The following is a 53,834-nucleotide window of genomic DNA, read 5'->3' as shown; positions in this document are numbered from 1 at the left end:
ACGGTCCCAAGGCGGCGAGCAACCTGACGACGGCTCCCACTCATGTGCTGCAACCGGGCCCGGCCTCGGCGGGCCGGCCCACTTCCCTCATCCGGGGCATCCGTGGCCAGGCCAGTGGTGGCAATCAGTCGGACGAGGCTCGACACGATCCCTCAAGATCGTCTCTCCCTCAGAGCCGCTTTCCTCGCCACCCACCGGACCAGCCGGGATGCTCATGCAACCCTGGAACCCCGAAGCTGATCAAGCACCGGAGCTCTTTACATGAGCCGGCGCCCCGCGGATCACCTCGCCGATGCGCCGGTGAGCTCGCGGTCGGGCGCGGCCGGCTCGGTGGGTCCCTGCGCCAGCACCCCGGGCCACCAGACCCTGTCGCCGATCAGGTGGACCGCCGACGGCACGAGCAGCGTCCGGACGACGAAGGTGTCGAGCAGGACGCCGAAGCCGACGAGGAAACCGAGCTGGACGAGGATCACCAGCGGCAGGACGGTGAGCGCGCCGAAGGTGGCCGCCAGCACGAGCCCCGCGCTGGTGATCACCCCGCCGGTGACCGCCAGCGACCGCAGCACGCCGTCCCGCGCCCCGTGCCGGACCGACTCCTCCCGGGCCCGGGTCATGAGGAAGATGTTGTAGTCGATCCCCAGCGCGACGAGGAACACGAACCCGATGAGCAGCACCTGCGGGTCGCTGCCCGGGAACCGGAACAGGTGGTCGAACACCAGGGCGCTGACGCCGACGGTCGCCGCCGTGCTCAGCGCGACCGTGACGACGAGCAGCAGCGGGGCCACGATCGCGCGCAGCAGCAGGGCCAGCACGACCGTGATCACCAGCAGCACCAGCGGCACGATCACCGCCAGGTCGCGGGCGGCGGTCTCCTGGGTGTCCAGGTCCTGGGCGGTCGAGCCGCCGACGAGGGCGTCGGGGTCGACGTCGCTCACGACCGTCCGCAGTTCGGCGACGGTGTCCTGCGCGGCCTCGCTGTCGGGGGCGTCGGCCAGCGTGGCGTCGATCCGGACCAGTCCGTCCACCTCGACCGGCTCGGCGCTCCCGGTCCCGGGCGGCCCGCCCTGCTCACCGGTGAACGGCGACACCCCGGCGACGCCGTCGACCTGCGCGGCGGCGTCGGCGACGTCCTGCCAGCCGTCGGCCGGCGTGATGATGACCGCGGGGCTGGCGGAGCCGGCCTCGTAGTGCCGGGCCAGCGCCTCCTGCCCGGCGCCGGACTCCGAGCCGCCGCGCACCGCCTCGGACAGCGGGATGCCGTCGGCGTCGAAGGTCGGGAGGAAGAGCGCCATGACGACGAGGAGGGCGCCGCTGCCGACGAGGTACCGGCCGGGACTGCGTCCGACCGAGGACGACACCCGCTCCCAGCCGCGGCCGTGGGCGTGCTCCTCGCCGTACTCGGGGCGGAAGGGCCAGAACGCCGCGCGGCCGAACAGCACCAGCACGGCCGGGAGGAAGGTGAGCGCGGCCAGCATGGCGAAGGCGATGCAGACGGCGGAGATCGGGCCGAGCGCCCGGTTGGAGCCCAGGTCGGAGAAGAGCAGGCAGAGGACGCCGAGGATGACCGTCCCGCCGGAGGCGAGGATCGGCTCCCACGACTGCCGGAGCGCCACCCGCATCGCGGCGACGGGGGACCGCTCGCGGCGCAGTTCCTCGCGGTAGCGGGCGACCAGCAGCAGGCCGTAGTCGGTGGCCGCACCCACGACCAGGATCGAGGCGATGCCCTGGCTCTGGCCGTTCACCGTGATCCAGCCCTGGTCGGCCAGGACGTAGGCCACCGCGAGCGAGACGACCAGCGCCAGGCCGGCGGTGCCGATGACCAGCAGCGGCAGCAGGGGGCTGCGGTAGACGACCAGCAGGATGAGCAGGACGACGCCGAACGCCGCGAGCAGCAGCAGCCCGTCGATGCCGGCGAAGCCCTCGGCGAAGTCGGAGAAGATCGCGCCGGGGCCGGTGACGTACGCGGTCGTGCCGTCGATGCCGGGGATGGCCCGCACCTCGCCGATGACCTCGGGCAGCGTCTCGCCGAGGTCCGGGTCGAAGGGCAGCACCGCCTGCACCGCCTCGCCGTCCTCCGAGGGGATCGGCGGTGACGGCTGCCCCGCCAGGGCGCCGGCCTCCTCGGCGACGGCGGCTGCCTGGTCGACCCGCTGCTGCGCCTCGGCCAGCGCGGCCCGGTCCAGGGCGCCGTCCTCGCTCTCCCAGAGCAGCACCACCGGCAGCGTGCGTTCGGTGCGGAACTGCTGCTGCAGCTCGGTGACCCGGGTGGATTCCGCGCTGTCGGGCAGGAAGGCGGCGGAGTCGTTCTCGGAGACCTCGGCCAGCTTGCCGCTGAACGAGCCGAGCGGGCCGGCCAGCCCCAGCCACAGCAGGGCGACGACGGCGGGGAGGATCCAGCGGAGGGCGGAGCTGCGGCGCGGCATCATGTTCCTTGACGGTCGATCATCTCGATGATCGAGAGATTAGTGCGGACGGGTGCCGCGCGCGAACGGAGGTGCGGTGGCCGAGGTCGATCCCGGGCGGCAGGAGCTGGCACTGCTCCTCCGCCGGCTGACCGTGGAGCTGGATGCGGTCGGGCAGCGGTTCGCCGGGTTGCACGGGCTGGGGCGCACCGACGTCCGGGCGCTGGTCGCGGTCATGGACGCCGCCCGCCGCGGGGAGGCGCTGACCGCCGGGCGGCTGGGCGCGGCGGTGGAGCTCAGCTCGGCCTCGGTGACCGCGCTGGTCGACCGCATGGAGCGCGCCGGGCACCTGCGCCGGGTGCGGGACAGCGAGGACCGCCGCCGGGTGACGCTGCAGATGTCCCCCGAGTCGATGGCCGCGGGGGCGGAGTTCTTCGGCGGGCTGCAGCGCGACCTGCTCGCCGCCATGGAGGGGTTCTCGGACGACGAGCTCGCCGTCGTCCGCCGGTTCCTGAGCGGGATGACCGAGGTGATCGAGACCCACGCCCGGGCGGAGGGCGGGCCCCGCTGACCGGTCCCTGAAGCGACCGACGATGGGCGCTGGTGCGCAGTTCGCCGCCCGGGAATGGCGCCTCGGCGCACACTGTCGGTGCTGCCGCCGCCGGGTCTACAGGTAGAGGCCGGTGGACTCCTCGATGCGCTCGGCGGCGACGGCGTGCACGTCCCGCTCGCGCAGGATGACCAGGTCCTCGCCGTGCACCTCGACCTCGTGCTGGTCCTCGGGGGAGAAGAGCACCTGGTCGCCGACCTTCACCTGCCGCACGCTGGGCCCGACGCCCTTGGCCTCGCCCCAGACCAGCCGCTTCGCCACCTGGGCGGTCGCGGGGATCAGGATGCCGCCGGTCGAGCGCCGTTCGCCGTCCTCCCGGCGCAGCGACACCAGGACGCGGTCGTGCAGCATCTTGATCGGCAGCCGGCCGGCGCTGTTCTCGGGCACGTCCGCCAACGCTACTTGCCCCCTGCGCAGAGGCCCGCCGCGAGCGGTGGAGGGCGCGGGGGTCTTCAGCCCCAGCCGAGCTCGTGGAGGCGGTCCTCCTCGATGCCGAAGTGGTGCGCGATCTCGTGGACGACGGTGATCGTGACCTCGTCGACCACGTCGTCCTCGGTCTCGCAGATGTCGCAGATCGCCTCGCGGTAGATCATGATGCGGTCCGGCAGCGCCCCGCCGTAGTCCCACCCGCGCTCGGTCAGCGCGTAGCCCTCGTAGAGCCCGAGCAGCTCGGGCTCGTCGGGGTTCCGGTCCTCGACCAGGACGACGACGTTGTCCAGCAGCGCCATCAGCTCGGCCGGCACCTGGTCCAGCGCGTCGGCGACCAGCTCCTCGAACTGCCGGAGCGGGAGCGCGTTCACCAGGAGGTCGGCAGCGGCCGGCCCTCCTCGTAGCCCGCCGAGCTCTGCACCCCCAGCACCGCCCGCTCGTGCAGCTCGTCGACGGTGCGTGCGCCCGCGTAGGTGCAGGACGAGCGCACGCCGGCCACGATCTGGTCGATCAGGTCCTCGACGCCGGGGCGCTGCGGGTCCAGGTACATGCGGGACGAGGAGATGCCCTCCTCGAACAGCCCGGCCCGCGCCCGCTCGAACCCGGTCTGGGTCGCCGTCCGGGCCTTGACCGCGCGGGCCGAGGCCATGCCGAAGGACTCCTTGTACAGCCGGCCGCCGTCGTCGTGGATGTCGCCGGCGCTCTCGAAGGTGCCGGCGAACCAGGAGCCGACCATCACGTTCGCCGCGCCGGCGGCCAGCGCGAGCGCGATGTCGCGGGGGTGCCGCACGCCGCCGTCGGCCCAGACGTGCTTGCCGAGCGAGCGGGCCTCGGCGGCGCACTCCTCGACGGCGGAGAACTGCGGCCGGCCGACGCCGGTCATCATGCGGGTGGTGCACATGGCGCCGGGGCCCACGCCGACCTTGACGACGTCGGCACCGGCCTCGATCAGGTCGCGGGTGCCCTGCGCCGTCACCACGTTGCCGGCCACCACCGGGGCGGCCCCGGCCACCGAGCGCACCGCGCGCAGCGCCTCGATCGCCTTCTCCTGGTGCCCGTGCGCGGTGTCGACCACGAGCACGTCCACGCCCGCGGCCAGCAGGGCGCCGGCCTTGCCCGCGACGTCGCCGTTGATGCCCACGGCAGCCGAGGTGAGCAGGTGGCCCTGGGCGTTCACCGCCGGCGTGTACAGCGAGGAGCGCAGGGCGCCCTTGCGGGTGATCACGCCGACCAGGCGGTCGCCCTCGACCACGGGTGCGGCGCTCACCCGCTCGCCGGAGAGCACGTCGAAGATCTTGGTGAGGTCGGTGCCGGCCGGGATGGTCAGCGGCTCGCAGGTCATCACCTCGGCGAGCTGGGTGAACCGGTCGACGCCCTGGCACTGCCCGTCGGTGACGACGCCGACCGGGGAGCCGTCCTCGACCACCACGACGATGCCGTGCGCGCGCTTGGTCAGCAGCGACAGCGCCTCGCCCACCGTCGAGGTGGGGGACAGGGTGATCGGGGTGTCGTAGACCGGGTGGCGGGTCTTGACCCAGGAGACGACCTCGGCGACGACGTCGACCGGGATGTCCTGCGGCAGGACGGCGAGGCCGCCGCGGCGGGCCACGGTCTCGGCCATGCGGCGACCCGAGATCGCCGTCATGTTGGCGACGACGATCGGGATGGTGGTGCCCACGCCGTCGGGCGTGCGCAGGTCGACCTCCAGCCGCGACCCGACGGTCGAGTGCGCCGGCACCATGAAGACGTCGGAGTAGGTCAGGTCGTGCGAGGGCCGCTGCAGGAAGCGCATGGCGACCATTGTCCCCGATCCGCCGGACCTCCAGAGGTGGTGCGGGGAAAGTGGCGCTCTGCCCCGCCCGGGTGGGCAGAGGCGTACTGCCCGGAGAGGGATGTCCGGGCCGGTCGGGTCACCGGAGCAGCCGGAAGGGCGCGGCCGGATCGGGCAGCACGTGTCCGGCGCGGCGCCGGCCGAGCGGGCGGAGGCGCTCGCCGCCCTGCGCGACGAGAGCCGGCTGGTGCAGGCCGCCGTCACGACCCTGCTGGACGCCCCGTGACCGCCGGCCTGCGGCGGGCTCCCCGCTGCCCGGCACGTCGTCCGGGCCCGGATGACACCATGGCGACGTGATCGACCTGCGCCTGGTGCGCGAGCACCCCGACGTCGTCCGTGCCAGCCAGCGCGCCCGCGGCGCCGACGAGTCCCTGGTCGACGCGCTGCTGGCCGCCGACGCCGCCCGCCGCGACGCGGTGAAGCGGGGCGACGACCTGCGCGCCGAGCAGAAGAGCGCCTCGCAGGCGGTGAAGAAGGCCACCCCCGAGGAGCGCCCCGCCGTCCTGGAGCGGGCCAAGGCCCTGGCCGCGGCGGTCAAGGAGGCCGAGGAGGCGCAGCGCGCCGCCGACGCCGCGCTGCGCGAGGTGCACCTGCGCATCCCGAACGTCGTCGCCGACGAGGTCCCGCCCGGCGGCGAGGACGACGCGGTCACGCTGCGCACCGTGGGCGAGGTGCCCACCTACGACTTCGAGCCGCGCGACCACATCGAGATCGGCGAGAAGCTCGGCGCGATCGACATGGAGCGCGGCGCCAAGGTCTCGGGGTCCCGCTTCTACTTCCTCACCGGCCCCGGGGCCCTGCTGGAGTTCGCGCTCGCCCAGCTGGCGATCAGCCGCGCCGTCGCCGCCGGTTTCACCCCGGTGGTCGCCCCCGCACTGGTCAAGCCCAGCGCCATGGAGGGCACCGGCTTCCTCGGCGAGCACGACGAGGAGGTGTACCGGATCGAGCGCGACGACCTGTACCTCGTCGGCACCTCCGAGGTGGCGCTGGCCGGCATGCACGCGAACGAGGTGCTCGACCTCGCGGCCGGGCCGAAGCGCTACGCCGGCTGGTCCTCCTGCTTCCGCCGCGAGGCCGGCTCCTACGGCAAGGACACCCGCGGCATCGTCCGCGTGCACTGGTTCGACAAGGTCGAGATGTTCAGCTTCTGCCGGCCCGAGGACGCCGCAGCCGAGCACCTGCGGCTGCTGGCGTGGGAGGAGGAGTTCCTCCAGGCCCTCGAGCTGCCCTACCGGGTCGTCGACATCGCCGCCGGCGACCTCGGCACCAGCGCGACGCGCAAGTACGACATCGAGGCCTGGTTCCCCACCCAGGGCACCTACCGCGAGCTGACGTCGACGTCTGACTGCACGACCTTCCAGGCCCGGCGCCTCACCATCCGGTACCGGGACGAGGACGGGAAGAACCAGACGGCGGCCACGCTGAACGGCACGCTGTGCGCCATCGCCCGCACCATCGCCTGCCTGCTCGAGGTGCACCAGCGGGCCGACGGGTCGGTGCACGTGCCGGTCGCGCTGCGTCCCTGGCTGGGCGGCGTGAAGTTGCTGACCCCGGGCATGACGCTGGTGCCCCCGGTGCCGGCCGCATGACCGCACGCACGCCGCGGGCGGTCCGCGCCCACGGCGTCCTGGAGGGGGCCGACACCGTCGTCGAGCTGGGTGACCTGGGCCCCTGGCGGCCCAAGCTGGTCGCCAGCGACCTCGACGGCACGCTGCTGGGCCCCGACGGCGAGGTGAGCCCCCGCACGCGGGCGGCGCTGGAGGCGTGCTGGGCGGCGGGCATCCCCGTCATCGGCGTCACCGGCCGCGGGCCCCGGCTGCTCGACAGCGTCCGCGCGGCCCTCGACGGGCGCGGCATCGCCGTCCTCTCGCAGGGCGGGTTCGTCGTCGACCTCGAGCGGGACGAGGTGCTGCGCACCGTCGCGCTCCCGCGCGAGCAGGCCGAGCGGGTGGTCGAGCAGATCGAGACGGTGGCCGGGGACCTGGTCCTCGCCGTCGAGGACGCCGCCGAGCAGGGCGAGGTGCACGCCCGCCTGCGCGTCCAGCACGGCTTCGACTGGCCCTACCCCGAACCGGCGCACCTGCTGCCGCGGGGGCAGGTGCTGCCCGAGGGCGCCGTCCTCAAGGTGTTCCTCCGCTCGGCCGCGCTGGGGCAGGACGAGCTCCTGGCCCGGGCCCGGTCCGTCGTCGACCCGTCCGACGCCGAGCTCACCCACGCCGGCCTGGGTTTCATCGAGGTGCTGCCCCCGGGCATCACCAAGGCCAGCGGCCTGGCGATGGCGCTGGAGCGCTACGGCGTCGGCTTCGGCGACGTGCTGGTCTTCGGCGACATGCCCAACGACCTGCCGATGCTCTCGGCGGTCAAGGACGCCGGTGGCCGGGCCGTCGCGGTGGCCAACGCCCACCCGGCGGTGAAGACGCTGGCCCCCGAGCTGACCAGCGGGCACGAGGTCGACGGGGTCGCCCGCTACCTGGAGGCGGTGCTCGCCGATGTCTGACTGGAAGCCGCGGCTGATCGCCAGCGACATGGACGGCACCCTGCTGCGCTGGGACGACACGGTGAGCGAGGCGACGGTCGCCGAGCTCGGTCGCTGGCGGGCCGACGGGGTGCCCGTCGTCCTGGCCACCGGCCGGCCGCCCCGCTGGATGGTCCGGATCCGCGAGGTCCTGGGCACCGGCACCGCGGTGTGCTGCAACGGTGCGGTGCTGCTGGACCTGGAGCGCTTCGAGATCGTGCACGAGGATCCGCTGGACCCCGAGGTCCTCGAGTCGGTCACCACCGAGCTCCGACGGCAACAGCCCGACACCTGGTTCGCGGTCGAGTACGGCCTGGAGTTCCGTCACGAGCCGATCTACGAGCCGCGGTGGGACGTCGACGCGCCCGGGGTGGCCGAGGCGACGCTCGCGGAGATGGTCGCGCAGCCGGTCGCGAAGCTGCTGGCCCGGCACGAGTCGATGACCCGGGACGCCTTCGTGGACCTGGTCGGCGACGTCGTCGGGGACCGGGCCACGGTCACCACCTCCTCGACCGATGCGCTGGCCGAGATCTCCGCGCCTGGGGTGACCAAGGCGACGGGCCTGGCGCGGGTCGCCGCCGGGCACGGGGTCGGACCGGAGGACGTCATCGTGTTCGGCGACATGCCCAACGACATCGCCGCGTTCCGGTGGGTGCGGGACGGCGGGGGGCGGGCGGTCGCGATGGCCCACGCCCACCCGGACCTGCTCGACGTCGCGACCGACGTCACCGGTACCAATGATGACGATGGAGTCTTCGCCTTCTTGCGCAGCCTTCACTAATCATCGTCTATATCTAAAGCAACACGCTCCAGAGCGCCTGAGGCTCTTTGCCGGGATTAAATTGGAACACCCTCGCACTCAACCCCTCTTCCGACGGCTGGTAGAAAGCGAACGAATTGTCACGCATCTCGTTGGGCAATCGATTTACTTTGACACTCGTCGATCCAGCGCCTAAGACGGCGATGGGCGCGCGCTTTGTTGCTGGTGACGCTACGGGGCCGCACTCTGCGACTCGACCTACGTGGCCCAGGAATGGCAGATGCTGATGGCCGTGCAGAATCGCGTCGAGCCCGTGGGCCTGAGAGAGCGATACGAGCTCCCCGGCGTCAAGCGTTAGGCTGACAGGCCGGTCCTCTTCGGGTGATTCAAATAGCGGCGCTGGAAGAACGTGGTGGTGGAGGACCAGTCCGGACCAGACCTTCGATCCCGTAGGAAGGGAGTGCATCAGTTGAGAAATTGTGCGCAGTACAGGCTCGCTGCGATCCGCACCAACATACCCATAATCCATGGTCTTTCTATTTCTGGGGCGAGAAGAGTTCACGGATCCGATCAAGTATGTGTAACCGTCCCCGCCTCTTATGTAGTGGACCCGTTCAAGGTCGGTCTGCCGGCCGTAGAATAGGTGCACGAAGTCCCGAAACGGCTGTTCGTTACTGAAGTCGCGCGTCAACTTGGGATCTTCAACCAAGATGTCGTGATTGCCCGGCGCGATCACAACCGCATCTCGTGGAACATCCAGGTCATCAGCTAGGCGTTCGAGGAACGTTCGTGCGTTCGTGAGGCCCTCTGCCTCTCCCCTTGTCGTGAGGTCTCCCGACACCACGACGGCGGCTGGCGCCTGGGGGATGGCTCCCTTGATCAGACTAGATAGGCTCTTGGTGGACCGAATGCCATGCGCGTGCGCGGAGAATCCGTGATCCGAGCCAAAATGCAAGTCCGAGATGTGCAGGATCCCTGTACCACCGGAGTGGCACGGCCGTCCAAAGACCTGAGTTGCGTTAGCCGCGTCCGTTACTGGGAATAGGGTGTCATCCCCTGTGGGGACAGGCCCGAACTGAGCGGTCCATTGGGCCTCCGACATGGAGGAGATCGCGGTGAACTTCAACCATGCTGGAAAAAGTCGGTCGTGGTAGTAGGCCGGTGTGGTGGCGACGTCCGGTGTGGCGACAGGTTCGCCTTGATGGTGAACGACCGCACTACAGTTTGCAGTGAAAAACCGATTGGTTGGCCGATCGAGCAGTCCGACTGAGGCGGCTCCAGTGCTGGATACCGCGGCTAACAAGCGACCGAGGTCAATGGCGGGCCAATCCTCATGCAACTTCTTCCACCACGCCCACCAAACTTCGCCGTGCTGAGCCAATACCTGCTCGTGCTCGGCGATCGTGTCAGCTTCGTAGTCGCTGAACCTCACGACAATCACGGCTGCAGCTCCAACTTGGTCCCGAGTTCTTGCAGGTCTTCAAGCATTGAGCCGTCTAGACTCAGAGGGTTGCCATCCGTCGCCGATAGCCGGGCAAGCAAGTCCGTCAGCCTCGGCCAGTCATCCACCGAGGCGGCTGTGCTTGCCGAAGTCCAGATGTCCGCCTTCTTCACTTGTGGATTTCGGCGACTAACGGAGTTTAGTCGGTAGTTCGCTGCCCCTGGGGTAGGCGATATCAATGATCGTGAGCGGCTATGGCGGGCGGGTTGTGACTGATTGCGAACCGATATCACATGCTCCCCGACCCTGTGATCGGTCCAAGATCCCGGGAAGGGCGCAAGGGTGTTGTCGTCAGGACGCGGCCTCTCGTTTCGCAGGCGTATCATATCTGCGACGCGCCACGGGGCGCTTATCTGTAGGCCGCCGGTAGCAAGTGCGATCTTCTCATAGCGTGGTACCTCGTAATCCAAAGCGTCCGGTACCACTTCAACCGTTCCGATGCGCTCGGCAGTCGAGAGGATCCTTATGCGATCCTCCGACGCCCCTGGGCGCGTCAGGTAGCCAGGTAGGGGGAAGCAGATGAGGCCTCCGGTTCGTACGGCCCTAGAGGCTGCCTCAAGCCACGTATCCAAGGCAGGGAAGTACCACGGAGGGTCCAAGATGGCCGAATCGAAGACTCTTGTGTACGACCAGTCCTCGACCGCTGAGTGAAAGACCTCGGCACTACTCAGGTTAAATCGGTCTGAGAGAAACCGACTATTGTCCACGACGGTCGCCATCCGCCCTGCTTCTACCAATCGCTCGGCGACGGATGGAGTGCCCAGGCACAAGACGTCATCTGCAACCATCTCGACCAGTGCGGTATTGGTGTCCCTTGTGAAGTACCACTCGCCACTGGCCGGAGATGGAAGTGGGAACCGCGCTCTGGTGGGGACCACCGGTGCGGACGCTTGTGCGGGGATTGTTGCGTCGAGTTCGTTCGCGAAGTGCCCGACGTACTGTGGGTATGCTCCGCCGCTCAAGCGCGCCAACTCGACGACGTCCGACACTGGCTTATCCCGTAGTACGCGGTGTACGCGGTGCTTGATTCTTTCTAGATAGGCCGGGTCCTCCCATGCGAGGAAGCTCGAATCAATACCCCCCGCAGCGCTCTTTCGCGCCTGCATGCGTGCCCCAGCCCGAACTTGACTCACTGAATCCCTTTCCGAGCCCACGCCCAGCAGTCAGATCCTCGCAATCTCGTCGCGACGAGGCCCTGAGCTGAAAGTCACTGCCGAGAGCATAGCGGGATGGGGTGGTCGGCATGCCAAGCCGAGCGACTGGGCATCACCCCCGAGGGGATCGTGACCGACGGCGGAGCGCACTAGCTTGGGGGACTGTTGCTCGAGCTACGCAAGTCGGTCACGGCCGAGCTCCGGCGGCGCCAGCCCGACACCTGGTTCGCGGGCGAGTACGGCCTGGAGTTCCGTCACGAGCCGATCTACGAGCCGCGGTGGGACATCAATGCGCCCGGGGTGGCTGAGGCGACGCTGGAAGAGATGGTCGCGAAGCTGCTGGCCCGGCACGAGTCGATGACCCGCGACACCTTCGTCGGCCTGGCCGGCGACGTCGTCGGGGACCGCGCCACGGTCACCACCTCCTCGACCGATGCGCTGGCCGAGATCTCCGCGCCTGGGGTGACCAAGGCAACGGGCCTGGCGCGGGTCGCCGCCGAGCACGGGGTCGGACCGGAGGACGTCGTCGTGTTCGGCGACATGCCCAACGACATCGCCGCGTTCCGGTGGGTGCGGGACGGCGGGGGGCGGGCGGTCGCGATGGCCCACGCCCACCCGGACCTGCTCGACGTCGCGACCAACGTCACCGGTACCAACGAGGAGGACGGCGTCGCCGCCTTCCTGGCCGCGCTGTAGGCCGCTGGACCGGCTCCACCCGGCCCCCGCTGTAGAGCGGCCGGGACCAGGTGACCTGATCATCGAGCGTCCTTCCGCACGGTGCGCGGTGAGGGAGGACGCTCTGCGCTGAGGGAGGGCGCGCCCCGGCTCGGCACGTCCCGGCCTCCGGCCTCCCGGCGTCCCGGCCTCCCGCGACGGTGACGTCGTCCACTGGTCCGCCCGACGGTGTAGTCGGTACACGGCTCGGCTGCATTCCGGCCGTTCGCCTACCGAAAGGAGCACGACGGTCCTCTGCCGACCGACCGACTTCACGGAAGCGAGTAGGCATGGAGCACGTGCACGACCCCGAGACCGCGACGAACGTCCACCCGGGAGACGAGGCCCGGCGAGGCCTGTCCGGCATCGGGCTGCGCACACGGCTGCTCGGCTCCATCCTCGTCGTCGCCCTGACCACCGTCGGCGTGGGCGCGTTCGGCATCCAGCGGATGTCCACCCTCAGCGACCAGGCCCAGGAGGTCTACGACCGCGGGGCCATCCCGCTCAGCGGGCTGCAGGGGCTCGAGGCCGACTGGTGGCAGCTGTCCACCAACGTGGCGCGGGCCGCCATCCCCACCCTCCCGCCGGAGACGATCGCCAAGGCGCAGCGCGGCACGGTGGAGGCCACCGAGGCCCTCGCCGCCGACACGGCCGCGGTCGCGGAGCTGCCGCTGGACGGGCCGACGCGCGCGGCGTTCGAGACCTTCGCCGGTGCGACCCAGGCGTACATGGCCGCGCTGACCGAGCTGCAGACGGTGGCCACCACCAACCCCGCCGCCATGCCGGGGATCCTCAAGACGATGAACGACAACGAGATCCTCATCGGGGAGTCGCTGGTCGAGGCCACCGACGCCGCCGCGGCGGCCGCCCGCGCGACCGCGGCCGACGCCAAGGACGCCTACGAGACCGCCCGCACCATGACGCTGCTGATCATCGGTGCGGGCCTGGCGATCTCCGTCGTCCTGGCCCTCGTGGTGGCCCGCGGCGTCACCGGACCGGTGCAGCGCATGCGCGAGGTCCTCGGCCAGGTGGCCGCCGGTGACCTCACCGTCCGTGCCGGCCGCACCGGCGCTGCCGAGCTCGGCGAGATGGCCGCGTCGCTGGACGAGACCCTCGACGCCATCGGCAACGTGCTCGTGCTGGTGAACGACTCCTCCACCCGCCTCGCGGCGGCGTCGACGCAGCTGAACGCGGCGGCCGAGGGCATGCGCGGCAACGCCGAGACCGCCGCCGGCCAGGCCGACGAGGTCGTCGCCTCCGCCGGTGCCGTGGCGTCCAGCGTGGACACGGTGGCGACCGGCTCCTCGCAGATGGAGTCGGCGATCCGGGAGATCGCGCACAACGCCACCGAGGCCGCCCGTGTCGCCGGTCAGGCGGTGTCGGTCGCCGAGAACACCACCAAGACCGTCGGCAAGCTGGGCGACTCCTCGCAGGAGATCGCCACGGTGATCAAGCTGATCAACGGGATCGCCGAGCAGACCAACCTGCTGGCCCTGAACGCCACCATCGAGGCGGCGCGGGCCGGTGAGGCGGGCAAGGGCTTCGCCGTCGTCGCGTCGGAGGTCAAGGAGCTGGCGCAGGAGACCGCGCGGGCGACCGAGGACATCTCCAAGCGGGTCGAGGCGATCCAGGCCGACACCGCCGGTGCGGTGGACGCGATCAGCCAGATCAGCTCGGTCATCGGCGAGATCAACGACTTCCAGGCGACCATCGCCGCGGCGGTCGAGGAGCAGACCGCGACCACCAACGAGATGAATCGCAACGTCGCCGAGGCGGCCAGCGGCACCCAGGGCATCGCCGCGGCGATCTCCGGGCTGGCCGCGGGCACGCAGGAGACCAACCAGCGCGTCGCCGACGCCCAGCGCGCCGCCGGTGAGCTGGCCCGGATGAGCGGCGAGCTGCAGGAGGCCGTCAGCCGCTTCACCGTCTGACCCGCCACAGCGCGACGGCGCCGCCCCCCGGCCGGGGTGCGGCGCCGTCGTGCTGTGCGGGTCAGGTCAGGACGTTGTAGGCGATCACCATGTTCACGACGGCGACGACGATCGCCACGGCGCCGGTGACGAGACCCGCGGTCGCCTGGCCGCTGCGGGTGCCGTTGCGACGCGCCACGGCACCCAGGGCGACGGCGACGACGCCCAGCGCGAGCCCGATGACCGCGAACAGCAGGGCGAAGACGATGCCCACGATGCCGGTGATCAGCGAGGCGACGGCCAGGCCGTTCTGCCCGCTCCGGGTGGCCGGTGCGCTCGACGTTCCAGAAGTCACGGTTCCTCCAGTGGTCAGCACCGGGCAGTTCCGGTGTGCACGTCCCTGATCACCGGAGTCACGGTCGGTGAACCCTCGACGGGAGACCGTTCACCGCATCGGATGATCGGCGGCTGCGTCCGGAGGCACTCCGTGGCGACAGCGGCGGCGAAGACGTGGAACCGTGGTGGTGGACGGGTCGGCACCAGCGTGCCCGCGGGACCGTCCCGCAGGCAGCGAGCCGGCCGGAAGAGGTGGTCCCGGTGACTGCTCTGCTCGCCGTCCTTGCCGTGGTGGCCGTACTGGCCGTGGTGCTCGTCGCAGCCGGTGTCCGGGCGGTGCAGCAGTACCAGCGCGGCGTCGTCCTGCGCTTCGGCCGGCTGCTCCCCGACGTCCGCGAACCGGGGTTGCGCTTCATCGTCCCGTTCATCGACCAGATGACCAAGGTGCCCGTGCAGACGCTCGTGCTCGACGTGCCGTCGCAGGGCACCATCACCCGGGACAACGTCACGATCGGCGTCGACGCGGTCGTCTACTTCCGCGTGGTCGACCCGGTCCGCGCGGTCATCAACGTCGAGAACTACATGATCGCCACGTCGCAGGTGTCGCAGACGTCGCTCCGCTCCGTCATCGGGCGCGCGGACCTCGACACCCTCCTGTCCGACCGCGAGGCGATCAACAGCGAGCTCCGGGCCGTCATCGACACCCCCACGGAGGACTGGGGCATCAAGATCGACCGGGTGGAGGTCAAGGACATCTCCCTGCCGGAGGGGATGCGGCGATCCATGTCCCGCCAGGCCGAGGCCGAGCGGGACCGCCGCGCCCGGGTGATCTCCGCCGACGGTGAGTTCCAGGCCTCGGCCAAGCTCGCGCAGGCCGCCGAGGCGATGAGCGCCACGCCCGGCGCGCTGCAGCTGCGGCTGCTCCAGACCGTGGCCGACGTGGCCTCGGAGAAGAACAGCACGCTGGTCATGCCGTTCCCGGTGGAGCTGCTGCGCTTCTTCGAGCAGGCGGCGGGCGGCCGGCCGGACACGGAGCAGGCCGCGCGGCCCGCGGTGCCCGGCGAGAACGGCGAGCGGACCTCCCCGGCCCCGGACGACGAGGTGCGTGCGCTCTCGTCGGGTGAGGGTGCCGGGAACGGTCAGGCCGTCGACGTGCCCGGCCTCACCACAGGCTCCTCGGTAGATCACGGGTGAGCTCCGCGAGGTCGCCGAGGGTGCGGGCGGCGTAGGCCGCCCGCACCCTGTCGTCGAACTCGTCGACGGTGAGCCGGCCCTGGGTCAGCCCGCGCTGGAGCTGACGCACCGTCTCCTCGCGGTCGTCGTCCGACGCCCGCACATGAGGATCGGGGGGAGCCACCGACGTCTCCTCCGGTCGTCTCAGAGGTACTGGCCCCCGCCGGGGCGGAAGTCGGGCTGCTGGGCCGGCGCCTGCCCGCCGGGTAGGGCCTTGCGGCGCATCTCCTCCAGCTGGGCGCGGGCAGCCATCTGCTGGGCGAACAGCGCCGTCTGGATGCCGTGGAAGACGCCCTCCAGCCAGCCGACCAGCTGCGCCTGGGCGATCCGCAGCTCGGCGTCCGACGGCGTCTCGCCCTCGCTGAAGGGCAGCGTGATGCGCTCCAGCTCCTCGCGCAGCTCGGGGGCCAGGCCCTGCTCCAGCTCGCGGATCGAGGAGGCGTGGATGTCGCGCAGCCGGTTGCGGCTGGCGTCGTCCAGAGGCGCGGCGCGGACCTCCTCCAGCAGCTGCTTGATCATCGTGCCGATGCGCATGACCTTCGCGGGCTGCTCGACCAGCTCACCGACACCGGGGGCGCCGTCGAGCTCCTCGTCGGTCCCCTGGGGCATCGGCACGGTGCCGACCGGGCGCCCGTCCGGCCCGACCACGACGACCTGCTGGGGGCGCTCGTTGCCGTTCTGCGGTGCAGTCATGCCCCCATCCTGCCCGGTGGTGCGGACGGTCCGCCGAGGCACCGGGACGGCGCATGAACGACCGGGCGCACGAACTAGGGTGCGGCCCATGTCATCGGGGGGCCGGCTGGACGTCGCGCGGGTCCGCGGCCTCTTCCCGGCGCTCTCCGACGGGTACGTGCACGCCGACGGCCCGGCCGGCTCGCTGGTGCCCGAGAACGTGGCGCACGCGGTGGGGTCCGCGATGCGCATGCCGGTCGCGAACCGGGGCGGGGTGTTCCCGGCGTCCGGGCGGGCCGAGGCGCTGGTCACCGGAGCCCGCGCGGCCGTGGCCGACCTCGTGGGCGGGCGGCCCGGGGGCGTGGTCCTCGGGCCGAGCACGACCGCGCTGACCTACGGCATGGCCCGCGCGCTGGTCCGCACGTGGCGCCCCGGTGACGAGATCGTGCTCAGCCGGCTGGACCACGACGCCAACGTCCGGCCGTGGCTGCAGCTGGCCGCCACCGCGGGCGTGCAGGTGCGGTGGGCGGAGGTCGACATCGAGACCGGCGAGCTGCCGGCCTGGCAGTACACCGAGCTGCTGAACCGGCGCACCCGGCTGGTGGCCGTCACCGCGGCCAGCAACGCCCTCGGCACGCGGCCCGACGTCGCCGGCATCGCCGCGCAGGCCCACGCCGTCGGCGCGCTGGTCTACGTCGACGCCGTCCACGCCGCACCGCACGTGTACCTGGACAAGGCCTCCCTGGGCGCCGACCTCCTGGCGGTGTCGGCCTACAAGTGGTGCGGCCCGCACGTCGCCGCGGTGGTCGCCGACCCCGACCTCCTGGTCCACCTGCAGCCGGAGAAGCTGCTGCCCTCGTCGGACCGGGTGCCCGACCGGTTCGAGACCGGGACGCCGCCGTTCGAGCTGTACGCCGGCGTGAGCGCCGCCGTCGACCACCTGGCGGGCCTCTGCGCGGACGCGTACGGCAGCCGTCGCGACCGGCTGCGGATCTCGATGGCTGCCGTCGCCCGGCACGAAGGCGACCTGTTCGACTGGCTGGACCAGGCGCTGCGCGCGATGCGGCACGTGCAGGTGCTCGGCGAGCCCGAGCGGTGCACCCCCACGCTGTCCTTCACCGTCGCCGGCATGCGCCCGCGCCAGGTGGCCGCGGAGCTGGCCCGCGCCGGCATCTGCGCCTGGGACGGCGACTTCTACGCCCGCGAGCTCTTCGACGCCCTCGGGGTGAACGAGGGCGGGGGAGCGGTGCGCCTGGGGCTTATGCACTACAACACCGCCGACGAGGTCGGCCGCATCATCGACGCCGTCGCCGGCCTCCGCCCCCGCTGACGGCCCTGTCCCGAGCGACGGCCCTCAGCCGCCGGCGACCAGCAGGACCTTGCCGACGTGCTCGCTGGCCTCGACGACCTGGTGCGCTTCGGCCGCCCGCGACATCGGCAGCCGGCGGTCGACGATCGGCCGGATCGTGCCGCGCTCGACGTCCGGCCACACGTCGTGCCGCACGGCCGCGACGATCCCGGCCTTGCCGCCGGGTCCCTCCACCGGCCGGGACCGCAGCGCGGTGGCGTGCACCGAGGCGCGCTTGGCCAGCAGCTTGCCGAGGTCCAGCTCCGCCTTCCGGCCGCCCTGCATGCCGATGACCACCAGCCGGCCGCCGACGGCGAGGGCCTCGACGTTGCGGGCCAGGTACGCAGCGCCCATGTTGTCCAGGACGACGTCGACCCCGCGGCCGTCGGTCGCCTCCTTCACCCGCTCGACGAAGTCCTCGTCGCGGTAGTTGATGCCCACGTCGGCGCCGAGCTCGCGGCAGACGTCGAGCTTGGCCGCCGTCCCCGCCGTGGTGAGCACCCGGGCCCCGGCGCGGGCGGCGAGCTGGATCGCCATCGTCCCGATGCCGCTGGAGCCGCCGTGCACCAGGAAGGTGTCGCCACGGCCCAGCCCGGCGAGCATGAACACGTTGGACCACACGGTGCAGGTGACCTCCGGCAGCGCCGCGGCGGTCGCCAGCTCCACGCCCGAGGGCCGGGGCAGCAGCTGGGGGGCCGGGACGGCGACCCGCTCGGCGTAGCCGCCGCCGGCCAGCAGCGCGCACACCTCGTCGCCGACGGTCCAGCCGGTGACACCCTCGCCGACCTCGCTGACGATCCCGCTGCACTCGAGGCCGGGGACCTGCGTCGCCCCGGGCGGGGGCGAGTAGTTGCCCTGCCGCTGGAGGAGGTCGGCCCGGTTCACCGCCGTGGCGACGACGTCCACGACGACCTCGCCGGGGCGGCAGACCGGGTCGGGCACCTCCGCCCAGGTCAGCACCTCGGGACCGCCGGGCTCAGTGATCGTCACCGCACGCATGCCCCGACCCTAAGAGGACCCCGTCCTCCTCACCCCTCGCAGGCTCGGGGCGAGCCTCTGGGCGGGCCCCCCGGCCGCTCGCACGCTCGGGGAGAGCTACCGGGCGGGGTCGGCTGCCCCTGCCGCTCGCAGGTCCGCGGCGGGATCCGGCCGCTGACCGCCCGAGACCGCGACGGTGGCGCCCGGGTCCGCCGATCCGGTCGCGAGCTCGGCCAGCACCGCGCCCACCGCCCGCCGGGACACCTTCATGCCCTGCACCTCGCCGGCCGTCGAGCAGGCGGCCGGCTCCTCGCCGTCGGTCAGGTAGACCGGCTGCACGACCGTCCAGTCCAGCCCGCTGCCGCGCACGACGCGTTCCTGCCGCTCGGTGTCCTGGATCTGCTGCCGGATCATCAGCGCGAAGACCACCCGGCTGGACAGCGGGAGCAGATCCCGGGTCGGTCCGACGCCGTAGGAGCTCTGCACGACCAGCCGGCGCACGCCCTGCTCGCGCATCGCGGCCACGACCAGCGCCGTCCCGCGCGACCGGACGTCCATCGGGGTGCCCGAGCTGCCGAGCAGCCGCACCTTCAGCGTGTTCTCGCTGATGCCCAGGGTCACGACGACGGCGTCCTGATCCCGCACCGCCCGCTCGACGTCGGCCGCCACCGTCGCGTCGCCGTCGACCGGCCGGAGGCCGGCCCGCCCCGCGAGCGGTGTCGACGCCCGCCCCCCGAACGCCGTCGACGCCCGCCGTGCGAACGCCGTCACCCCGTGCCCTCCGTCGACGAGGGCGTCCACCGCCGCCCGTCCCGATCCGCCCGTCGCCCCGACGACCAGTACCCGCATGACCTGCTCCCTCCGGTGGTCCGGCCCCGTCGGCCGGCGTGCACCCACCGTGGCCCGGACGGGCGGTCGCGAGGAATGGCCGGGGATCCGGGTTCCACGACCGTTCGTCCAGCGGCCCTGGACGGTCGGTCACCGGCGGGCCAGGCTGCTCGCGTGGCCGAGCCGCTCGCCGAGCCGTGGTCCCCCGTGGACCCGCTCGGTGGCGTGCTCGGGGACCTGCGCATCCGCGGCACCTTCTACTGCCGGGCCGAGGGGCGCGCCCCGTGGGGTGTGGAGATGCCGGCGTTGCCCGGCTGCATGAGCTTCCACGTCGTCGTCGACGGCGGTTGCCGGCTCGAGGTGGCCGGTGCGGTGCACGAGCTGCGGGCGGGCGACCTGGCGCTGGTGCCGCACGGGCGGGGGCACCTGCTGCGCAGCGGACCGGGGGTGCCGATCTCCGGACGGGCCGACCTGCTGCCGCAGGAGTACGTCGGCGAGCACTACTCGGTGCTGCGCGTGGGCACCGTCGGCGAGGGGCCGCCGTCCCGGCTGGTCTGCGGGGTGGTCGAGCCGGAGCGGCCCGGGGCCGCGCACCTGCTCGAGCTGCTGCCCCCGGTCCTGCTCGTGGAGGCCGGCGACACCGCGTCCGGCTGGCTGGCCGTGCTCCTCGGCATGATCGCCGACGAGCTGCGCCGTGACCTGCCCGGCGCGGAGGCGGTGGTGACCCGGCTGGCCGACGTCGTCGTCATCCAGGCGGTCCGGCGCTGGCTCGAGACCGGCGGCACCGGGCCGGGCTGGCTGCGGGCGCTGCGGGATCCGCAGGTCGGCCAGGCCGTCGCGCGGGTGCACGCCGATCCCGGCGCCGACTGGACGCTGGAGGGGTTGGCGAGGGAGGCGCGGATGTCGCGCTCGGCGTTCGCCGCCCGCTTCACCGAGCTCGCCGGGGAGCCGGCGCTGCGGTACGTGACCCGCTGGCGGATGCACCTGGCCACGGTCGGGCTGGCGCGCGGGGCACGGGTCACCGAGCTGGCCCGGCGGCTGGGCTACGACTCGGAGGCCGCCTTCTCCCGGGCCTACAAGCGGGTCACCGGGATACCGCCGGGAAGCGTCCGGGGCCGGGCGGACGAGCCGGCCGGCCCCGGGCGCGAGCCCGCGGCGGCTCCCGGGGAGGGGGCCGCCGCGAGCTCCTGAGCGGTGGGGCTACGCGCGGGCCTTGAGGTCCTTGCGCAGGATCTTGCCCGCCGCCGACTTCGGCACCTGCTCGATGAACTCGACGAAGCGGATCTTCTTGTGCGGGGCCACCTTCTCGGCCATGTAGGCCATGACGGCGTCCTCGGTGATCTCCGAGCCCGGGGCCCGCACGACGAAGGCCTTGGGCAGCTCCTCGCCGCTCTCCTTGTCCGGCACGCCGATGACGGCGGCGTCGGCGATCTCCGGGTGGTTGATCAGCACGGCCTCGAGCTCGGCCGGGGCCACCTGGTAGCCCTTGTACTTGATCAGCTCCTTGACCCGGTCGACGACCGTATAGCAGCCGTTCTCGTCGACGATCGCGACGTCGCCGGTGTGCAGCCAGCCCTCGCTGTCCAGGGTGCCGGCGGTGGCGTCGGGGTTGTTGAGGTAGCCCTTCATCACCTGCGGCCCGCGGACCCACAGCTCACCCCGCTCGCCGGGCGCGGCGTCCTGGCCGGTGCCCGGGTCGACCAGCCGGCACTCGGTGTTGGGGATGGCGAAGCCGACCGAGCCCTTGGGGACGTCGATGGAGACGCCCGGCGGCTGGGCGTCCGAGTCGGGGGTGGTGTGCGACACCGGGGAGAGCTCGGTCATGCCGTAGCCCTGGCCCACCGTGACGCCGGTGTCGGCCCCCTTGCGCAGCCGGTCCTGGGCGGCCAGCGCGAGCTGCTCGTCCAGGGGGGCGGCGCCCGACAGGATCGAGTTCAGCGAGCTGAGGTCGTACTGGTCGACCAGCGGGTGCTTGGCCAGCGCCAGCAGGATGGGCGGCGCCACGAACGCGCGGGTGATCTTGTGGTCCTGGATGGTGCGCAGGAAGTCCTCGAGGTCGAACCGGGGGAGGGTCACCACCGCACCGCCCAGCGCCAGCCCCTGGTTCATCAGCACGGTGAGGCCGTAGATGTGGAAGAACGGCAGGACGGCGATGATCCGCTCGTCCGCGCCCGTCTTGAGCAGCGGCAGGCACTGGGCCACGTTCGCGACCAGGTTGCGGTGGGTGAGCATGACGCCCTTGGGCAGCCCGGTGGTGCCGCTGGAGTAGGGGAGCGTGACCAGGTCGTCGGCCGGGTCGATATCCACCTGGACCGACGGCGCGTCGGCGCCGAGCAGGTCGAACAGGTTGGCGTGGCCCTCGGCGCCGTCCAGCACGATGATCTCGTCCAGCGGCGTCTTCTCCACGGCCGCGGTGGCGCGGTCCATGAACAGCCCGATGGTGATCAGGATCTTCGCGCCGGAGTCCTTCAGCTGGAAGGCGATCTCGTCGGGCGTGTAGAGCGAGTTGATCGGGCTCATCACGCAGCCGGCGGCCGCGATGCCGTGGAAGACGACCGGGAACCACGGGGTGTTGGGGCAGAAGACGGCGACGACGTCGCCCTTGCGCAGGCCGCGGGCGTGCAGGTTGGCCGCGACCCGGTCGACGTACTGGGCCAGCTGGCCGTGCGTGATGACGTCGCCCTTGAGGCCGTCGATCAGCGCCGGTGAATCGGGCTTCTCCCGGCCGGCCGCCAGGACGAACTCGGGGACGGAGAGGTTCGGGATCTCGACGTCGGGATACTGGCTCGGCAGCGCCACGGGTGTTCCTCCTCGCATGGTGTGTGGCGCCAGTCTCACACCTGCGGTGTCCCCGCTCACAAGGGGGTTACCGGCGGGTTCGCCCGCTCACCGGGGCCAGAGCACCGACTGGGTGCACCGGAACAGCGCGATGGTCTTCCCGGTGGCGGCGTTGCGGACGACGGCGTCCCACACCTGGGTGGTCCGCCCGGCGTGGACGTTGGTCGCCTCGCAGCTGATCCGCCCCTCCCGCGCGGTGCTCAGGTGATTGCTCTTGAGCTCGATGGTGGTGAACCCGCTGGAGCCCTCGGGCAGCAGCGCGCGCGTCGGCAGCCCGCAGCTGGTGTCGGCCAGGGTGACGACGGTGCCGGCGTGCAGGTAGCCGTTGGGTGCCAGCAGCTCCGGCCGGATGTCGAGGTGGCTGGTGAGCCGGCCGCGCTCGTGGGTGTCGATCACGATGCCGAGCAGCCCCGGCAGGGTGCCCGGCAGGAGGGCGTTGAGCTCGTCGGCGGTCAGGAACCCGGTGGCGGCCATGGGAAGGGAACTTAGCGACGGCCGGCGCCGGTCGCGCTGCGGCCCCGACGCCGTCCTGGCTCACCGCGCAGGGTCCTGGCTCACCGTCGACCGTGAGCCAGGACCCGGAACGATCAGGTCACCTGATCATCAGCGGGCTCAGGCGAGGCCGCGGACGGTCCGGACCGGCGGGCGGGTGCCCCGGATCGAGGCCACCATGTCCAGCGTCTGCCGGGTCGGGGCGACGTCGTGGGCGCGGAACACCCGGGCGCCCAGCCACGCGCTCACCGCCGTCGCCGCCAGCGTGCCGGTGAGCCGCTCGCCGAGGGGGACGTCGAGGGTCTCGCCGACGAAGTCCTTGTTCGACAGGGCCACCAGCACCGGCCAGCCGGTGCCCACCAGCTCGCCCAGCCGGCGGGTCGCCTCCAGCGAGTGCCGCGTGTTCTTGCCGAAGTCGTGCCCCGGGTCGACCAGCACCCGCTCGGGGTCCACGCCGGCCGCCACCGCGGCCTCGGCCAGCGCCGTCGTCCGGGCCACGATGTCGGCGACGACGTCGTCGTAGGCGATCCGGTGCGGGCGGGTGCGCGGCGGCAGCCCGCCGGCGTGCGTGCAGACGATCCCCGCGCCCGCGTCGGCCGCCACCGCCGCCAGCTCCGGGTCCACCCCGCCCCAGGCGTCGTTCACGACGTCGGCACCGGCCGCCAGCGCCTCGCGGGCGACCTCGGCCCGCCAGGTGTCGATGGAGATGGGCAGCGCCGGGTGCGCCGCCCGGATCGCGGCCACCAGGTCGACGGTCCGGCGCACCTCCTCCGCCGGGGAGACCTCCTCGCCGGGCGCGGCCTTGACCCCGCCGACGTCCACCATGTCCGCGCCCTCGGCGACCACCCGGTCGACCCGCTCCACCGCCGCGGCCAGCTCGTAGGTGGCGCCGCGGTCGTAGAACGAGTCAGGGGTGCGGTTGACGATCGCCATGACCACGAACGCACCGTCGGGCACGTCGAGGGCCCCCAGTCGCAGCAACCCGCTCCCCGTCCCATCGTGGTGTGTGGTGGAGTCAGCCAACCAGACCGTCCACGAGGAGGCAGACAGATGGCGCAGACGACGGCCGACGGCGTCGAGGGGGTCCAGGGCCTGGTCGGGCAGCACCTGGGCCACAGCGACTGGGTGACGATCACGCAGGAGCAGGTGAACCAGTTCGCCGAGGCGACCGGTGACCACCAGTGGATCCACGTCGACCCCGAGCGGGCGAAGAAGGAGAGCCCGTTCGGCGGGCCCATCGCGCACGGCTACCTGACGCTGTCGCTGCTGCCTGCCCTGATCCCGCAGATCGTGGACATCACCGGGTTCCGCATGGGCGTCAACTACGGCACGGAGAAGGTGCGCTTCCCCTCGCCGGTGCCCGTGGGTGCGCGGGTGCGGGCCGGGGCCACGCTCGAGGCGGCGACGCCGTTCGAGGGCGGCATCCAGATGAACCTGGCCGTGACCGTGGAGGTCGAGGGCGGCAGCAAGCCGGCGATGGTCGCCACCGTCGTCTACCGCCGCTACCTGTGACCTGTGACCTGTGACCTGTGGGCGGGCTCCTCGACGGGGCCCGCCCCTGGGGTGGGCGCGCTGCCCCCGGCCGCGGTCGGGCGTCCGCGGCGGGGCCGGTCGGACCGGACGACTCGCACCCGCCGTCCTCCCGCGCCGTGCGGCGTCCCCCCTCACCGCCCACCGTGAGGGAGGACGCTCGACGATCAGGTCACCTGATCCCGGAGCGGGCCGCCCATCTGATCCCGGAGCGGGCCGGCCAGGGGATCAGGTGACGATCGCCTGGTTGACCAGCTGGCGCAGGTAGTTGCGGATCGGCAGCGTGCTCGAGGGCAGCAGCTGCGTGTAGAAGCTGACGGTGAGGTCCTCGACCGGGTCCACGTAGAACGCCGTCGACGCCGCCCCACCCCAGCTGTAGTCGCCGACGGACGAGACGACGCCGTAGCGCACCGGGTCGATCACCATCGAGAACCCGAGCCCGAAGCCGACGCCGCGCAGCGGGGTCTCGGCGAACAGCGGCCGGCCGAAGGTCTCCAGGTCCTGGTTGCCCGGCAGGTGGTTGGTCACCATGTGCGCGAGCGTCCGCGGGCCCAGCAGCCGCCCGCCGTCGTACGAGCCGCCGCGGCGCAGCATCTCCACGAACCGCAGGTAGTCACCGGCCGTGGAGACCAGCCCGCCACCGCCGGAGAGGAACGCGGGCTTGTGGTGGGCTGCCTCCCCCATGGCGTCCAGCGGCGCGTAGCCGGTCGCCGCACCCCCCGGCTGCCCCGGTACGGCGCCGTAGAGCCGGGCGAGGGACGGCACGTCGTCGCCGTTACGCAGCCCGAAGGAGGTGTCGCGCATGCCCAGCGGCGCGAAGATGCGCTGCTCGAAGAACTCGTCGAGGGGCTGGCCGGAGACGACCTCGACCAGCCGGCCGAGCACGTCGGTGGAGACGCCGTAGTTCCACTCGCTGCCGGGCTGGAAGACCAGCGGCACCGAGGCCCACTGCCGGCAGACCTCGGCCGAGTCCGCGCCGGGCGGGGTGCCCCACTCGTGCCCCATCGCGCGGTACATCGCGTCGACCGGGTGGGCGTGGTGGAAGCCGTAGGTGAGCCCCGCCGTGTGGGTGAGCAGGTGCCGGACCCGGATGGGCTCCACCTGCGGGCTGGTCACCGGCTTCATCGCCGACCCGGCCACGTAGACCCGGGTCTCGGCGAACTCGGGCAGCCACCGGGCGATCGGGTCGGTGAGCTGGAAGGCCCCCTCCTCGTACAGCATCATCGCCGCGACGGAGGTGACCGGCTTCGTCATCGAGAAGATGCGCCAGCGGGTGCCGGTCTCGACCGGCAGACCCGCCTCGACGTCGCGGAAGCCTCCGCGGCCGACGTGCACGAGGCGCCCGTGGCGGGCCACGGTGACCAGGAACCCCGGCAGCTGGCCGTCGTCGACGTACCGGGAGAGCCGGTCGTCGACGCGGGCCAGCCGGGCGGGATCCATCCCCACCTCGGCCGGGTCGGTGCCCACCTGCAGGTCGTCGTTCACGCCCACCTCCGGTCCCTGGGATCGCCCGCCGCCGGGCGACGCCTCGACCGGCATCCTGACTCACGCCCTTGTGAGCCCGGACACACGGGGTCGCGGCGCCCGCCCGGCTGCGGGCGCGGCCGGATCAGACCGGGACGGAGCTGGCGGCCTTCTTCAGGTTCGAACCGGCGGTCACCTTGACGGTGTTGGCGGCGGGGATGTCGATCGACTCACCGGTCTGCGGGTTGCGGCCGGTGCGGGCGGAGCGCTGGGTGCGCTCGACCGTGATCAGCCCGGAGACGGCGACCTTCTCGCCACGGGTGATGGCGTCGACCAGCTCGTCCTGCAGGCCGGCGAGGACCGAGTCGACGGTCGAGGCCGGGACGTCGGCGCGCTTGGCGATGGCGGAGACCAGTTCGGCCTTGTTCATGGAGCAACCTTTCCGTAGGGGGTGGCGGTGCCGTGTCCTCGGCACGCAGCCGGCTCTTCCACCCGGACGCGCGGGGCGCCACCGGGGTTCCCGCACCCACGCCTGGCGGGGGTGCGGAACCCGGTATCGCGGGATTCCGGGCCGGGGGCACGGTGTCATGCCGCCTGCAGGTCTGGCCAGTGGGGGGTTCCGGGAAACCCGCAGCAGACCCGCTGATCACAGCAGTCACGCCCCCGGGGAACGCGCGGAGCGGGCCCGGGCGCGGGCCTCTCAGGACTCGTGGATGTGCGCGCGCACCGTCGCGGCCAGCTCCGGGGTCACCTCGTCGATGCCGTGCGCGGCGGCGCCGTGCGGCACCGCCTGCGCGAAGATGCCCTCCTCGTCGGGGGCCGTGAAGGCCGCGTCGCAGCCGGGGATGACGTCGCCCCAGGCGAAGGGCTTCATGGGGTCTCTCCTCTGGGTGGGGGTCAGCGGTCGGCACTGGCGGCGGACGCCAGGTCCTCGATCCGCACCAGCCCGAGCACGTGGCCGGTCGGGTCGGTGCAGACGGCGGGGTCGAAGCGGTGCACCGGCGGGCGGGTGAGCGCCCGGCGCAGGGCGTCCCCGATGTCGGTCGAGGGGTGCACGCGCAGCGAGACCGGCGCGGTGTGCACCTCACCGGTGCGCGGGTCGCAGAGCAGCAGGGCCGCGGGCCCGCCCTGCGGTCCCACCAGGACGGCGGGCGGCGTGGCGGGCTCCTCGCCCAGCACGCACTGGCGCACCGGGCGCACCAGGCCGGCGACGCTCTCGGTCAGCCGCGCACGGGCGGAGTGGGCGCGCACCAGCCGGACGACGTCGGGGTCCAGCGGGCGGAACTCCGGCGCCGGGCGGCCGAGCAGCCAGCCCTGGGCCAGGGGTACCCCCAGGCGGGTGAACGCGGCCAGCTCCGCGGGCGTCTCCACGCCCTCGGCCAGCAGCCAGGCGTCGATGCGGCCGGCGAACTCGCCGATCATCTCCACGAGCGCCATGCGGACCGGATCGCCGTCGACGTCGGAGACGAGGGCCCGGTCGAGCTTCACCAGCTGCGGGCGCACGGCGGCGAGCTGCTGCAGGCCGGAGTAGCCGCTGCCGGCGTCGTCGACGGCGATCAGCGCACCGCGCTGCCGCAGGGCGTCGGTCTGCCGGCGCAGCGCACCCAGGTCGTCGACCGGGGTGTGCTCGGTCAGCTCGACCACCACGCGGCGCAGGTCGGGCCGGGTGGCGAAGGCGCTCTCGATGACCTCGGCGCCCAGCAGGTGGGGGCTGACGTTCACGGTCAGATAGGTGTTGGCCGGCAGGTGGTCGACGGCGGCGAGCGCCTTGTGGATGGCCAGCGCCTCGAGCTCGGCGGCGATGCCCGCCTCCGCGGCGGCGGCGAACCAGACGTCGGGACCGGTGGAGCCGGGGAAGCGGGCCAGCGCCTCGTACCCGGCGATGCCGGCGGTGGCGAGGTCGACGATCGGCTGGAAGACCAGGGTCAGGTCGTCGGCGTCGGCGAGCAGCGGCCGGCAGTCCGGCGGAGTGCTCGTGCGCATGCCCAGCATGGTCAGGTGATCGACCGGTGCCGGCCGGACCTTGACCCGGCCCCCACCGCCTCACCCGCGAGAGGGTCCTCCCGCCGGGCGCGGCGGGATGCCGGTCCCGTGCCCCGCCGGCGAGGCGTGCCAGCATGTGCGGAGGATGCTCCCGGTCAGGGGGCGGCGATGCCGGGCGGAGGGTGCGTGGCCACGACAGGCTCCGCCGTTCACGATGAGCAGTCCGGGGGGGGCCCGCTCACCGATCCGCTGCGGATCGCCGCGGCACGTCGGCTGCTGCTGGAGGTCCCGGGGCCGGCCGCCTTCGACCGGTTGTCGGCCCTGGCCGCCCGGCTCCTGGACGTCGGCCACGCCAAGGTCACGCTCTTCACCGACCACGACGTCGTCGTCGGCGGGTACGGGCTGCCCGCCGGCGTGGTGGGCGGTCCGGCGCTGGCCACGGGCGCGCTCTCGGCCATCACGGTCCGCCAGGGCCGGCCGCTGAAGATCGCGGCGGCCGCCGAGGACGAACGGGTCGCGCAGCTGCCCGCCGTCGTCTCCGGCGCGGTCGGTGCCTACCTGGGCGCCCCTCTCCTGGCCGCCTCGGGCCAGGTGGTGGGGGCCCTGGCCGCCTACGACGCCGCGCCGCGCACCTGGTCCGAGGACGCCGCCGAGCTGCTGGAGCAGCTGGCCGCCTCCGTCGTCGCCGAGCTGGAGCTCTCCGCGGCCCAGTCGGCGGTCGGCACCTCGCGGGCCTGGCTGGACGTGGCCCTGGAGGCGAGCTCCGTCGGCATCTGGGAGCGGGACCTGCGCACCGGGACCATCCACTGGGACGACCGGTGCGCCGCGCTGTTCGGCCTGGACTCGGCGGTGGACCTCGACTCGCTGGACGACGTCCTGGTCACGCACGTGCACCCCGACGACCACGCCGCCATCGCCGAGGCCATGCGGGTCGCGATCGAGCAGCGCGGCGACTACACCGTGGAGTTCCGGGCGCTGCGCGAGGACGGCGGCACGCGCTGGGTGCTGGGCCGCGGCCGGGTGGTGGCGGACGCGACCGGCGCGCCGGCCCGGGTGCTCGGCACCGCCGTGGACATCACCGAGGCGCGCGGGCAGGCGCAGCGGCGGCTCACCGCCGTACAGCGGGCCGCCGCGATCGCCGAGGTGGCGGCCGAGCTGGCCAACGCCGCGCGGCTCGACCAGCTCGCCGACATCGCGCTGCGCGGGGCCCACGTGCTGGGCGCGGAGTCCAGCGCGCTGGCCGTCTTCGACTCCGCCGGCGGCCCGCTGCGGCTGCGCATGACCGGCAACCTGGTGGCCACCGTCCAGGAGAGTGCGCCGGACGCCGGGCCGCTCGACGCCGTCGTCCTGCCGATGGACGACGCGCTGCCGGCCCAGCACGCGGCCCGGCACGGGCGCCGCATCCTGCTGAGCGACCGCACCGACGCGGTGGCCCGGTTCCCCGCGCTGGAGCCCGTCATCGAGCTGCTCGGGCTGCGGGCGCTGGCCACCGTCCCGCTGCGGGTCGAGGGGCGGCTGCTCGGCTCCTTCCTCGTGGTCTGGACCACCGAGCACGAATTCACCGGTGACGACGTCGAGGTGCTCGAGGCGCTCGCCGCCCAGATCGCGCTGAGCGTCTCGCGCCTGCAGTCCGAGGCCGAGCGCGGTGCGGCGGTCGCGGCGATGGCGCAGGCCAACCAGCGGCTGCGGCTGCTCGCGGACGCCGGCCGGGTGCTCTCCGGCACGCTCGACATCGACCAGCAGATCGGCCGGCTGGCCTCGCTGGTCGTGCCCGAGCTGGCCGACTGGTGCTGGATCGTGGTCACCGACGAGCAGGGCCGGTTGCACGACGTGGCCAGCAGCCACCGCGACCCCACCCGCGGGGGCGAGGTCGAGGCCTACGTCAGCGCGATGGTGGCCTCGATGAGCGAGGAATCGGCTGCACGGCGGGTCATCACCACCGGTCGTCCGGTGCTCCTGCCGGTCATCGAGTGGGACCAGGTGACCCGGGCGCTGCCCGATGCCGCCGCCCGCGAGCGCTTCGCCCGGCTGGGGGCGGGAGCCGGGGTGGCGGTGCCGCTGGTGGCGCGCGGCCAGGTGCTCGGCGCCCTGGGGCTGTTCACCCGGGAGGAGCGCGGTCCGCTCGGCGAGGCCGAGGTGGACACCGCGGTGGAGATCGGCCGGCGCGCGGGGCTGGCCCTGCACCAGGCCCGGCTGTACGGCCAGCAGCGCGACCTGGCCGACGCACTGCAGCGCAGCATGCTCACCGAGCCGCCGCAGCCGGAGCACTGCGAGATCGTCGTCCGGTACGTGCCGGCCGCCGAGGGTGCCGAGATCGGGGGCGACTGGTACGACGCGTTCCTGCAGCGCGGTGGGACGACGGTGCTCGCGATCGGCGACGTCGTCGGCCACGACACCCGGGCGGCCGCGGCGATGGGCCAGGTACGGGGCCTGCTGCGGGGGATCAGCTACTCCAGCGGCGGCTCCCCGGCGGAGGTGCTCACCGAGCTCGACCGCGCCGTCCAGGGGCTGGCGCTGAACACGATGGCCACCGCGCTGGTCGCCCAGCTGGAGCCCGAACCCGACGACGAGGCCGGGCGGATGCGGCTGCGCTGGGCCAACGCGGGGCACCCGCCGCCGGCGCTGCTGGCCTCCGACGGCAGCGTCGTCCTCCTCGACGGCAAGCAGGCCGACCTGCTGCTGGGCGTGGCGCCGGAGACGGTGCGGGAGGACCACGTCGCCGTCCTGGCCCCGGGCTCCACGGTGCTCCTCTACACCGACGGGCTGGTCGAGCGCCGCGACCGCGACATCGACGCGGGTACCGAGCAGCTGCTGGAGGTGCTCGGCGAGTGCGGCGGGTTCCCGCTCGACGAGCTGTGCGACCGGGTGCTGGCGCGGATGATCCTGCCCGACGCCGAGGACGACGTCGCCGTCCTGGCCGTCCGGCTGGTGCCCGAGGACTGACGCCCCCGCGGGGCGGACGCGCCGACGACGGGCAGCCCGGCCGCCGGGTCCGGGGCACGGCACCAGGGTTCCCGGACAGTCGCTCTCTGCCCCGCCTGGGTGGGCAGAGCGCGACTGTGCTGAAACCGTCCCGTCCCGGGGCCGCGACCGTGCTGGAACGGCACTCCGCGGGGCCCCGCCCCAGCCTGCGAGGGCCGGAGGATGCGGGGTCCTTCCGCTACTGGCCGGGCGGCACGTCGAGGTCGGTCGCGGTTCCCTCGGGGGTGCCCCCGCCGTTCCCCGCGCGCAGCTCGGCGTCGCGGGCGGCCATCGCCTCCTGCCGGCCCGGCTCCTCCTCCAGGATCGCCGCGGCCTTCCAGCCGGCCGGGATGGCGAACCCGTCCACCAGCGTGGTGATGTGCGGCCGCAGCTCCTTGAGCAGGGCGTTGACCGTGGCCGTCAGCGTCTTGGCCCGAGACGGGGTCAGCTGCCCGTGCTCGAGGAACCAGCCCTTGTCCTCCTCGATGATGCTCAGCGCGTACAGGTCGCACACGGTGTCGAGGAGCTCCTTCGCCGCCGGGTCGGCGGTGCGGTCGACGGCGTCCACGAAGGCCTCGAGCACGATCCGGTCGATGTGCGCCTCCGCCGTCTTCAGCACGTGGTCCTGGACGTCGTTGAACATGTCGAACGGGGCCATGCCGGGGGTCGTCGAGTTCTTGCGCAGCCGCCGGATCGCCCCCTCGAGCGCGTGCTTCTCGCGGAACTCGAACATCTTCAGCTGCCAGCCGCGGTCGAGCATCGGCACCTCGTCGTCCCGGCCGGGGACGGCGTCGACCAGCCGCTGGATGAGCGCGCGGGCCGCCGTCCGCTCCAGCACGGTCTCGCGCACCATGTCGGCCACGAAGCCGACCCGGCCCCAGCCGTCCAGCGAGCCGAAGGCGTCGCGGTAGCCCGTGAGCAGCCCCTTGGCCACCAGCTGCAGCAGGACGGTGTTGTCGCCCTCGAAGGTGGTGAAGACGTCGGTGTCGGCCTTGAGGTGCGGCAGCCGGTTCTCCTGCAGGTAGCCCGCTCCGCCGCACGCCTCGCGGCACATCTGGATGGTGCGGGTGGCGTGCCAGGTCTGGGCCACCTTGAGCCCGGCGGCGCGGGACTCCAGCTCGCGCTGGGCCGGCTCGTCGATCTCCTGCCCGTGCTCGTGCACCGCCGTCTGGACGTCGTGCATGGTGCTGACCAGCTCGCCCTGGGCGAAGTGCAGCGCGTAGGTCTTCGCCAGCGCCGGCAGCAACTTGCGCTGGTGCACGCGGTAGTCGTTGATGACGATCTCGCGCTCCTCGCCGGGGGCGGCGAACTGGCGGCGGGTGTTGCCGTACCGGACGGCGATGTCCAGGGCGAGCTTCGTGGCCGACGCCGCCGAGCCGCCGACGCTGACCCGGCCGCGCACGAGCGTGCCGAGCATGGTGAAGAAGCGCCGGGTCTCGTTCTCGATGCTCGAGGTGTAGGTGCCGTCCTCGGCGACCTGCCCGTAGCGGTCGAGCAGCATGTCGCGCGGGACGGTGACGTGGTCGAAGGTGAGCCGGCCGTTGTCGACGCCGAGCAGCCCGGCCTTGGGGCCGTCGTCGCCGATGGTGACCCCCGGCATCGGGTTGCCGTCCTCGTCGCGGATCGGCACCAGCCACGCGTGCACGCCGTGGTTCTTCCCCTGGGTGACCAGCTGGGCGAAGACGACCGCCATCCGGCCGTCCTTCGCGGCGTTGCCGATGTAGTCCTTGCGCGCGGCCTCGTGCGGGGTGTGCAGGTCGAAGGTCTGCGTCGCCGGGTCGTAGGTGCAGGTGGTGCGCAGCTGCTGGACGTCGGAGCCGTGCCCGGTCTCGGTCATGGCGAAGCAGCCGGGCAGCTCGAAGCCCATGATGCCGGGCAGGTAGGTCTCGTGGTGCCGGCGCGTGCCGAGCAGCTGCACGGCGCCGCCGAACAGGCCCCACTGGACGCCGGCCTTGACCATGAGCGAGAGGTCGACGAAGGCCAGCATCTCGATCGAGGTCACCGACCCGCCGGCGTCGGCCTCGCCGCCGAACTCCTTGGGGAAGCCGAGGGTGACCCGGCCGGACTCGGCGAGCTTCGCCGCCATGCGGGTGACCCGCTCCCGCGCCTCGGCCGTCGACTCGCCGTAGACCGGCAGCATCTCCGGGTCGTGCAGGTTCTCGCGGGCGTCGCGACGCACGTGCGCCCAGCGGCCGTCGAGCGCCTCCTGGAGGCGGGCCGGGTCGACCGTGGGGGGCAGGGTGCTCGTCACAGGTCCTCCTTGCGGGGTTCGGTGGTCACGACGCCGGAGAGCCCGGCCCAGGCCAGGTCGGTGAGGTGGACGGCGAGCTCGCGGCGCGGCATGGGGCGCCCGGCGCGCAGCCACCAGTCGGCGGCGGCGCGGACCAGGCCGACGACGGCGTGGCCCCACGGAGCGGCGGCCAGCGGATCGCGGCCGGACCGGCCGAGGGCGGGCGCCAGGATGGCGGCCGCCTGCTCGCCGACGAGGTCGGAGAGGCCGGTGATGGGGTCGTCGGCGTCGGACGAGCCAGCGGGGCCGTGGACGACGAAGCGGTACAGCTCCGGATCGGCCTCCAGGAAGGCCAGGTAGGCCTCGACGGCGGCGCCGAGCATGTCGCGCGGCTGGTCGGAGCTGCCCATCGCGGCGCGCAGGGCCGGGACGAGCTGCTCGGCGACCCGGGTGCAGACGGCGACGTGCAGGTCGCTGCGGTCGGCGAAGTGCCGGTAGACGACGGTCTTGCTGGTGCCGGCCACCGCGGCGATCTCGTCCATGCCCACGCCGGCGCCGTGCCGGCCGACCGCGACGACCGCCGCGTCGACCAGTGCGGCCCGGCGGGCGCGGCGGTGCTCGTCCCACCGGGAGTCGCGCCGGTCGCGGGTGCTGACCCGGGCGGCGGTCGGCCCCGCCCGGTGCTCGGCACGCTCCTGGGCGTCCCCGCTGGTCCGGCGCCGGCGTCCGGCCGGGGTGCCCGGCTGCGACGACGGGCTCATCGCCTCGAGTCTCACGGCACCGACGGTACCGGGTACTGTCGGTACCGGCCACTCATCCCCCACCACGGAGGTCCCCATGGCGGAGAACGCGAAGCCCGCGACGCGCAGGGCGGCGATCGTCGGCGGCAACCGGATCCCGTTCGCACGGTCCGGCACCGCCTACGCCCGGGCGTCGAACCAGGACATGCTCACCGCGACCCTCGACGGGCTGGTCGCCCGTTTCGGGCTCCAGGGCGAGTCGGTGGGGGAGGTCGCCGCCGGCGCCGTCCTCAAGCACGCGCGGGACTTCAACCTCACCCGCGAGGCGGTGCTCGGTTCGAAGCTCGCGCCGACGACCCCGGCCTACGACGTCCAGCAGGCCTGCGGCACCGGGCTGGAGGCGGCGGTCCTCGTCGCCAACAAGATCGCGCTGGGCCAGGTCGAGTCGGGCATCGCCGGGGGCGTGGACACCACCTCCGACGCGCCGCTCGCGGTCGGCGACGACCTGCGCCGGGTGCTGATCTCCCTGAACAGCGCGAAGACGGTGCAGGACCGGCTCAAGGCGCTGGCGCGGATCCGGCCGGGCATGATCGTCCCCGAGATCCCGCGCAACGCCGAGCCGCGCACGGGTCTGGCGATGGGTGACCACGCCGCGATCACCGCGGCGGAGTGGGAGATCGGCCGCGAGGAGCAGGACGAGCTCGCCGCCCGGTCGCACCAGCGCATGGCCGCCGCCTACGACCGCGGCTTCTTCGACGACCTGGTGACGCCGTTCCTCGGCCTCGCCCGCGACAACAACCTGCGCCCCGACTCCAGCGTGGAGAAGCTCGCGAAGCTCACGCCGGTGTTCGGCACGGGCGAGGGGGCCACGATGACCGCGGGTAACTCGACCCCGCTCACCGACGGCGCCTCCGCCGTGCTGCTGGCCTCCGACGAGTGGGCCGAGGCGAAGGGGCTGCCGGTGCTGGCCCACCTGGTGGACGCGCAGACCGCCGCCGTCGACTACGTGCACGGTGGCGAGGGGCTGCTCATGGCGCCGGTCTACGCCGTGCCGGTGATGCTGGCCCGCAACGGCCTCACCCTGCAGGACTTCGACTTCTACGAGATCCACGAGGCGTTCGCCTCCACGGTGCTCGCGACGATGAAGGCCTGGGAGGATGCCGCGTTCTGCAAGGAGAAGCTGGGCCTCGACGCGCCGCTGGGCTCGATCGACCGGGCCAAGCTCAACGTGAACGGCTCCTCGCTGGCGGCCGGGCACCCCTTCGCCGCGACCGGCGGGCGCATCGTGGCCAGCCTGGCGAAGATGCTGCACGAGGCGGGCCCCGGCAAGCGCGGGCTCATCTCCGTCTGCGCCGCCGGCGGCCAGGGCGTCGTCGCCATCCTCGAGTCCTGAACCCGGACGACGCCGTCCGGCTCCACCCGTGCCACCGGACGTCCAGCCGCGCCACGGCCCGGCTGGACGTCCGGTCAGGCGGCTTCAGCGTGCGCCCCCCGACCCCCTTCTGGAGAGATTTCAGTGGCTGACTGGTACACGAACTTCGCCAACTCCGGCTTCGGCACGACGATCACCAAGCAACTGGGCCTGCCGCGCCCGGTGGAGCTGCGCCGCTACGAGCCCGGGCAGCCGCTGCTCCCGGGCCCGGTGGTGATCGGCTCGGCCGGTGCGGGCCGGCTGCGCGACACCGTCACCGCGGTCCTCCGGGACGCCGGGGTGACCGTGCAGTCGCCGGTGACCGCGGACGGCGCGACCGGCGGCGAGGAGCTGGGCGCGGTGGTCCTCGACGCCTCCGGGCTCACCGGCCCCGCCGACCTGGCGAGCGCGCACGACTTCCTCGCCCCGGCGATCAAGCGGCTGCGCGCCTCCGGGCGGGTGCTCGTCCTCGCCGACCCGCCCGCGGACGCCACCACCCCGGCGCAGGCCGCGGCGCGCCAGGCGGTGGACGGACTGGTCCGCTCCGTCGGCAAGGAGCTGCTGGACGGGTCGACGGCGAACGCCGTCTTCGTGCCCGAGGGCGCCGAGGCCTCGCTCGCCGCCCCGCTGCGGTTCTTCCTCTCCGGCCGCTCGGCCTACGTCGACGGGCAGCTGCTCACGCTCTCGGCGGCCGACGTCCCGGCGAACCCGGACGAGGAGAAGCCGCTGGCCGGCAAGGTCGCCGTGGTCACCGGCGCGGCGCGCGGCATCGGCGCCGAGATCGCGAAGGTCATGGCCCGGGACGGCGCCCACGTGGTCGCCGTCGACGTCCCCGCCGCCGGCGACGCCCTGGCCCGGGTGGCCAACGAGATCGGCGGGACGGCGCTGCAGCTGGACATCACCGCCGCCGACGCCTCGCAGCGGCTGGTCGAGCACCTGCGCGAGCGGCGCGCCGCGGACGGACGACAGGGTGTCGACGTCGTCGTGCACAACGCCGGCATCACCCGCGACAAACTGCTGGTGAACATGGACGCCGCCCGGTGGAACACCGTCATGGCGGTGAACCTGCAGGCGCAGCTGGACATCACCCAGGCGCTGCTGGACGCCGACGGGGTGCTCCGGGACGGTGCCCGGGTCGTCTGCGTCTCCTCGCAGTCGGGCATCGCCGGCAACCGCGGCCAGACCAACTACGCCGCGAGCAAGGCCGGTGTCATCGGCATGGTGCGCGCGTGGGCGCCGGAGTTCGCGGCGCGCGGGGCCACCATCAACGCCGTCGCACCGGGCTTCATCGTCACCGAGATGACGGCGAAGATGCCCTTCGGCACCCGGGAGATCGGGTCGCGGATCAACTCGCTGCAGCAGGGCGGGCTGCCGGTCGACGTCGCCGAGACCATCGCGTGGCTGTCGCAGCCGGCCAGCGCCGGGGTCAACGGCCAGACCGTGCGGGTCTGCGGCCAGTCGATGCTGGGTGCCTGAGATGGCCGAGTCCTCCGCCGGGCGCACGGTCCTCGAGCAGCCGCCGAACATGGCGGCGCTGTTCGCGAAGGCGGCGCTCACCGCGCGCGGCCGGGGCGGGGAGCTGCCCGGCACCCGGCTCGCGCGCACCGGCGTGACCGTCGACCCGGCGAACCTCGCCGACTACGCCCGCGTCTGCCGGTCCCCGCTGGCCGACGCGCTGCCGGCGACCTACCCGCACGTGCTCACCTTCCCCCTGCAGCTGGCGCTGATGAGCGACCGCGCGTTCCCGCTGGCCCTGCCCGGGCTGGTGCACGTGCGCAACCGCATCGACGTGCTGCGCCCGATCGGCACGACCGAGCCGCTGGACCTCGAGGTCTGGGCCGAGCGGTTCGCGCGGCACCGCAGCGGGGCGACCGTCGGCCTGTGCGCCTCGGTGCGGTCGGCGGGCGCCGAGGTGTGGCGGTCGCGGTCGACCTACCTGGCGCGCGGGGCGACGGCGCCCGACGGTGCGCCGGAATCCGATGTGACGGTGGCGGTGGGGGACCTCGACCGTGCGGTCGCCACCTGGCGGGTGCCGGACGACGCCGGCCGCCGCTACGCCCAGGTCTCCGGCGACGTCAACCCGATCCACCTCTCGGGGCTGACCGCCAAGGCGTTCGGCTTCAAGCGGGCGATCGCGCACGGCATGTGGGTCAAGGCGCGGGTGCTGGCGGCGCTGGAGAACCGGCTGCCCGGGGCGCTCACCGTCGACGTGGCCTTCCGCAAGCCGCTGTTCCTGCCCTCGACGGTCACGCTGTCGACGGCGCAGGCCGAGGGTGGCTGGGATGCCGCGGTCCGCAACGCGACGAGCGGCACCGAGCACGTCGTCGTCACCATCCGGCCCCTCTAGCAGCGAGGATCCCGAGCATGCCCGTGTCGTTCGATCTCACCGAGGACCAGCTCGAGCTGCAGAAGTGGGTGCACGAGTTCGCCGCGGACGTCGTGCGCCCGGCCGCGGCCGAGTACGACGAGCGGGAGGCGTTCCCGTGGGAGGTCCTGCGGGAGGCGGCCAAGATCGGCCTCTACTCGCTGGACTTCTTCGCCACCCAGTGGTTCGACGAGTCCGGCCTCGGCATCCCGCTCACCATGGAGGAGCTCTTCTGGGGTGACGCCGGGATCGGGCTGGCGATCGTCGGCACCACCCTGGCGGCTGCCTCGGTGCGGGCCAACGGCACCGACGAGCAGGTCGGGCAGTGGATCCCGGCGATGTTCGGCACGCCAGCCCAGCCGAAGGTGGCGGCGTTCTGCTCGAGCGAGCCCGACGCCGGCTCCGACGTCGGGGCGATGCGCACCCGGGCCGTCTACGACGAGGCGACCGACGAGTGGGTGCTGACCGGCACCAAGACCTGGGCCACCAACGGCGGGATCGCCGACATCCACGTGGTCACCGCCGTCGTCGACCCGGAGCTCAAGGCCCGCGGGCACGCGAGCTTCGTCGTCCCGCCACACACGTTGGGCATCAGCCAGGGGCAGAAGTTCCTCAAGCACGGCATCCGCGCCTCGCACACCGCCGAGGTCGTGCTCGACGGGTGCCGCATCCCCGGCGACTGCCTGCTCGGCGGCCGCGAGAAGCTCGAGGAGCGGCTCGCCCGTGCCCGCGAAGGCGTGCAGAGCGGGCGCAGCCAGCCGTCGATGGCGACCTTCGAGCGCACCCGGCCGGCCGTCGGCGCGCAGGCGGTCGGGGTGGCGCGGGCCGCCTACGACTACGCGCTGGACTACGCGAAGCAGCGGGTGCAGTTCGGGCGCCCGATCATCGAGAACCAGGCGATCGCCTTCCAGCTCGCCGACATGCGGACGCGGATCGACGCCGCCCGGCTGCTGGTGTGGCGGGCGGCCTGGATGGCCCGCAACGGCCAGCAGTTCACCGCTGCCGAGGGCTCGATGTCCAAGCTGGTCGCCGGGGAGACGGCGGTCCGGGTCACCGAGCAGGCGATGCAGATCCTCGGCGGGAACGGCTACACCCGGGACTACCCGGTCGAGCGGATGGCGCGGGACGCGAAGATCTACACGATCTTCGAGGGGACGTCCGAGATCCAGCGCCTGGTCATCGCCCGCACCATCTCGGGCGTGCACGTGCGCTGAGGCGGACCACGATCGTCCATCCGGGGGTTCGGCGGCATGCCTCCCGGACGCGGTCGTGGCGTCCGGAACCGGTGGGACACCCGTGCGGCGGTCGCCGGACCGGGTGGACGGGCTCGGCTGGTAGCCGGTCCACGTGAGTAGCGGGGGGGCGCCCGGGGGGGGGGGGGGGGGGGGGCCCCCCGGGGGGGGGGGGGGGGGGCGGGGGGGCGGGGCGGGGGGGGGGCGCGCCCCCGGGGTGGCGGGGGCGCCCCGGGGGGGGGGGCCCCCCCGCTACTCCCCTCGGGGTGAGGTGGTGTGGTGGGACCCTCGGACCGGAGGGGGAGCCAGTCGGGTGCGGTCAGGGCCCCTCGGGTGGGGTCGGGGGTCTCTCCGGCGGCGTCGCCGCTCACCCCCGATCCAGCGCCGCCAGCACGGCGTCGAGGACCCGGTCGGCGCCGGAGCGGACGACGTCGTCGGTGACCAGCCCGGTCTCCGCCGCGGCGTCCTCCACGGCCCGCTGCGCGGCGGCGTCGTCGAGCCCGGCGGTGTTCAGCGCGACGGCGGCGACCCGCACCGGGCGCACCCAGCCGGCGGCCTGCTCGTAGCCGCGGACGATCTCCGCCAGGGGCGGCAGGGCCGTGGCCGGGTAGTCGGCGATCGCGGTGCGCCCCGCGCGGTGGCACAGCACCAGCGCGTCCGCCGACGACCCGTGCAGCAGGCCGAGGGTCACCCCCGAGTAGGCCGGGTGGTAGATCGAGCCCTGCCCCTCCAGCCAGAGCAGGTCGCCGCGCCCGGCGCCCTCGCGCACCAGCCGGTCGGCGGCGCCGGCGACGAAGTCGGAGATCACGTGGTCGACGGCCATGCCCCAGCCCGAGATGGCGACCCCGGTCTGCCCGGTCGCCACGAAGACCGAGCGCAGCCCCCGGTCGCGGGCGGCCCGGTCCAGCTCGAGGACGACGCTCATCTTCCCGATCGCGCAGTCCGACCCGACGGTGTGCACCACGCGGGCCCCGACCGGCCCGGCGAGGGGGACCCCGAGGTCGTCCGGCACCGCGCGCAGGTCGTGGATTCCGACGCCGGACGCCCGGGCCGCGGCCGCGAGCTCGGGGTCGGCGCCCAGGTCGGTGTGCAGACCGGCCTCGACGTGCATGCCCAGCCGGAGCGCGGTCAGCAGCGCCTCCCGCCAGGCGGCCGTCAGCCGGCCGCCCAGCGGCGCGACGCCGAGCAGCACCGTCGTCGCGCCGAGCTCCCGGGCCGCCGCGACGTCGGCGACCACGGGGGCGGGGGAGACGCAGAAGGGGACGACGTCGACCGCCCGCCGCCCGGTGTGCGCCGGGTCGACCACGCACACCACCTCCCGGGTGCCGTAGCGCAGCACCCCGTGGGCGGTCTTGGCGTAGCTCTCGGCCAACTGCCCCCCGGTCAGGACCGCCAGCCGCTCCCCGCTCACGCCGCGCCCCCGGCCGGCTCGAGCCCCAGACCGGGTGCGTCGGGCAGCACCACCCGCCCCGCGTCGAGCCCCAGACCCGTGAAGGGCTGGTCCGAGACGAGCAGGTGGGCGTCCAGGTCCACCAGGTCGGCCAGCGGGCCGAGCTGGGCGGCCTGGGCGATGCCGAGCTGCGACTCGATCATGCAGCCGAGCATCACCCGCAGGTCGAGCGCCGCGGCCGCCGCCAGCATCCGCTGCGCCTCGCGGATGCCGCCGCACTTGGCCAGCTTGACCACGATGCCGTCGGCGTAGCCGGCGACCGCGGGCACCGAGGCGAGGTCCTTGCAGCCCTCGTCGACGAAGACCGGCAGCCGGTCGGGGAGCTCGCGGTAGCGGGCGAAGGAGTCCAGGTCGCCGGCGGGGAACGGCTGCTCCACCATCTCCACCCCCAGCTCCCGCAGCCGGGGCAGCAGCTCGCGGGCCTGGTCGAACGTCCACCCCTCGTTGCCGTCGATCCGCAGCGGGGCGCCGGTGACCGAGCGGATCGCCTCCAGCCGCTCCAGGTCCGCCGGGCCGCCGACCTTCACCTTGTAGACGGCGAAGCCGGGGGCGCGCTGCACGCGGGCGACGGTCTCCTCGACGGACGCGATCCCGATCGTGAAGCTGGTCGGCGGCAGCACCCCGTCGAGCCCCAGCAGCCGCCACACCGGCCGGCCGTAGCGGCGGCCCACCCAGTCGTGCACCGCGCCGTCGAGCGCCATCTTCGCCCCCTGCGGGCCGTCCCAGGCGCGCAGCCGGCGGGCGATGCCCTCGACGTCGCGCAGGTCCCCACCCAGCAGGGCGCGCCCGTCCGCGGCGACGGCGTCGGCCATCCCGGTGACCGACTCCCCCCAGTAGGCCACCGGTGCCCCCTCACCGCGCCCGCGGACGCCCCCGTCGTCCACCTCGACGACGAGCACCTCCTCGGTGTCCACCGACGAGCGGGCGATGGTGAACGTGTCGCGCAGGTGCAGCGTCAGGGGACGGCAGGTGAGCTCCACCCGGGCAGTCTCGTGCCCGTGGCGGCCTGCGGCTACCGGTTGCGGCCGAGGGCGTCGTGGCTGGTGACCCAGTCACCGGCCAGGATCGCCGAGGTCAGCGAGATGTCGCCGGCCAGCACCACCCCGGCGCAGATCTCGGCGAACTTGTGCACCTTGTCCGCGCCGTAGCAGCCCAGCACCTCCAGGCACTCCCGCTGGGTGGGCAGCCCCGTGCCCCCGCCGTAGGTGGCGACGATCAGCGAGGTCAGCGTCGTCGACCAGTAGTAGTCGCCGTTCTCCAGGAGCTGGGTGTAGGTGACGCCGGAGTGCGACTCGGCGACGTTGGCGGCGTCCTGCCCGGTGGCGATGAACATCGCCGTCAGCCCGTTGGCGGCGTGCGCGCCGTTGTAGGCCGCGCCGGACATGAAGGCGCCGGCCATGCCGACCTGCCGGTACTCGAACAGCTGCCGGGTGCTGACGCCGGTGAGCCGGCGCAGCACCTCGTCGGGGATGGTCACCTCGGCGACGACGCGCTTGCCCCGCGTCATCAGCATGTTGATCTGCGAGTGCTTCTTGTCGGTGTCGATCGCGCCGGAGAGGACGTAGCGCGGGTGGTCGGGGTGGTTCTCGCGGATCCACTCGCAGGCGGCGAGCGTCGCCTTGCCGGTCATGTTCTGGCCGGCGGCGTCCCCGGTCGTGTAGTTCACCCGCAGGTAGCGCAGCGGGCCGATCTGGTGCTGGCCGATGTAGGTGAGCTTCCCCGAGCGGGTCGTGGCCTCGGCCGCCGCCCGGATGCCGTCGATGTGCTCGTCGACCCAGCGGCCGAACTCCCGGGCCGCCAGCGCGTCGTCGAGCATGAAGGCGGGTGCGCGCTGCATGTGGTCGTCGACGACGGTGGTCCGCGCGCCACCGCACTCGCCGATGACCCGCATGCCGCGGTTGTAGCTGGCCACCAGCGTGCCCTCGGTCGTGGCCATCGGCACGAAGAAGTCGCCCCGGGCGTGCTCCCCGCGCAGGGTCAGCGGGCCGGCCAGGCCGAGGGGCACCTGGGCGACGCCGGTGAAGTTCTCGACGTTGCCCGGGAGGACGGCGGGGTCGATGGAGTAACGGCCGACGTGGTCGAGCCCCGCCCCGGTCTGCTCGGCGACGAAGGCCTGCCGCTTGTGCGCCATCTCGTCGGTGTAGTCGTGCTCCCGGTCGCGGGGGATGCGGGCGCGGTGCGAGGGACGGACGTCGGTCATGGGACACCTCGGCGGGACGACGGTGGGGACACCGTGATTGTGAGCTGGATCACCCGCCGCCGCCTGCCCACCGGCGGGTCTCGAACCGGCAACGATCCCCCTCGCCCGAGTCGCCAACCTGCGGGTACGGGAGCAAGGTCGAGGTGGACGACCTGCCCCGACCTCGGAGGTTCCCGTGCGCACCACCCGATTGATCTCCCTGGGCGCCGTCGGTGCGCTCGCCCTCAGTGCGTGCAGCGGCGGTGGGGAGAGCGTCGACACCGGCGTGGACGGCGGCGGTGGGGGTGGGGACAACACCCTCGTCGCCGCGGTCGGCGCCCAGCCCGACCAGCTGGATCCGCACGCCACCAGCGCCTATCCGAGCTTCCAGGTGCTGGAGAACGTCTACGACACCCTGGTCGTCCCGAGCCCCGACGACCTGACGATGGTGCCGAGCCTGGCGGAGTCGTGGGAGACCAGCGAGGACGGGCTCACCTGGACGTTCACCCTGCGCGAGGGCGTCACGTTCCACGACGGCAGCGAGTTCGACGCCGCCGACGTCGTCTACTCCTACAACCGGATCATGGACGAGGAGCTCCAGAACGCCTACCGGTTCGAGAACGTCGAGTCGGTGGAGGCGGTCGACCCGCAGACGGTGGAGATCACGGTCGCCCAGCCCACGCCCAACCTGCCGGCGCTGATCGGTGGCTTCAAGGGCATGGCGATCCTCCCCGAAGGGGCGGCGGAGGAGTACGACCTCAAGACGGAGGCGGTGGGCACCGGGCCCTTCACGCTGGAGAGCTTCGACGCCAGCAGCACCCAGCTGGCCGCCTACGAGGACTACTGGGGTGGCGCGCCGGAGCTCGCCGGCGTCGAGTTCCGCTACATCACCGAGCCGGCGGCGGCGCTCACCGCGCTGGAGAACGGCGAGGTGCAGTGGACCGACAACGTGCCGCCGCAGCAGATCGAGTCGCTCCAGGGCAACGAGGACGTCCAGCTGGAGAGCATCCCGAGCGTCGACTACTGGTACATGTCGATGAACTTCGCCCGGGAGCCGTTCGCCGACCCGCTGGTGCGCCAGGCGATCGCGACGGCGATCGACCGGGAGTCGGTCACCGAGGCGGCGCGCTTCGGCGCGGCCCAGGCCAACCAGACGGCCATCCCCGAGGGCAACTTCTTCGCCTCGGACTACGCGCCGTTCGAGGCCGACGCCGAAGCGGCCCGCCAGTTGCTGGAGGAGTCCGGCGTCGCGCTCCCCATCGAGATGGGGCTGATGGTCACCGACGAGTTCCCCGAGACGGTGACCGCCGCCCAGGTGATCGCCAGCCAGCTCGAGCCGATCGGGATCAACGTCGACGTCCAGACGGTGGACTTCGCGACCTGGCTGGACCGGCAGGCGCAGGGTGACTTCGACGCCTTCATGCTCGGCTGGCTGGGCAACCTGGACCCGTTCGACTACTACCACTCCCAGCACATCACCGGCGGGGTGAACAACTACCAGGGCTACAGCAACCCGGAGGTCGACCGGCTCCTGCAGGCGGCCTCCAGCGAGACCGACCGCGACACCCGCAAGGAGCTCTACAACGAGGCGGTGCGGATGATCGTCGACGACGTCTCCTACCTGTACCTCTACAACCCCAACGTGGTGCAGGCCTGGGCGCCCGGGCTGACCGGCTACACGATCCGGCCCGACAAGGCGATCAACTTCGAGGACGTGGAGCTCCCCTGACCGGCTACGTCCTCCGGCGGATCGGCCAGTCCGCGGTCGTCCTCGCCGGGGTGAGCGTCATCGTCTTCGGCCTGGTGCACCTGGTACCGGGCGATCCGGTGCGGCTCGCGCTGGGCACGCGGTTCTCCCAGGAGAGCTACGACGCCCTGCGCGAGCGGTCCGGGCTGGACCAGCCGCTGGTCGAGCAGTTCTTCGGCTGGTTCGGCCGGGCGCTCACCGGCGACCTGGGGGTGAGCTTCCGCAGCGGGGAGACTGTGACCTCCCAGATCGCCGAGCGGCTGCCGGCCACGCTGACGCTGGCGTTCGCCTCCATCCTCGTGGCGCTGCTCATCGCCGTCCCGCTGGGCACGGTCTCGGCGCTGCGCCCCCGGTCGCTGGTCGACCGGGTGGCCACCGTGATCAGCCAGTTCGGCATCTCGGTGCCCGACTTCTGGATGGGCATCGTGCTCATCCTGGTCTTCGCCGGGACGCTCGGCTGGCTGCCCTCGGGCGGCTACGTCCCGCTGACCGAGGACCCGGGCGCCTGGTTCCAGCGGCTGCTCATGCCGGCGCTGGTCACCGGCGTCGTCTCCGGCTCGGTGATCACCCGGTTCGTGCGGTCCAGCGTGCTCGAAGCCCTGGGCGCCGACCACGTGCGGACGGCGCAGGCGAAGGGGCTGGGCACCCGGCAGGTGTTCACCTGGCACGTGCTGCGCAACGCGCTGCTGCCGCTGGTCACGGTGACCGGCGTGCAGCTGGCCTACCTGCTCTCGGGGGTGGTCGTCGTCGAGATCGTCTTCTCGTGGCCGGGGCTGGGGCAGCTCGCGCTGCAGGCGGTCCAGGCGCGTGACTACCCGGTGCTGCAGGGCGCGATCCTGCTCTTCGCGGTGGTCTTCCTGGTGATCAACCTCGTCGTCGACCTGCTCTACTCCGCCATCGACCCCCGGATCCGGCGATGACGTACCGCCGAGTCCTGCGGGCGACCTACCGCCGAGATCTGCGGGCGACCCCCAGCCGAGGCGTGCTGCCATGACCGGCGCCCCCGTCCCCGAACCGGGTGGCTCCCCGGACACCCCCGCGGGTGCCCCGGGCACGTCCCCGGCCGCCACGCTGCGCCCGGCCCGCCCGCGCTGGCAGGAGACGCTGAGCCTGCTGGCGCACAACCCGACGGCGGCGATCGCCTCGGTGGTGCTGCTGCTCATCGTGGTCGTGGCGGTCTTCGACGACACCCTCGCCCCGGAGGGCGCCAACGAGATCTCGGTGGCCGACCGGCTCCAGCCGCCCAGCTGGGAGCACCCGTTCGGCACCGACGACCTCGGCCGCGACATCCTCAGCCGGGTCATCCTCGGCGCCTCGGTGTCACTGCGGGTGGGGTTCCTCGCGGTCGGGTTCGCGCTCGTCGTCGGCACCCTGATCGGCCTGCTCGCCGGCTACTACGGCAAACGGGTCGACGACGTCCTCATGCGGTTCATGGACATGCTGTTCGCCTTCCCGGCCGTGCTGCTGGCGATCGCCGTCCTCGCCGTCCGCGGGCCCGGCTCGGGCAACACGGCGCTGGCCATCGGCATCGTCTACACGCCGATCTTCGCCCGGGTCACCCGCGCCAGCGTGCTGGGTGTGCGCGAGGAGGTGTACGTGCGGGCGTCCCGGTCGGTGGGGGCCTCGGACTGGCGGATCCTGACCCGCCACATCCTGCCCAACGCCGCGCCGCCGATCATCGTGCAGACCTCGATCAGCCTGGCGTTCGCGGTGCTGGCCGAGGCGGCGCTGTCGTTCCTCGGCCTGGGCACCCAGCCGCCGAACCCCTCGTGGGGGCTGATGCTGGCCGAGGGGCGCGGCTTCATCGAGCTGGCCTGGTGGCTGGCGTTCTTCCCGGGGATGGCGATCTTCCTGACCGTGCTCTGCTTCAACCTGCTCGGCGACGGGCTGCGCGACGTGCTCGACCCGCGCCAGCGCACCCAGATGGCCGGGGGTTCCCGCGCGGCCGGAGCGGCGGCCGCCGCGGAGACCGGGGGGAACGCGTGACCGCGCCGGTGCTGGAGGTCGAGGACCTGCGGGTGCGGCTGCGCACCCCGCGCGGCCCGGCCGACGTCGTCAACGGGCTGAGCTACACCGTGGGCGCGGGGGAGACCGTCGCCGTCGTGGGGGAGTCGGGCAGCGGCAAGAGCGTCTCGGTGCTGGCGCTGCTGGGCCTGCTCCCCGCCCGGGTGGCCACGGTGACCGGGCGCGCCGTGCTGCAGGGGGAGGACCTGCTGACCATGCCCCCCCAGCGGCTGCGCCAGGTGCGCGGCCCCGGCGCGGGCATGGTGTTCCAGGACCCGATGACGTCGCTCAACCCGGTGCTCACCATCGGCCGGCAGCTGGTCGAGGGCATCCGCGCGCACGGCGACGTCTCCAAGCAGGCGGCGCGCGAGCGGGCGGCGGAGCTGCTGCGCGAGGTCGGGCTCCCCGACCCCGAGCGGGCGCTGGACCGCTACCCGCACGAACTGTCGGGCGGCATGCGCCAGCGGGTGGTCATCGCGATCGCGCTGAGCAACTCGCCGTCGCTGCTGATCGCCGACGAGGCCACCACGGCGCTGGACGTGACGGTGCAGGCGCAGATCATCGACCTGGTCGAGAAGCTGCAGGACGAGCACGGCACCGGCGTCATCTGGATCACCCACGACCTCGGCGTGGTCGCCGGCATCGCCGACCGCGTGCTGGTCATGTACGGCGGGCGGTGCGTCGAGGACGGCACGGTCGACGACGTCCTGGAGCGCCCGGCGCACCCGTACACGCGCGGGCTGCTCGGCTCGCTGCCCGACCTCGCCGCGCCGGTGGGCCCCGACGGCGAGGTGCCCGAGCTCACCGCCGTCCCGGGGCTGCCGCCGCCGCCCACCGACCTCCCGCCGGGCTGCGTCTTCTGGCCGCGCTGCCCGGTGCGGGCCGATCCGCGCTGCGAGACCGAGCAGCCGCCGCTGGCGGTCGTCCCCCGCGCCGCGGCGGCCGGGCCGGGCGGCGCCACCGCCTCCGGCGCGCACGCGGGCGACGGTGCCGGGCTGCCGCACCGGGCGGCGACCTGGTGCGCCGAGGAGGAGGTGCCCCGTGGGTGACGTCCTGGTCTCCGCCCGCGGGCTGGAGGTGCACTTCCCCGTGCGCGGCAAGGGGAAGGCGGCCGGCGTGCTGCGCGCCGTCGACGGGGTGGACCTCGACGTGCTGCGCGGCGAGACGCTCGGCCTGGTGGGGGAGTCCGGCTGCGGGAAGTCCACGCTGGGCAACGCGCTGCTGCGGCTGGTCCCGCCGACGGGGGGCAGCGTGACCTTCGACGGCACCGACGTCACCTCGCTGGACCGCCGCGGGCTCAAGGAGATGCGCCGGCGGGCCGGGATGGTGTTCCAGGACCCGTTCGCCTCGCTGGACCCGCGGCGCACCGTCGCCCAGACCGTCAGCGAACCGCTGGAGGTGCACGGGCTGCGGAAGGGTCGTGACAAGGCCACCCGCGTGGCCGAGCTGCTGGAGCTGGTCGGCCTGGACCCGGCGGTCGCGGGGCGTTACCCGCACGAGTTCTCCGGTGGTCAGCGCCAGCGCGTCGGCATCGCCCGGGCGCTGGCCGGCGAGCCGGACTTCCTGGTGTGCGACGAGGCGATCGCCTCCCTCGACGTGAGCGTGCAGGCCCAGGTGCTCAACCTGCTGCGCCGGCTGCAGCGGCAGCTGGGGCTCACGCTGCTGTTCATCTCCCACGACCTCTCCGCCGTCCGGCACATCTCCGACCGGATCGCCGTCATGTACCTGGGGCGGATCGTGGAGATCGGGCCGGCGGCGGCCGTGGGCAGCGACCCGCAGATGCCCTACACCCAGGCGCTGCTGTCGGCGGTGCCCGTGCCGCACCCCGCCAAGGAGCGGGCGCGGGAGCGGATCGTGCTGCGCGGCGACGTCCCCTCGCCGTCCGACGTCCCCTCGGGCTGCCGGTTCCGCACCCGCTGCCCGTACGTGTTCGAACCGTGCGACGACGTCGACCCGGCGCTGCAGCCGGCCGGCGCGCCCGGCCAGCTGGCGGCCTGCCACCTGCACGGCGTCGAGGGCACGCCGGTCACCCGCACCCCCGAGGGCGTCACCGCCGACCCCTGACCGGCGCCGCGCCCGTGGTGCGCGCCGGTGGGCAGTGCCGGTGCGCCGGAGTCCGCCTCGGCGCACACCGTCGGGCGGGTTCTCAGACCGACTCGCCGACCAGCCGGGGGCGGGCGGCGGCCAGCCCGACGGTGAGCTGGGCGACCACGACGCCGAGCAGCAGCCAGAGCCCGGGCGCCCACCCGCCGGTCACCTCGTGCAGCAGCCCGACGGCGAGGGGCCCGGTCGCGGCCACCAGGTACCCCACGCTCTGCGCGGACGCCGAGAGCCGTCCGGTCTGGCCGACGTCGCGGGTGCGCTGCAAGATCAGCGTCATCGCCAGCGGGAAGGAGATGCCGGTGCCGACGCCGTAGAGCACGGTCCACAGCAGCGGGGCGGCTGCCGGGGCGACCAGCAGGCCGGTGATGCCGGCGAGCACCGGGAGCGTGCCGGCCAGCACCCACGCGCCCTGGCCCGGGCGGCGCGCGGCCAGCGGGGGGACGACGAGCGACGCGGGGAGGCCCAGCGCGGCGGCGAGCGCCAGCAGGCCGCCGGCGGCCACCGGCGAGACGCCGGCCTCCGCCTCCAGCACCTCGGCCAGCCAGGTGAGCATCGCGTAGAACGACAGCGACTGGAACCCGAAGAAGAGCGTCACCGCCAGCGCCACCCGGTCGCGGAGCACGGCGGTGCGGGCGCCTGCCGGGGCCGCCGGCGGGGGCGGGACCGCCCGGCGCGCGCGGGTGAGCGCGGCCATCCCGAGCAGCGCCGCCAGCACCGGGACCACCCACAGCAGCAGGCCGGTGACGGCGCTGCCACCGGCCGCGGCCAGCGGCTGGGCCAGCCCCGCGCCGATGCTCGCCGAGGCGGCCATGGCGGCGACGATCATCCCGAGCACCACGGCGCTGCGGTTGCCGTACTCCGCGCGGGCCGCGGCCGGCAGGAGCACGTTGGCCACGGCGATGCCGCCGGTGAGCAGCACCGTGCCCGCGAACAGCCCCGGGACGCCGGCCAGCCGCAGCACGATGCCGGCCGCCAGCGCGACGACGCCGAGCAGCACGGCCCGGTGCAGCCCCAGCCGGGCGGCCAGGGCCGGCGCGAACGGCGAGACCAGCCCGAAGCAGACCAGCGGGAGCGCGGTGACGACCGCCAGCGCGCCGGTGGAGAGGGTCAGCTCGTCGCCGAGCTCGGCGAGCAGCGGGCCGACGGCGGCGAACGGCGCGCGCAGGCACAGCGCGACCAGCACGAGGGCGGCGGCCGGGAGCGCCAGCCGCCAGGCGGTGCGCCGCCGGGTGGCGGGGGCGGTCACGAGCGGGTGCTGCGGCCGAGATCGTGCCCGATCTGGGCGGCGGTCTCCAGCAGCGGCGGCACGTACTCGTGCTCGAGCTGCGCCGGCGAGGTGCGGCTGGCGCTGACCGACAGGTTGACGGCCGCGACGACGGCGCCGGACCGGTCGCGGACGGGAGCGGCGGCGGAGCGCAGGCCCTCCTCCAGTTCCTGGTCGACCATCGCGAAGCCGCGTTCCCGCACCTCGTCGAGCACCTTCCGCAGCACCCCGGGATCGGTGACGGTGTGCCCGGTGAGCGGTTCCAGGCGGGCCCGGTCGAGGTAGGCGTCCAGCTCGTCGTCAGGGAGCCCGGCGAGCAGCACCCGCCCCATCGAGGTCGCGTACGCGGGGAACCGGGTGCCGACGGTGATCATCACGGTCATGATCCGCTTGGTGTGCACCCGCGCGACGTAGACCACGTCGTCGCCGTCGAGGACCGACAGGGACGAGGACTCCTCCACCCGCTGCACGAGCGCCTCCAGGTGCGGCTGCGCGACCTCGGGCAGGGTGAGCCCCGACAGGTAGGAGTAGCCGAGCTCCAGCACGCGGGGCCGGAGGGAGAACTCCCGTCCCTCGGCGCGCACGTAGCCCAGCTGGACGAGGGTCAGCAGGAAGCGCCGGGCCGCCGCCCGGGTCAGCCCGGTGGCCCGGGCGACCTCGCTGAGCTGCAGGCGCGGGTGCTCGGCGTCGAAGGCGCGGATCACGGCGAGGCCGCGGTCGAGCGACTGCACGAACGTGCCGTCGCGGGTGGGCGCCGGACGCTCGTCGGGCACGGATGTCACGGCGCACGCTCCTGTCCGAGAATGGTGACCGGCCACACCTTACGGTGCGCATGCTGAACATCGGTGCGCAGTGCGTACCGATGACGGTCCGGTCACGACCGATTGACGTGACCACACCCACGTGCGAGCGTTCGTAGAGCACACAGCCGTTCGCAGAGCGAACGGATTTGGACGTCCCGGTCGTCGATCGAAGGAGATCCCATGCGTCGCACCGTGGCTGCGCTCGTGGCCGCCCCTCTGCTGCTGGTCACCGCCTGCGGCGGATCCGACGAGGAGCCTGACGCCGGCGCGGCCGGCGGCGGTGGCGGCGAGCTGGAGCAGGTGTCGGTCGGGGTCATCCCGATCGTCGACGTCTCCCCGATCTACCTCGGTCAGCAGCAGGGCTTCTTCGAGGACTGCGGCCTCGACCTCACCCTCGAGACCGGCCAGGGCGGTGCCGCCATCGTCCCCGCGGTGGTGAGCGGCCAGTCGCAGTTCGGCTTCAGCAACATCACCTCGCTGCTGCTCGCCGCGAGCGAGGGCCTGCCGCTGCAGGTGGTCGCCAACGGCGTCGCCTCCACGGGCGAGCAGGGCGCGGACTTCGGCGCCGTGGTCGCCAGCCCCGACAGCGGCATCACCGGTCCGGCCGACCTGGCCGGCCGGACCGTGGCGGTCAACACGCTGAACAACATCGGGACGACGACGGTGCGCGAGTCGGTGCGTGCCGCGGGCGGGGACCCCGACAGCGTCGACTTCGTGGAACTGCCGTTCCCGGAGATGGCCGCCGCCCTCCAGCAGGGGAACGTGGACGCCGCCTGGGTGGTCGAGCCGTTCGTGGCCGTCGCCACCGACGCCGGCGCCCAGGTGGTGGCCTCGAACTTCGTCGACACCGCCGACGACCTCACCGTGGCCGCGTACTTCACCAGCGAGCAGTACGCCCAGGTGAACCCCGAGGCCGTCGAGTGCTTCAGCGACGCGATGGCGCAGTCGCTGGAGTACGCGCAGGAGAACCCGGACGCCGTCCGCGAGATCCTCGGTGAGTACACCCAGATCGACCCGGCGATCGCCGAGGCGATGACGCTGCCGGCCTGGCCGGCCGAGATCAACCGCGACTCGGTGCAGACGCTCTCCGACCTGGCGGTCGAGGACGGGCTGCTCGACGAGGCTCCGGACCTGGACGCCCTGCTGCCGTGACCGGTTCGACCGCCACCCGCACGCCGGCGGCCCGTGCCGACCTGGGCACTGGGGCTGCTCGGCCTCCTCGCCCTGGTCGCGCTGGTCGAGCTCGCCCCGCGGATCGGCCTGGTCCCGCGGCGCTGGTTCCCGCCGTCGTCGGAGATCGGCGCGGAGCTCGTCGCGCAGTTCGGCCGGCCCGAGTTCTGGACCGCGGTCCTGGAGACCCTCAAGGGCTGGGCCATCGGCCTGGCCATCGCCGCGGTCGCCGGCGTGCTGCTGGGGCTACTGCTGGGCACGTTCCGGTTCGCCCGGGAGTTCTCCGCGTCCACGATCGAGTTCCTGCGGCCGATCCCGTCGGTGGCGCTCATCCCGATCGCCGTCCTGCTGTACGGCAACGACCTGGAGAGCGAGCTCCTGCTGGTCGTCTACGCGTCGTTCTGGCAGATCCTCATCCAGGTGCTCTACGGGGTGCAGGACGTCGACCCCGTCGCCCAGGACACCGCCCGCGCCTACGGGCTCGGCCCCTGGGCCCGGGTCCGGTACGTCACCTGGCCCACCGCGCTGCCCTACGTCATGACCGGCCTGCGCCTGGGCGCCGCGGTCGCGCTGATCCTCGCGGTCACCGCCGAGCTGGTCATCGGCACGCCGGGGCTGGGGCAGCTGCTCGCCACGGCCCAGAGCAGCGGCGCGGTCGTGGCCGCCTACGCGATCGTCGTGACCACGGGCATCCTCGGCGTGATCGTCAACCTGGTCTTCCGGGCCGTCGAGCGGCGGGCGCTGTCGTGGCACCCGTCCCAGCGAGCGGAGGTGGCGGCGTGAGCGTGCTGCGCCGGGTCGGGATGACCCTCGGCCTGCCGGTGATCCTGCTCGCCGCCTGGTGGTTCGCGAGCGCCGGCAGCACCAGCTTCTTCTTCCCGCCGCTGTCGGAGATCCTCGACAGCCTGGTCGAGGAGTGGTTCGGCCCGCGGCTGGCCGCCGACGTCTGGCCCAGCCTCTACCGGCTGGCCGCCGGGTACGCGCTCGCCGTCGTGGTGTCCCTGGCGCTCGGCGTGCTCATCGGCACCTCGCGCACGGTGCGGGCGCTGACCGAGCCCGTCTTCGAGTTCTTCCGGGCCATCCCGCCGCCGGTGCTCGTGCCGATCTTCATCCTGCTGTTCGGCCTGGGTGACGGCATGAAGATCGTCGTCATCGCCTTCGGCTGCATGTGGCCGATCCTGCTGAACACCGTCGAGGGCGTGCGGGCCGTCGACGAGGTGCTCAGCGACACCGGCCGGGTCTACGGCCTCCGCGGCTGGTCGCGGCTGCGGCGCCTCGTGCTGCCCAGTGCCAGCCCGCAGATCTTCGCCGGCCTCCGCCAGGGGCTCTCGGTCGCGATCATCCTCATGGTGATCAGCGAGCTGTTCGCCGCCGAGAACGGGCTGGGTTACGCCGTCGTCCAGGCGCAGCGCAGCTTCGCGATCCCCGAGACGTGGGCGGGGATGCTCATGCTCGGCCTGCTCGGCTTCCTGCTGTCGCTGCTGTTCCGCCTCGTCGAGAGCCGGCAGCTCGCCTGGTACCACGGCCTGCGCCGCGCCCAGCGCTCCTCCTGACCTCCGCGATCTCCCGGAAGGGGAACCCCCGTGCTCGACGTCCGTGGCATCCAGAAGGTCTACGAGAGCAAGGACCGCACGGTCGAGGCCGTCCGCGACCTGACGTTCACCCTCCCGGCGGGTGAGCTGGCGTGCCTCGTTGGCCCGTCCGGCTGCGGCAAGACGACGCTGCTGAAGATCATGTCCGGCCTGCTGGAGCCCACCTCCGGTGAGGTCCGCATGGAGGGCGAGGTCGTGAACGGCCCGCCGCCGGGCATGGCCGTGGTCTTCCAGGAGTACGGGCGGAGCCTCTTCCCCTGGATGACGGTGCGCGACAACGTCGAGCTGCCGCTCAAGCAGAAGAAGCTGCCGGCCGCCCGCCGGAAGGAGCTGGTCGAGGAGTCGCTGGCCGCGGTGGGCCTGGCGGAGGCGCACGCGGCCTACCCGTGGCAGCTCTCCGGCGGCATGCAGCAGCGGGTGGCCATCGCCCGCGCGGTCGCCTACGAGCCGCACGTGCTGCTCATGGACGAGCCGTTCGCGGCGGTCGACGCGCAGACCCGCGCCGACCTCGAGGACCTCATCCGCGACCTCTGGCACCGGTTCCAGGTGACCACACTGTTCGTCACGCACGACATCGACGAGGCGGTCTACCTCGGCCAGCGGGTGCTGATCCTCTCCAACTCACCGACGGTGATCCGCGACGACCTCACCATCGACCTGCCCGACGAGCGCGACCAGCTCACCACCCGCTCCTCGCCGCGCTTCGCCGAGCTGCGGGCGCGTGTCTACGAGCAGATCCACCGCGCCAAGGACGAGCAGGACGCCGAGCAGGACGCCGCGGACACCGCGCAACCGGCGGCGGCGAGCCCGGTGACCGGCCCCGCACCGGCGGCCCCCGACCACTCGGGGTTCTGACCGCGGGCGGGCGCCGGCGTCGGGCCCCCGGCGGTCGGCGCGCTGTCCGACTTCCGGGAAGTGGGCGTCCAGGAGGCCGTCGAGGGCCCGACTTCCGCGAAGCCGGGACGACGGCGGGCGCCGTGGGGGCGGGGCCCCCCCCCCCCCCCCCGCCGCCCCCCCCCCCCCCGGCGCCCGCCCCCCCCCCCCCCCGCGCCCCC

The 53,834-nt window shown here is 73.3% G+C and carries 49 protein-coding genes; 25 read left to right on the top strand and 24 right to left on the bottom strand.

Annotated features, from left to right (window positions below; translation table 11 throughout):
• Positions 1–281: 281 nt before the first annotated feature.
• Complete coding sequence (locus tag QOZ88_RS18910) at positions 282–2,423, bottom strand: MMPL family transporter (protein ID WP_306001260.1); 2,142 nt, start codon at positions 2,421–2,423, stop codon at positions 282–284.
• 76 nt (positions 2,424–2,499) lie between these two features.
• On the opposite strand from QOZ88_RS18910, the gene QOZ88_RS18905 reads away from it, so the two are divergent.
• A complete protein-coding gene (locus QOZ88_RS18905) occupies positions 2,500–2,973 on the top strand; it encodes a MarR family winged helix-turn-helix transcriptional regulator (RefSeq protein WP_306001259.1) in 474 nt (157 codons plus the stop codon).
• A 96-nt stretch (positions 2,974–3,069) separates the two neighbouring features.
• Here QOZ88_RS18905 and QOZ88_RS18900 read toward each other — a convergent pair whose 3' ends face one another.
• The 3 genes from QOZ88_RS18900 to QOZ88_RS18890 all read right to left on the bottom strand — a co-directional run bounded on the left by QOZ88_RS18900 (position 3,070) and on the right by QOZ88_RS18890 (position 5,233).
• Positions 3,070–3,399 carry a GroES family chaperonin gene (locus tag QOZ88_RS18900; RefSeq protein WP_244524112.1) on the bottom strand — a complete coding sequence of 110 codons (330 nt, stop codon included), beginning with the start codon at positions 3,397–3,399 and terminating at the stop codon, positions 3,070–3,072.
• Between the two features lie 65 nt (positions 3,400–3,464).
• On the bottom strand, positions 3,465–3,812 hold the full coding sequence (locus tag QOZ88_RS18895) for a metallopeptidase family protein (protein WP_306001258.1): 348 nt from the start codon (positions 3,810–3,812) through the stop codon (positions 3,465–3,467).
• A complete protein-coding gene (locus tag QOZ88_RS18890; RefSeq protein WP_306001257.1) occupies positions 3,809–5,233 on the bottom strand; it encodes a GuaB1 family IMP dehydrogenase-related protein in 1,425 nt (474 codons plus the stop codon). The genes QOZ88_RS18895 and QOZ88_RS18890 overlap by 4 nt, the downstream gene beginning before the upstream one ends.
• Before the next feature lie 100 nt (positions 5,234–5,333).
• On the opposite strand from QOZ88_RS18890, the gene QOZ88_RS18885 reads away from it, so the two are divergent.
• The 4 genes from QOZ88_RS18885 (at position 5,334) to QOZ88_RS18870 (ending at position 8,568) form a co-directional block, all read left to right on the top strand.
• The gene (locus QOZ88_RS18885) at positions 5,334–5,498 is read left to right on the top strand and encodes a hypothetical protein (protein ID WP_306001256.1); all 165 of its coding nucleotides are present in this window, start codon (positions 5,334–5,336) and stop codon (positions 5,496–5,498) included.
• A 67-nt stretch (positions 5,499–5,565) separates the two neighbouring features.
• Complete coding sequence (serS, locus tag QOZ88_RS18880; RefSeq protein ID WP_306001255.1) at positions 5,566–6,861, top strand: serine--tRNA ligase; 1,296 nt, start codon at positions 5,566–5,568, stop codon at positions 6,859–6,861.
• Positions 6,858–7,769 carry an HAD family hydrolase gene (locus QOZ88_RS18875; protein WP_306001254.1) on the top strand — a complete coding sequence of 304 codons (912 nt, stop codon included), beginning with the start codon at positions 6,858–6,860 and terminating at the stop codon, positions 7,767–7,769. Before serS ends, QOZ88_RS18875 begins: the two co-directional genes overlap by 4 nt.
• Positions 7,762–8,568, top strand: a complete 807-nt coding sequence (locus QOZ88_RS18870) for an HAD family hydrolase (RefSeq protein ID WP_306001253.1) — start codon at positions 7,762–7,764, stop codon at positions 8,566–8,568. The genes QOZ88_RS18875 and QOZ88_RS18870 overlap by 8 nt, the downstream gene beginning before the upstream one ends.
• A gap of 13 nt (positions 8,569–8,581) precedes the next feature.
• On the opposite strand, the gene QOZ88_RS18865 is transcribed toward QOZ88_RS18870, so the two are convergent.
• A complete protein-coding gene (locus tag QOZ88_RS18865) occupies positions 8,582–9,979 on the bottom strand; it encodes a metallophosphoesterase (protein ID WP_306001252.1) in 1,398 nt (465 codons plus the stop codon).
• Between the two features lie 1,388 nt (positions 9,980–11,367).
• On the opposite strand from QOZ88_RS18865, the gene QOZ88_RS18860 reads away from it, so the two are divergent.
• Together QOZ88_RS18860 and QOZ88_RS18855 are read left to right on the top strand one after the other, a co-directional pair.
• Complete coding sequence (locus QOZ88_RS18860; RefSeq protein ID WP_306001251.1) at positions 11,368–11,898, top strand: HAD family hydrolase; 531 nt, start codon at positions 11,368–11,370, stop codon at positions 11,896–11,898.
• Positions 11,899–12,206: 308 nt separating this feature from the next.
• Positions 12,207–13,847 carry a methyl-accepting chemotaxis protein gene (locus tag QOZ88_RS18855; RefSeq protein WP_306001250.1) on the top strand — a complete coding sequence of 547 codons (1,641 nt, stop codon included), beginning with the start codon at positions 12,207–12,209 and terminating at the stop codon, positions 13,845–13,847.
• A gap of 61 nt (positions 13,848–13,908) precedes the next feature.
• Here QOZ88_RS18855 and QOZ88_RS18850 read toward each other — a convergent pair whose 3' ends face one another.
• Positions 13,909–14,181, bottom strand: coding sequence for a DUF4190 domain-containing protein (locus QOZ88_RS18850; protein WP_306001249.1), 273 nt, complete (start codon positions 14,179–14,181; stop codon positions 13,909–13,911).
• A 242-nt stretch (positions 14,182–14,423) separates the two neighbouring features.
• On the opposite strand from QOZ88_RS18850, the gene QOZ88_RS18845 reads away from it, so the two are divergent.
• Positions 14,424–15,356 (top strand): slipin family protein, encoded by a 933-nt coding sequence (locus QOZ88_RS18845; RefSeq protein WP_306001248.1) that lies wholly within the window; start codon positions 14,424–14,426, stop codon positions 15,354–15,356.
• Here QOZ88_RS18845 and QOZ88_RS18840 read toward each other — a convergent pair.
• Positions 15,325–15,519 carry a DUF1707 SHOCT-like domain-containing protein gene (locus QOZ88_RS18840; protein WP_306001247.1) on the bottom strand — a complete coding sequence of 65 codons (195 nt, stop codon included), beginning with the start codon at positions 15,517–15,519 and terminating at the stop codon, positions 15,325–15,327. The genes QOZ88_RS18845 and QOZ88_RS18840 overlap by 32 nt on opposite strands.
• A gap of 20 nt (positions 15,520–15,539) precedes the next feature.
• On the bottom strand, positions 15,540–16,088 hold the full coding sequence (locus QOZ88_RS18835) for a bacterial proteasome activator family protein (RefSeq protein ID WP_306001246.1): 549 nt from the start codon (positions 16,086–16,088) through the stop codon (positions 15,540–15,542).
• A gap of 88 nt (positions 16,089–16,176) precedes the next feature.
• Here QOZ88_RS18835 and QOZ88_RS18830 point away from each other — a divergent pair, with 88 nt between their 5' ends.
• Positions 16,177–17,397 carry a cysteine desulfurase-like protein gene (locus QOZ88_RS18830; RefSeq protein WP_306001245.1) on the top strand — a complete coding sequence of 407 codons (1,221 nt, stop codon included), beginning with the start codon at positions 16,177–16,179 and terminating at the stop codon, positions 17,395–17,397.
• A gap of 24 nt (positions 17,398–17,421) precedes the next feature.
• Here QOZ88_RS18830 and QOZ88_RS18825 read toward each other — a convergent pair whose 3' ends face one another.
• Together QOZ88_RS18825 and QOZ88_RS18820 are read right to left on the bottom strand one after the other, a co-directional pair.
• Positions 17,422–18,414, bottom strand: coding sequence for an NAD(P)H-quinone oxidoreductase (locus tag QOZ88_RS18825; protein ID WP_306001244.1), 993 nt, complete (start codon positions 18,412–18,414; stop codon positions 17,422–17,424).
• Between the two features lie 96 nt (positions 18,415–18,510).
• Positions 18,511–19,242 (bottom strand): NAD(P)-dependent oxidoreductase, encoded by a 732-nt coding sequence (locus QOZ88_RS18820; RefSeq protein WP_306001243.1) that lies wholly within the window; start codon positions 19,240–19,242, stop codon positions 18,511–18,513.
• Positions 19,243–19,395: 153 nt separating this feature from the next.
• On the opposite strand from QOZ88_RS18820, the gene QOZ88_RS18815 reads away from it, so the two are divergent.
• Complete coding sequence (locus QOZ88_RS18815) at positions 19,396–20,412, top strand: AraC family transcriptional regulator (RefSeq protein ID WP_306001242.1); 1,017 nt, start codon at positions 19,396–19,398, stop codon at positions 20,410–20,412.
• A 9-nt stretch (positions 20,413–20,421) separates the two neighbouring features.
• On the opposite strand, the gene QOZ88_RS18810 is transcribed toward QOZ88_RS18815, so the two are convergent.
• From QOZ88_RS18810 to folP, 3 genes are all read right to left on the bottom strand, one after another.
• Complete coding sequence (locus tag QOZ88_RS18810; RefSeq protein ID WP_306001241.1) at positions 20,422–22,020, bottom strand: 4-coumarate--CoA ligase family protein; 1,599 nt, start codon at positions 22,018–22,020, stop codon at positions 20,422–20,424.
• 87 nt (positions 22,021–22,107) lie between these two features.
• Positions 22,108–22,533 (bottom strand): PaaI family thioesterase, encoded by a 426-nt coding sequence (locus tag QOZ88_RS18805; protein WP_306001240.1) that lies wholly within the window; start codon positions 22,531–22,533, stop codon positions 22,108–22,110.
• A 138-nt stretch (positions 22,534–22,671) separates the two neighbouring features.
• On the bottom strand, positions 22,672–23,532 hold the full coding sequence (gene folP, locus QOZ88_RS18800) for a dihydropteroate synthase (RefSeq protein WP_306001239.1): 861 nt from the start codon (positions 23,530–23,532) through the stop codon (positions 22,672–22,674).
• Positions 23,533–23,601: 69 nt separating this feature from the next.
• On the opposite strand from folP, the gene QOZ88_RS18795 reads away from it, so the two are divergent.
• Positions 23,602–24,063, top strand: a complete 462-nt coding sequence (locus QOZ88_RS18795; RefSeq protein WP_306001238.1) for a MaoC family dehydratase — start codon at positions 23,602–23,604, stop codon at positions 24,061–24,063.
• 246 nt (positions 24,064–24,309) lie between these two features.
• Here QOZ88_RS18795 and QOZ88_RS18790 read toward each other — a convergent pair whose 3' ends face one another.
• The 4 genes from QOZ88_RS18790 to QOZ88_RS18775 form a co-directional block, all read right to left on the bottom strand.
• The gene (locus QOZ88_RS18790; protein WP_306001237.1) at positions 24,310–25,566 is read right to left on the bottom strand and encodes a serine hydrolase domain-containing protein; all 1,257 of its coding nucleotides are present in this window, start codon (positions 25,564–25,566) and stop codon (positions 24,310–24,312) included.
• Positions 25,567–25,690: 124 nt separating this feature from the next.
• A complete protein-coding gene (locus tag QOZ88_RS18785; RefSeq protein ID WP_091932307.1) occupies positions 25,691–25,975 on the bottom strand; it encodes an HU family DNA-binding protein in 285 nt (94 codons plus the stop codon).
• Between the two features lie 270 nt (positions 25,976–26,245).
• On the bottom strand, positions 26,246–26,419 hold the full coding sequence (locus tag QOZ88_RS18780) for a DUF1059 domain-containing protein (protein ID WP_306001236.1): 174 nt from the start codon (positions 26,417–26,419) through the stop codon (positions 26,246–26,248).
• Between the two features lie 23 nt (positions 26,420–26,442).
• Positions 26,443–27,528 carry an EAL domain-containing protein gene (locus QOZ88_RS18775; protein ID WP_306001235.1) on the bottom strand — a complete coding sequence of 362 codons (1,086 nt, stop codon included), beginning with the start codon at positions 27,526–27,528 and terminating at the stop codon, positions 26,443–26,445.
• Between the two features lie 186 nt (positions 27,529–27,714).
• Here QOZ88_RS18775 and QOZ88_RS18770 point away from each other — a divergent pair, with 186 nt between their 5' ends.
• Positions 27,715–30,471, top strand: coding sequence for a SpoIIE family protein phosphatase (locus tag QOZ88_RS18770; RefSeq protein ID WP_306001234.1), 2,757 nt, complete (start codon positions 27,715–27,717; stop codon positions 30,469–30,471).
• A 217-nt stretch (positions 30,472–30,688) separates the two neighbouring features.
• Here QOZ88_RS18770 and QOZ88_RS18765 read toward each other — a convergent pair whose 3' ends face one another.
• Positions 30,689–32,740 (bottom strand): acyl-CoA dehydrogenase family protein, encoded by a 2,052-nt coding sequence (locus QOZ88_RS18765; RefSeq protein ID WP_306001233.1) that lies wholly within the window; start codon positions 32,738–32,740, stop codon positions 30,689–30,691.
• Entirely contained in the window at positions 32,737–33,495 is a 759-nt protein-coding gene (locus QOZ88_RS18760) for a TetR family transcriptional regulator (protein ID WP_306001232.1), read from the bottom strand. The genes QOZ88_RS18765 and QOZ88_RS18760 overlap by 4 nt, the downstream gene beginning before the upstream one ends.
• A 61-nt stretch (positions 33,496–33,556) precedes the next feature.
• Here QOZ88_RS18760 and QOZ88_RS18755 point away from each other — a divergent pair, with 61 nt between their 5' ends.
• The 4 genes from QOZ88_RS18755 (at position 33,557) to QOZ88_RS18740 (ending at position 38,449) form a co-directional block, all read left to right on the top strand.
• Positions 33,557–34,852 (top strand): acetyl-CoA C-acetyltransferase, encoded by a 1,296-nt coding sequence (locus QOZ88_RS18755; RefSeq protein WP_306001231.1) that lies wholly within the window; start codon positions 33,557–33,559, stop codon positions 34,850–34,852.
• A 123-nt stretch (positions 34,853–34,975) separates the two neighbouring features.
• Positions 34,976–36,346 carry a 3-oxoacyl-ACP reductase gene (locus tag QOZ88_RS18750; protein WP_306001230.1) on the top strand — a complete coding sequence of 457 codons (1,371 nt, stop codon included), beginning with the start codon at positions 34,976–34,978 and terminating at the stop codon, positions 36,344–36,346.
• Between the two features lies 1 nt (position 36,347).
• The gene (locus QOZ88_RS18745; protein ID WP_306001229.1) at positions 36,348–37,217 is read left to right on the top strand and encodes a MaoC family dehydratase; all 870 of its coding nucleotides are present in this window, start codon (positions 36,348–36,350) and stop codon (positions 37,215–37,217) included.
• A gap of 17 nt (positions 37,218–37,234) precedes the next feature.
• The gene (locus QOZ88_RS18740) at positions 37,235–38,449 is read left to right on the top strand and encodes an acyl-CoA dehydrogenase family protein (RefSeq protein ID WP_306001228.1); all 1,215 of its coding nucleotides are present in this window, start codon (positions 37,235–37,237) and stop codon (positions 38,447–38,449) included.
• Between the two features lie 385 nt (positions 38,450–38,834).
• Here the strand turns inward: QOZ88_RS18740 and QOZ88_RS18735 are convergent, their stop codons facing one another.
• Genes QOZ88_RS18735 through QOZ88_RS18725 form a run of 3 tightly spaced genes read right to left on the bottom strand, consistent with a single transcriptional unit; the run spans position 38,835 to position 42,117 of the window.
• A complete protein-coding gene (locus QOZ88_RS18735) occupies positions 38,835–39,878 on the bottom strand; it encodes a DUF1611 domain-containing protein (RefSeq protein ID WP_306001227.1) in 1,044 nt (347 codons plus the stop codon).
• On the bottom strand, positions 39,875–40,897 hold the full coding sequence (locus QOZ88_RS18730) for a dipeptide epimerase (RefSeq protein ID WP_306001226.1): 1,023 nt from the start codon (positions 40,895–40,897) through the stop codon (positions 39,875–39,877). Before QOZ88_RS18730 ends, QOZ88_RS18735 begins: the two co-directional genes overlap by 4 nt.
• Before the next feature lie 32 nt (positions 40,898–40,929).
• Positions 40,930–42,117 (bottom strand): hydroxymethylglutaryl-CoA reductase, encoded by a 1,188-nt coding sequence (locus QOZ88_RS18725; RefSeq protein ID WP_091932263.1) that lies wholly within the window; start codon positions 42,115–42,117, stop codon positions 40,930–40,932.
• Positions 42,118–42,292: 175 nt separating this feature from the next.
• On the opposite strand from QOZ88_RS18725, the gene QOZ88_RS18720 reads away from it, so the two are divergent.
• The 5 genes from QOZ88_RS18720 (at position 42,293) to QOZ88_RS18700 (ending at position 47,911) form a co-directional block, all read left to right on the top strand.
• Complete coding sequence (locus QOZ88_RS18720) at positions 42,293–43,825, top strand: ABC transporter substrate-binding protein (RefSeq protein ID WP_306001225.1); 1,533 nt, start codon at positions 42,293–42,295, stop codon at positions 43,823–43,825.
• Entirely contained in the window at positions 43,822–44,763 is a 942-nt protein-coding gene (locus QOZ88_RS18715) for an ABC transporter permease (protein WP_306001261.1), read from the top strand. The genes QOZ88_RS18720 and QOZ88_RS18715 overlap by 4 nt, the downstream gene beginning before the upstream one ends.
• 70 nt (positions 44,764–44,833) lie before the next feature.
• On the top strand, positions 44,834–45,829 hold the full coding sequence (locus tag QOZ88_RS18710) for an ABC transporter permease (protein WP_306001224.1): 996 nt from the start codon (positions 44,834–44,836) through the stop codon (positions 45,827–45,829).
• Positions 45,826–46,896 (top strand): ABC transporter ATP-binding protein, encoded by a 1,071-nt coding sequence (locus tag QOZ88_RS18705; RefSeq protein ID WP_306001223.1) that lies wholly within the window; start codon positions 45,826–45,828, stop codon positions 46,894–46,896. Before QOZ88_RS18710 ends, QOZ88_RS18705 begins: the two co-directional genes overlap by 4 nt.
• Positions 46,889–47,911, top strand: coding sequence for an ABC transporter ATP-binding protein (locus QOZ88_RS18700; RefSeq protein WP_306001222.1), 1,023 nt, complete (start codon positions 46,889–46,891; stop codon positions 47,909–47,911). Before QOZ88_RS18705 ends, QOZ88_RS18700 begins: the two co-directional genes overlap by 8 nt.
• Positions 47,912–47,993: 82 nt before the next feature.
• Here QOZ88_RS18700 and QOZ88_RS18695 read toward each other — a convergent pair whose 3' ends face one another.
• Both QOZ88_RS18695 and QOZ88_RS18690 read right to left on the bottom strand, forming a co-directional pair.
• Entirely contained in the window at positions 47,994–49,196 is a 1,203-nt protein-coding gene (locus QOZ88_RS18695; protein ID WP_306001221.1) for an MFS transporter, read from the bottom strand.
• Complete coding sequence (locus QOZ88_RS18690) at positions 49,193–49,996, bottom strand: IclR family transcriptional regulator domain-containing protein (RefSeq protein WP_306001220.1); 804 nt, start codon at positions 49,994–49,996, stop codon at positions 49,193–49,195. Before QOZ88_RS18690 ends, QOZ88_RS18695 begins: the two co-directional genes overlap by 4 nt.
• A 201-nt stretch (positions 49,997–50,197) precedes the next feature.
• Between QOZ88_RS18690 and QOZ88_RS18685 the strand changes: the two genes are divergently transcribed.
• Genes QOZ88_RS18685 through QOZ88_RS18670 form a run of 4 tightly spaced genes read left to right on the top strand, consistent with a single transcriptional unit; the run spans position 50,198 to position 53,634 of the window.
• Positions 50,198–51,169: an ABC transporter substrate-binding protein gene (locus QOZ88_RS18685; RefSeq protein ID WP_306001219.1), complete on the top strand. Its 972-nt coding sequence runs from the start codon at positions 50,198–50,200 to the stop codon at positions 51,167–51,169.
• 33 nt (positions 51,170–51,202) lie between these two features.
• Entirely contained in the window at positions 51,203–51,970 is a 768-nt protein-coding gene (locus tag QOZ88_RS18680) for an ABC transporter permease (protein WP_306001218.1), read from the top strand.
• A complete protein-coding gene (locus QOZ88_RS18675) occupies positions 51,967–52,740 on the top strand; it encodes an ABC transporter permease (protein ID WP_306001217.1) in 774 nt (257 codons plus the stop codon). Before QOZ88_RS18680 ends, QOZ88_RS18675 begins: the two co-directional genes overlap by 4 nt.
• Positions 52,741–52,770: 30 nt before the next feature.
• Positions 52,771–53,634 (top strand): ABC transporter ATP-binding protein, encoded by an 864-nt coding sequence (locus QOZ88_RS18670; RefSeq protein ID WP_306001216.1) that lies wholly within the window; start codon positions 52,771–52,773, stop codon positions 53,632–53,634.
• Positions 53,635–53,834 lie beyond the last annotated feature (200 nt).

It is taken from the genome of Blastococcus carthaginiensis, from assembly GCF_030731085.1.
Taxonomy (GTDB): domain Bacteria; phylum Actinomycetota; class Actinomycetes; order Mycobacteriales; family Geodermatophilaceae; genus Blastococcus; species Blastococcus carthaginiensis.
This window is presented reverse-complemented; position numbering and strand designations above follow the sequence as displayed.

Coding starts and splice junctions, on each gene's coding strand:
- QOZ88_RS18910 (WP_306001260.1), bottom strand. CDS start 2,423: ATGCCGCGCCGCAGCTCCGCCCTCCGCTGGATCCTCCCCGCCGTCGTC.
- QOZ88_RS18830 (WP_306001245.1), top strand. CDS start 16,177: ATGTCATCGGGGGGCCGGCTGGACGTCGCGCGGGTCCGCGGCCTCTTC.
- QOZ88_RS18875 (WP_306001254.1), top strand. CDS start 6,858: ATGACCGCACGCACGCCGCGGGCGGTCCGCGCCCACGGCGTCCTGGAG.
- QOZ88_RS18745 (WP_306001229.1), top strand. CDS start 36,348: ATGGCCGAGTCCTCCGCCGGGCGCACGGTCCTCGAGCAGCCGCCGAAC.
- QOZ88_RS18775 (WP_306001235.1), bottom strand. CDS start 27,528: ATGCGCACGAGCACTCCGCCGGACTGCCGGCCGCTGCTCGCCGACGCC.
- QOZ88_RS18890 (WP_306001257.1), bottom strand. CDS start 5,233: ATGCGCTTCCTGCAGCGGCCCTCGCACGACCTGACCTACTCCGACGTC.
- QOZ88_RS18820 (WP_306001243.1), bottom strand. CDS start 19,242: ATGCGGGTACTGGTCGTCGGGGCGACGGGCGGATCGGGACGGGCGGCG.
- QOZ88_RS18685 (WP_306001219.1), top strand. CDS start 50,198: ATGCGTCGCACCGTGGCTGCGCTCGTGGCCGCCCCTCTGCTGCTGGTC.
- QOZ88_RS18740 (WP_306001228.1), top strand. CDS start 37,235: ATGCCCGTGTCGTTCGATCTCACCGAGGACCAGCTCGAGCTGCAGAAG.
- QOZ88_RS18835 (WP_306001246.1), bottom strand. CDS start 16,088: ATGACTGCACCGCAGAACGGCAACGAGCGCCCCCAGCAGGTCGTCGTG.
- QOZ88_RS18855 (WP_306001250.1), top strand. CDS start 12,207: ATGGAGCACGTGCACGACCCCGAGACCGCGACGAACGTCCACCCGGGA.
- QOZ88_RS18805 (WP_306001240.1), bottom strand. CDS start 22,533: ATGGCCGCCACCGGGTTCCTGACCGCCGACGAGCTCAACGCCCTCCTG.
- QOZ88_RS18795 (WP_306001238.1), top strand. CDS start 23,602: ATGGCGCAGACGACGGCCGACGGCGTCGAGGGGGTCCAGGGCCTGGTC.
- QOZ88_RS18785 (WP_091932307.1), bottom strand. CDS start 25,975: ATGAACAAGGCCGAACTGGTCTCCGCCATCGCCAAGCGCGCCGACGTC.
- QOZ88_RS18780 (WP_306001236.1), bottom strand. CDS start 26,419: ATGAAGCCCTTCGCCTGGGGCGACGTCATCCCCGGCTGCGACGCGGCC.
- QOZ88_RS18755 (WP_306001231.1), top strand. CDS start 33,557: ATGGCGGAGAACGCGAAGCCCGCGACGCGCAGGGCGGCGATCGTCGGC.
- QOZ88_RS18710 (WP_306001224.1), top strand. CDS start 44,834: ATGACCGGCGCCCCCGTCCCCGAACCGGGTGGCTCCCCGGACACCCCC.
- QOZ88_RS18885 (WP_306001256.1), top strand. CDS start 5,334: ATGTCCGGGCCGGTCGGGTCACCGGAGCAGCCGGAAGGGCGCGGCCGG.
- QOZ88_RS18870 (WP_306001253.1), top strand. CDS start 7,762: ATGTCTGACTGGAAGCCGCGGCTGATCGCCAGCGACATGGACGGCACC.
- QOZ88_RS18725 (WP_091932263.1), bottom strand. CDS start 42,117: ATGACCGACGTCCGTCCCTCGCACCGCGCCCGCATCCCCCGCGACCGG.
- QOZ88_RS18825 (WP_306001244.1), bottom strand. CDS start 18,414: ATGCGTGCGGTGACGATCACTGAGCCCGGCGGTCCCGAGGTGCTGACC.